This is a genomic window from Pseudacidovorax sp. NFM-22, from assembly GCF_021401245.1.
Lineage (GTDB): Bacteria > Pseudomonadota > Gammaproteobacteria > Burkholderiales > Burkholderiaceae_C > Xenophilus.
The window spans coordinates 1-55026 of record NZ_JACBFY010000001.1; the positions used below are offsets into that span (position 1 = coordinate 1).

The following is a 55026-nucleotide window of genomic DNA, read 5'->3' on the forward strand; positions in this document are numbered from 1 at the left end:
TGACGCCCGAGGCCCAGGCGCAGGATGCGGCCTTCATGCAGGCCAAGGTCGCCACGGCGCGCTTCTATGCCGAACACATCCTGGTGAAGGCTGGCGCCACGCGCGACGCCATCGTCGGCGGCGCGGCCAGCGTCACGGCCCTGCCGCTCGAGGCCTTCTGACGTCCGACGCGGCGGATACCGGGGTTCAGACGTCGATCGGATTCTTCGCGCCGAGTCCCTCGCGCAGCTGGAACTTCTGGATCTTGCCGCCCCATTTCTCATCAACCATGGCAACCACTGCGGCCAGCATCACGGCGGGATGGCGGTGCAGTGCATCCGCACGGCGGTCGAACGGCCGCCCGCCCACCTGTTGTTGGGCAGCGATGCACGGTCGCTTGTCACTGGCAAGCTGGACGACCTTCGCGCCTTGTTGCTCCAGTGGGAATCGACCACGCGTTCCACCGACACGGCGCCCGTGGGCGCGTCTTGAGGGCCGCGCGGCGCAGGTGTGGCGTTCTCTTGCGGCAGGCCCTCAGAGCCCTGACTGACCAACCCGCTGGCCCAGGGCCTGCGCGCTCTCCTTGCGCTCGCTGTAGCGATCGACCAGATAGGGCGCCACATCGCGGGTGAGCAGCGTGAACTTCATCAGCTCTTCCATCACGTCGACGATGCGGTCGTGGTAGGCCGATGGATTCATGCGGCCCGCTTCGTCGAACTCCTGGTAGGCCTTGGCGACCGAGGATTGATTGGGGATGGTCAGCATGCGCATCCACCGGCCCAGCACGCGCATCTGGTTCACTGCATTGAAGGACTGCGAGCCGCCCGAGACCTGCATCACGGCCAGCGTCTTGCCCTGCGTCGGGCGCACGGCGCCCACCGACAGCGGGATCCAGTCGATCTGCGTCTTCATCAAGCCCGTCATGGCGCCGTGGCGCTCGGGCGAGCACCACACCATGCCTTCGGCCCACTGGGTGAGTGCGTGCAGCTCCTGCACCTTGGGATGGTCGGCGGGCGCGTCGTCCACCAGCGGCAGGCCGGACGGATTGAACATCCGTGTCTCGCCGCCGAGCGCGCGCAGGATGCGGCCGGCCTCTTCGGCGGCCAGGCGGCTGTAGGAGCGCGCACGCAGCGAGCCATACAGCAGCAGAAAGCGCGGCGCATGCGTGCTGCGCTCGGTCGGCATGAGCCGGCGGATGTCGGGCAGTTCGAAATGCGCGCCATCGAGCTGCGGCAGATCGTGGATGGTCTCAGACACGGCGGCCCTCCGCGTCGACGACCGGCTGCCCGTCTTCCTTGTCGAAGGCGCCGCGCTGCGGCTGGGGCAGCAGGTCCAGCACGGTCTCCGACGGGCGGCACAGGCGGGTGCCGAGCGGCGTGACCACGATGGGGCGGTTGATGAGGATGGGGTACTGGCCCATGAAGTCGATCAGCTGCTCGTCGCTCCATGCCGCGTCGTCGAGACCGAGCTCGGCGTAGGGCGTGCCCTTCTCGCGCAGCAGCGCGCGCACCGGCATGCCCAGGGCCGCGATCAGGGCGACCAGGGTCTGCCGGTCGGGGGGCGCCTTCAGGTACTCGATGACCAGCGGCTCCTCGCCGCTGTTGCGGATCAGGGCCAGCACGTTGCGCGAGGTTCCGCAGTCGGGGTTGTGATAGATCGTGATGTCGCTCATGGGGCAGGGGCAAGGGGTCAGGAAGAGGTCGCCGCGCCACGCTCGTACCAGCCGCGCGAGCGGTTGACCAGACGCACGACCAACAGCATCACGGGCACCTCGATCAGCACACCGACCACGGTGGCCAGGGCCGCGCCGGAATGGAAGCCGAAGAGGCTGATGGCGGCCGCCACGGCCAGCTCGAAGAAGTTGCTCGCACCGATCAGCGCCGAGGGGCAGGCGATGGCGTGCTTCTCTCCCACGCGCCGGTTGAGCCAGTAGGCCAGTCCGGAATTGAAGAACACCTGGATCAGGATTGGCACCGCCAGCATGGCGATGACCAGCGGCTGCTCCAGGATGGCGCGGCCCTGGAAGGCGAACAGCAGCACGAGCGTGAGCAGCAGCGCGGCGATGGAGAGCGGGCCGATGCGCGCCAGGGCGGCATCGAAGCTTGCGTGGCCCCGCCGCAGCAGCGCGCGTCGCCAGAACTGCGCCACGATGACGGGGACGACGATGTACAGCGCCACGGAGGTCAGCAGCGTGGCCCACGGCACGGTGATCGCCGACAGGCCCAGCAGCAGCCCGACGATGGGCGCGAAGGCGAACACCATGATGGTGTCGTTCAAGGCCACCTGCGACAGTGTGAAGACCGGATCGCCCCCCGTGAGCCGGCTCCAGACGAAGACCATCGCCGTGCACGGCGCAGCCGCCAGAAGGATCAGGCCTGCCACGTAGCTGTCGAGCTGGTCGGCCGGCAGCCAGCCGGCAAAGACATGGCGGATGAAGAGCCAGGCCAGCAAGGCCATCGAGAAGGGCTTGACCGCCCAGTTGATGAACAGGGTCACGCCGATGCCGCGCCAGTGCTGCCGCACCTGTCCGAGCGCACGGAAGTCCACCTTGAGCAGCATCGGGATCACCATGGCCCAGATCAGCACGCCTACCGGCAGGTTGACCTGGGCGATTTCCATGCGACCGATGGCTTCGAACAAGCGCGGCGCGGACTGGCCCAAGGCAATGCCGGCAAGGATGCAGGCCAGGACCCACAAGGTCAGGTAGCGCTCGAAGGTGCTCATGTCGGCGCCTGGCTGACGGTGGCTGGAAAGAGAGGGCGAGGTCATCGTCGTTAGTCAGCAGGCGGTGCACCTGGGCGCTGCGGCGACGACTTCGCAGGCTTCGCCCTGGCAGCAGTGCTCGGTCATGTAGCCCAGCAGATCGTTCATGCGGGCGAAATCGGCGCGATAGACCAGGTTGCGCCCCTGGGGCTCGATCGTCACCAGGGCGGCATGGGCCAGTTCTTTCAGATGGAAGGACAGGGTGTTGCGTGCCACATCGAGTTGATCGGCCAGCGTGCTGGGCGTCGATCCCTGGGGCCCGGCCACGACCAGCGCGCGAAACGCCCGCAGCCTTTGCGGATGGGCCAGGGCGGCGAGGGCGGACACGGCTTCGCTTTCGGTCATTGTTCGATGATACAAGGGTTGTTGAATCATTGAGTCCTGATCTTCCGATTAGGGCGCGGCTCCCCCGTGAAAGCGCAGCAGCGTTCGTAGCGGGCGGAGACCGGGTGGGGCCCCCTCGCGCCAGCGCATTCCGGCGGTCGAGGTAGCCAGCGATTGTTTCCTTCGGCGGAACACCACGTTCGGCAATGCCTCGGGTTTTCCCTAGCTCGGCGGTCCACAATTCATCTCACGGGCCAGCGATTGAACGCAGACCCGAAGCAGGCGAGGCGGGTGCCTTGCCAGCTCTGTTCAACGCAGTACCTGCCTACAGGAGAAAAATCATGACCAAGACCTCGAAGATCATCGCCCTCGCCGCCCTGTCGTTCGCCGCCGTTGCCGGCGCCAGCGCCGAGGAATACCAAGGCGTCGTCGCCCCCGTGTCGGCCTTCAGCCGCGCCGAAGTGAACGCCCAGGGCGTGCAAGCCGCTCGCGCCGAGCAGAACCTGGAATACGTCGGCCAGCAAGTCGCCGTCGCCCCCGCCGCTCCCCGCAGCCGCGCCGCCGTGCAGGCCGAAGCCGTGGCCGCTGCCCACAACCCGACCGCCAACCTGGACTCCAAGGCCTTCGTGAACAGCACGATCCCGACGCAATACACCCAGGGCAGCCTGTCGGTCTACCGCAAGGCGGCTCTGTAATAGACCCCACCGCCCAGCACGACGCCCGTTGTCAGCGGGCAAGGGCAGGGCGGACGCCTTCGGGCAATCCGGAAGCCGGTATGCGAAAGCATGCCGACTTTCTGTCTTTGGGGCCGACGCCTGCGCTTGCGCGGCTCCTGATTCGGGGCGGGTCAGCGCCAGTGGCCGAGCAGGATCGAAGCCAGGCCGGTCGCCGTGGCCAGCAGCGTGGCCGCCGTCACAGCCCGCATGGCCAGCGGATCGGCCAGGGCTTCGGGCCCATGCTCCGACAACTGGCGGCGCCGCAGTCGGCCGAAGCTGAAGACGGCCGCGGCAGCCACCACCAGCGCGCCGGAGAGCACCAGAAGCGGCACCGAGTCGTGCACATAGCCGCTGCGCAGATTGAGCACGGCATTCAGCAGCAGGCCGGCGGCGGTCCGCGTCCAGGACAGCGTGGTGCGCTCGGGCTGCAGGCCCGGGTCGCGGCTGGCGGCGGTGGACATTCAGGCGCGATGGCTGGCAATGGCCCAGGCCATCAGCACGGCGAGCACCGCGCAGATGAGTACCACGGCCACCGTCAGGATGGCCAGCATGCGCGAATGCGGCAGCGCATGGCGGTGACGCATCGAGACCTCGTTGTCCCGCCAGCGCGTGTAGGCCAGCAAGGCCAGCGTGCCGGCCACCACGCACAGCAGGATGGCGGTGCCGACCACCAGCAGATGGGGCTGCAGCTTGGTGGAGAACTGGTCGAGCAGGACACCCGCCGCCAGCACGGCCAGCGCCGTGCGAACCCAGGCCAGGAAGGTGCGCTCGTTGGCGAGCGTGAACCGGTAGTCCGGCTCTTCGCCGCTGGAGCGCCATGCCGGCCGGGGCTGGGTGCGAGGGGCGGCGCCTGCCTTGTGTCGTGAGTCGTGTTCGGCCATCGCCCGAGTATCCGTGTGCCGGCTGACTGCCGCCTCAGTCGGCCACGAAGCCGGTGGCCTTGACGATGCGCGCCCATCGCGCGGACTCGTCGTTCATCTTCTTGAGGAAGGCGTCGCCGCAGATGTCGGGCGAGGGCGCGAGGCCCGAGAGCGCCATGCGGCTGCGGAACTCCGGCGAGGCCAGCACCTTGCGGTGCGCCTCGGTCAGCCGTTTGACAATGGGCGCGGGTAGGCCCGGTGGGCCGTTCAGGCCGAACCACACGGTGGTCTCCAGCTGCGGCAGGCCGAGTTCGCGCACGGTGGGCACATCGGGCAGCTCGGGTGCCCGCGTCGGCGCGGTGGTGGCGAAGGCGAGCAGCTTGCCGGCCTTGATCTGCGGCGTGGCGGTGGCGATCTGCACGAAACCCAGCGGCGCGATGCCGCCCACCATGTCGGTGATCTGCTGCGGGCTGCTGCGGTAGGGCACATGCGTCATGGGCACGTTCAGCGCTTCGCTCAGCTGAAAGCCCAGGAAGTGCGCCGGCGAGCCCGGCGAATACGACGAATAGGTGGGCGGCGTCTTCTCCGCCTTGAGCCACTGCTGCAGGCCCTTGAAGTCCTTCGGCCCCAGCGACGGATGGCTGGCGAGCACGAGGCCGGCGTCCACGCCCTGGCAGATGGGCGTGAAGTCGGCGGGCGTGTACTTGGCCTTGGGATTGGCGTTGGGCGTGATGGTCAGCATGCCGGCCGTGCTGACCATCAGCGTGTAGCCATCGGCGGGCGCGCGCAGCATCTGTTGTGCAGCCACCATGCCGCCGACGGCCGGCGAGTTCTCGACCACGATGGGCTGGCCCAGGTCGCGCGACATCAGGTCGGCCAGTGCCCGGGCATAGACATCGGGCGGGCCGCCCGGGGTGGAGGGCGCGATCATCTTGATCGTCTTGGTGGGCCAGGCCTGGGCCTGGGCGCCGACGCCGGCGAAGGCGCCGAATGCCAGGCAGGCGGCGATCGCCGTACGGCGGGCGACGGCCGAGCGGGTTGAAGGGGTCATGGTCTGTCTCCTTGGATAGCGAGGGGGCGCCACGCTCAGCGCTGCGGCATGTCGCGGTACGAATAGCCCAGGCTCACGGCCGCGTCGTCGGGAATGGCGGGCACGGATTCGTTCCAGGCCAGCCAGTCCTCGCGCAGCGCCTGGAAGCGTGCGGGTTCGCGCGCCGCCAGGTTGGCGCGCTCGCGCTCGTCGGCGCTCAGGTCGAAGAGGTATTCGTGCTCGTCGACCTTGAGGTACTTCCACGGCCCGAGGCGCAGCGCGCGCTGGTCGCGGTGGTTCATGCGCCAGTACAGCGGGCGCTCGAAGCCCTGCGACGGATCGCGCAGCACGGCCGCCAGCGAGACGCCATCCAGCGCGTGGCCGGCAGGCGGCGCGCCGCCGCCCAGTTCCAGCATCGTGGCCGACCAGTCCATGGTCATGCAGTGCTGGGCGCTGGTGGTGCCAGCGGGAATGGCGGCCGGCCAGTGCGCGATCCAGGGCACGCGGATGCCGCCTTCGGTCAGGTCCATCTTGCCGCCGACCAGCGGCCAGTTGTCCGAGAAGCGCTCGCCGCCGTTGTCGCTGGTGAAGACGATCAGCGTGTTCTCCAGCAGGCCTTCTGCGCGCAGGGCGGCGACCAGCTGGCCGATGCCTTCGTCCATGTGATGGATCATGCGGCGGTAGGTGTGGATGTTGCCGCCGTCCAGGTGGAACAGGTTGGCGGCGGTCTCGGCGGCCACGTGCTCGTCGTCGCGCGTTTCCCACGGCCAGTGCGGCGCCGTGTAGTGCAGGCTCAGGAAGAAGGGCTTGCCGGCGCGGGCGTCCGCCGCGCGGGCCTGCACATGGCCCACGGCGCGGGCGGAGAGCAGGTCGGTGAGATAGCCCGTCTCGTGGTGTTCGCTTTCGCCGACGTAGAGGTCGTGGTCGCCGCGGCCGGAGCAGTGGGTGAAGTAGTCCACACCGCCGGCCATGATCCCGTAGAACTCGTCGTAGCCCGAGCGCAGCGGACCGAAGCTGGGCGGATAGCCCAGGTGCCACTTGCCGATCAGCGCCGTGGCATAGCCGGCATCGCGCAGCAGCGAGGGCAGGGTGGGCATCTCGGGCGGCAGGCCCAGCGTGGTGCTGCCCTTGCTGCGGCTGTTGATCGGCTCTTCCATGCCGCCGCGCAGGCGGTACTGGTAGCGCATGGTCATCAGCGCAAAGCGCGTGGGCGAGCAGACGGGCGAGTTGGCATAGCCCTCGGTGAAGCGCAGGCCGCCTTCGGCCAGGGCGTCGATGTTCGGGGAGACGAGGCCGAAGTCGGCGCTGCGGCCACCGTAGCAGCCGAGGTCGGCATAGCCCAGGTCGTCGGCGACGATGTAGATGATGTTGGGTCTGGAGGTCATGACAGCGTGCACTGCGAGGAGCAACTGCCGAGCTTAGGCAGGAAGCAGCCATCCGTAAAATTGAAAATCACGCGCCAACCATAAAAATTCCGATGGATCCTCGGCACCTGGTCCAGCTCGCGACCATCCTCGAGAAAGGCTCGATCACGCAGGCGAGCCGGCATCTGCACCTCACGCAGCCCACGCTCACCCACAACATGCAGACGCTGGAGATGCAGGCCGGCGGCCAGCTCTTCGAGCGCAGCCGCTACGGTGTGCGCAGCACGCCCCTGGGCGAGATGCTGGCGCGCGAGGGGCGGGCCATTGCGCGCCGACTCAAGGACGCCGCGGAGGTCAGCGCCCGGCACCGCGGCGGCATCCGGCGCCAGTTGCGCCTCGGCTCGGGGCCCATGGTGGGCGCCGCGGTGCTCGACGAGGTGACGCGCGCCCTGCTGGCCCGCTTCGACGACCTGGCCCTGTCGGTGCGCAGCGATCGGCCGCATGTGCTGGTCGAGCAGTTGATCGACGGCCAGCACGACTTCGTCATCGGCCCCTCCTGGCTGGAGCGACCGCCGCAGGGCATCGAGCGGCGGCTGCTGGTGGCCGACACCCTGGGCGTGTACTGCGGAACGGGCCATGCCTTCGCCGGGCGGACATCGCTGGCGCACGGCGAGGCCGACGCCGCCGACTGGATCAGCCTGGGGACCGCATCGCCCTTCGACCAGGACGTGCAGGGCATGCTGGTGGGCGGCGGCGTGCAGCAGATGCGTGCACAGGTGACGGTGCTGGGCGAGGCCTTCGTGCTGCTGGAGATGCTGGCGCGCGGGCGGCACCTGTCGGTGCTGCCCGACTTTCCCTTGCGGCGACTGAGCCAGCGCTTCGGGCTGGTGTCCTTGCCGTGGCCGGGACCGCCCGCGGCGCGGCCCATCTACCTGTGGAACCGAACCACGACGACCGAGAACGACCTCATGGCGGAAGTGGGAGAGCTGATCCTGTCGCAGGTGCGGGCGCTGGCCTGAGCGGCGCGGTCGAAGCGGACGTCAAGGCCCGGGCAGAGAGCAGCCTGTGCCGGAGCTGCGCCAAAGACGGACGAAAAAAACCGCCCGCGTCGGCCGGGTCCTCGACCCAGCCCTCGCGGGCGGCTTCTTGGTGGTGCGCGCCGAGGGCTAGATTCGTCCCATGAGCAGCAGCACGATCACGATCACGAGCACCAGACCCAGGCCGCCGCTCGGGCCGTAGCCCCAGCTGCGGCTGTAGCCCCAGCTGGGCAGGGCGCCGATCAGCAGCAGGATCAGGACGATGAGCAGGATGAAGGAAAGGGACATGACGTAGCTCCGAGCTCTGTGAGTTGTTGACAGAGCGGATGCTGCGCATGTCCAAGGGGCCGGGCGGACGGCGGTGGGCCCCTTGCGCTGTCAGGTCCTCGCCGCGGGCGGGTGTCAGAGTTTTGCCAGCCTCGTCAGCGCATCGCGCAGCGTCTCGTCGCGCTTGGCATAGCAGAAGCGCACCACGCGCTGGTCGAAGCCATCGCCATAGAAGGCCGACAGCGGGATCGCCGCCACGCCGATCTCGCGGGTGAGCCACTGGCAGAAGTCGGCCTCCGACAGGTCGCTCACCGCCGAGATGTCCACGCACTGGAAGTAGCTGCCCTCGCTCGGCAGAAGCCGCAGACGGGTGCGTGCCAGGCCTTCGGCGAACAGGTCGCGCTTGCGCTGGTAGAAGGCCGGCAGGTCTACATAAGGCGCCGCATCGGCCATGTAGTGCGCCAGCGCATGCTGCATCGGCGTGTTGACCGTGAACACGTTGAACTGGTGCACCTTGCGGAACTCGGCCGTCAGCACCGCCGGCGCGGCCACGTAGCCCACCTTCCAGCCGGTGACGTGGTAGGTCTTGCCGAAGCTGCTGACGATCAGGCTGCGCGCTGCCAGGCCCGGGAAGCGGGCCACGCTCTGGTGCAGTGCGCCGTCGTAGACCATGTGCTCGTAGACCTCGTCGCTGATCAAGAACACGTCGGTGGGTGCGAGCAGGTCTTCGAGCTGGCGCATCTCGTCGGCCGTCCACACGGTGCCGCTCGGGTTGTGCGGCGTGTTGATCAGGATGGCGCGCGTGCGCGGCGTCAATGCTGCCGCGATGCGGTCGAAGTCGGGCCGGAAGCTGCCCGGCACCAGCGGCACGCGCACCACCACGCCGCCGGCCAGCTCGATGTTGGGCACGTAGCTGTCGTAGCAGGGCTCCAGCACGATCACCTCGTCGCCCGGCCGCACCAGCGCCAGGATGGCGGTGATGATGGCCTGCGTGGCCCCTGCGGTGACGGTGATCTCGCTGCCGGCGTCGTAGCGGCGGCCGTAGAGCGCCTCGATCTTGGCCGCGATGCGTTCGCGCAGCAGCGGCACGCCGGTCATCGGTGGGTACTGGTTGTGGCCGGCTGCCATCGCGGTGGTCACGGCGTCCAGCAGCTTAGGGTCGCAGCCGAAGTCCGGAAAGCCCTGGCCCAGGTTGACGGCGCCGTGCTCGGTCGCCAGGGCCGACATCACGGTGAAGATGGTGGTGCCCACGGCGGGCAGCTTGGTGCCCGGCTCGGGCGTGCGGGGAGCGGTCATGGCAGTGAAGGCGCGAAACGGCAAGGTCAGAGTTCGTAGTCGTCGTAGTGGCCGCTCAGGGCCTTGGCGATCAGGTTGCGGTCCAGGCGGTCCGAGAGCAGCTCGGCAAACTTGAAGACGAAGTTGCGCAGGTAGGCGCCACGCTTGAAGGCGATGCGGGCGACGTTCTGGCCGATCACCTGGCCCATGGGCCGCACCACGAGGTCCTCGTTGTTGTCCTCGCGCACGGCCATCTCGGCCACGATGCCCACGCCGAGGCCCAGGCGCACATAGGTCTTGATGACGTCGGAGTCGATGGCCTCCAGCGCGATGCGTGGCGACAGCTTCTTCTGCGCGAAGGCATGGTCGATGCGCGTGCGGCCGGTGAAGGAAGGGTGGTAGGTGATGATCGGCTCGGCCGCCAGGTCCTCCAGGTTCACGCGCTCCTTGGCGGCCAGGGGATGGTCTTTGGGCAGCACCAGCACGTGCTGCCATTCGTAGCAAGGCAGGGTGACCAGGCCGTCGTAGTCGTCCAGCGATTCGGTCGCCACGCCGACTTCCGCCACCTCGTCGAGCACCATCTGGGCCACCTGTGCCGGCGAGCCTTGGTGCAGGCTGACGTTCACCTTGGGATAGGCCTCGCGCAGCTTGACCACGGGGACGGGCAGCACGTAGCGGGCCTGGGTGTGCGTGGTGGCGATGGACAGCGTGCCGCTGTCCTGGGCGCTGAACTGCTCGCCGATGCGGCGAAGGTTGCCCACCTCGCGCATGATCAGCTCGATGCTGGCGATCACATGCTGGCCGGGTTCGGTCACGCGCTTCAGGCGCTTGCCGTGGCGCGCGAAGATCTCCACGCCCAGCTCTTCTTCCAGTTCGATGATGGCCTTGGAGACGCCGGGCTGCGAGGTGTGCAGCGCCTTGGCGGCTTCGGTCAGGTTCAGGTTGCGACGGACCGCTTCCTGAACGAACTTGAACTGGTGAAGGTTCATAACAAATCCCGATGTTTATCGAGATTCATTATGCCTTATGAATCTATTGAGGCGGGTGCAGCGCCAGTTGCGCCAGCAGGTCGATGACGGCCGGATCCTGGCCCACGGCCGGGGCCTGGGTGAACTGCACGGCGGGGTGCTGCTGCCGCAGTTCGGCCATGAGCAGCGGCAGGTCTTCCCGCGCATGGCGGCCCATGCCCAGGAAGAGCGGCACGACGTGGATGCTGGCCACGCCTTCAGCCACGAGTTCCGCCACCGCCGCCGGCAGGTCGGGCGCCACCAGTTCCAGATAGGCACAGCGCACGCGCGCGTCCGCGGCCTGCTCGGCGACGCGACGCGCCACGGCTTCCACCGGCTCGCGCCACTGTGCGTCGCGCGACCCATGCGCAAAGAGGACGATGCCGCGCGTCGTCATCGCCGCAGCACCAGCCAGCCGAAGGCGCCCAGCGACATCAGCGAATACAGAAGGCCCGGCGCCGCCGCCGTGGCCCAGGGCCACCAGTCACGCAGATTGCCGATGTAGCCGAATACGTTGTTCAGCAGGAAGAAGCTGATGCCGATCATCACGCCGCCGAACACATAGCCGGCGATGCCGCTCTGGCGGAAGTGCAGGTAGGCGAAGGGCAGGGCCAGCACCACCATCACCAGGCAGGACAGCGGATAGAACACCTTGCGCCAGAACTCGATCTTGTAGCGCTGGGTGGCTTGGCCGTTGGCGTCCAGGTGGCGCGTGTACTCGAACAGGTCGACCGTGCGCATGCGCTCCGGCTTGAGCAGCGCGACCGCCACCATGTCGGTGGTCAGGCCCGTCTGCCAGGCCAGCAGCGGCTGGTGAACATTGATCACCTTGGGCGACGTCGTGCCTGGCGCGGTCTGGAACTCCTGCCGCTGGGCGTTCTGCAGCACCCACCCGCCCGCGACGATGCGCGCCGTGTCGGCCGTGGTCAGCGAGCGCAGGAAGCCGCGGTCGTCGAACTCGAACACGCGCGGCAGCTTCAGCGTGCCGTCGCGGTCGATGGACACCACGTTGACGGCGAAGGAATGGTCGCCCTGCCGCTCCTTCAGCCAGCCACCCGTGAGGCCGGCCGTCGCCAGGTAGCCCTGGTAGCGGGACTTGAGCAGCTGCGCCGCACGGTCGGACAACGGCGCCACGTAGTCGCCCACTGCAAAGGTCAGCACCACGAAGCCGAGGCCCAGCGTCAGCAGCATGCGCAGGGCTCGCCAGGGACCGAGGCCGCTGGTGCGCAGGATCGTGTATTCCGAGCTGCGCGCCAGATTGGCCATCACGAAGATGCTGCCGATCAGCACCGCGATCGGCAGCAGCTCGTAGAGATGGCTGGGCACCAGCAGCGCGACGTAGAGCAGGGCCTGCGGCAGGCCGTAGGGCGCGACCGTGCCCTTGCCCACCGAGGACAGCTCGTCCACGAAGTCGAAGAAGAAGAACAGGCTCAGGAAGCCCAGCGTGACGAAGGCGATCGACTTGATCGCCTCGGCGTAGATCAGGCGGCGCAGCGTTCTCATGCGTTCAGGATGTGGCGACGCGCGGGCGCGGACGCCGCCAGCTGTTGTGGCGAAGGGCGATCCACAGCAGCATGCCCACGAGCATGCCGCCGTGCAGCACCACCAGGAAGCCCGGCAGCGAGAAGCGGCCGTTGCCCACCCAGCTCTGGCCCAGGTTCAGCAGGTTGAAGTAGATGACGAAGCAGAACAGGGCGAACAGCAGGTTGCCGCTGCGACCCACGCGCGGGTTGACGTTGGACACCACCAGCGCCAGCAGCACGAAGTTCACGGCGGCCAGCACCATGCCCACGCGCCAGCCGAGCTCGCCCTGGTTGGGCAGCGAAGGCGATGCCATCAGTGCGAGCGTGGACAGCGCCTTCGGCGCTACCTCTTCGCCCGGCAGGGGGCTGTCGTTGCCCATGCGGGCGCCGTAGGTGCCGAACTCGCTGATCTTCAGGTCGCTGTTGTCGAAGCTGCGCTCCAGCCGCTGGCCGTTGGACAGGACCAGGTAGCGGCCGCCCATGAGCGTCTCCACCTTGCCGCTCTGGGCCGAGGTGATGATCTGCTGGTTGCGCTCCAGCGAGGAGATGAAGACGTTGGAGGCCGAGGTGGCGTCCGGCGAGTCCTTGTCGATGTAGAACACGCGGTTGCGTGCCGCCGACTCCTGGAACTGCCCGGGCGCCACGCGGTCGAGGTCGCCGCGGCGCTCGTACTGGTCACGCATGCCCTGCGTCTGCGAATTGGCCCAGGGCCAGCCGACGAGCGACAGCACGGCGATCAGCAGCAGCACCGGCCAGGCGAAGCGCAGCAGGGGCGAGATGAAGTCCGCCAGGCCGCGACCCGCCGAGAACCAGATGACCATCTCGCTGTCGCGATACATGCGCGACAGCGTGCCGACGATCGAGATGAACAGGCTCAGGCTGAGGATGGTCGGCATGTAGCCGATCACCGTATAGGCCATCACCAGGAACACCTCGGAGGGATTGACGCTGCCACGCGAGGCCAGGCCCAGCGTGCGGATCAGGATGATCGTCATCACGATCGCGATCAGCACCACCAGCGTGGCCCCGAAGCTGCGCGACAGCTCCTTGCGCAAAGTGGAATGGAATAACATCGTCCGAGCGAAAAGACGGATTATGGACTTCCAACTCAAGACCCTCGGCCTCGCGCAGGCTGCCTCGGAAAAGGCCGACGCACTCGTCGTCCTCGTGCATGACGACTTCAAGGGCGAAGGCAGCGACGGCGTATCGCGGCTGCTGGCCCAGGCCCGCAAGGCCGGCGATCTGAAAGGCAAGCCGGGCAAGCTGGTCGCGGCCTATGGGGCGGCCGACGTTTCGGCGACGCGGCTCGTGCTGTGCTCTGCCGGTGATCTTTCGTCCACGGCTGTTCGCAGTGCCGTCGGCGCGGCCCTGCAGGCGGTCAAGTCCGCCGCGCCCAAGAAGCTGGCGATGGTCTTCGCAGGCGCCGTCGATGCCCGGGCCCTGCATGCGGCGGTGCTCGCCGCCGCCGACGCGAGCTACGTCTACACCACCACACAGTCCAAGCCCGAGCCGCGCACCATCCGCCAGCTCGTGCTGGGCGTGGCCGATGCCTCCGGCCTGCAGGCCGGCTTCGACATCGCCCGCGCCACGGTGCGGGGCGTCGAATTCGCCAAGGAATGGGCCAACCGTCCGGGCAACCACTCCACGCCGACGATGCTGGCCGAGGCGGCGCAGTCGCTGGCCCGCGGCCCCAAGCTCAAGGTCGAGGTGCTGGGACCGCGCGAGGTGGCCAAGCTCGGCATGGGCGCTTTCATGGCCGTGGCCCAGGGCTCCGAGCAGCCGCTGCGCTTCATCGTGCTGCGGTACCAGGGCGCGGCCAAGGACGTGGCGCCGCAGGTGCTAGTTGGCAAGGGCATCACCTTCGACACCGGCGGCGTGTCGCTCAAGCCCGCAGCCGAGATGGACGAGATGAAGTTCGACATGGGCGGCGCGGCCAGCGTGCTCGGCGTCTTCCGTGCGCTGGGCGAGATCCAGCCTGCCATCAACGTCGTCGGCCTCATTCCCAGCTGCGAGAACATGAACGATGGCCGTGCGGTCAAGCCCGGCGACGTGGTCACCAGCATGGACGGCCAGACCATCGAGATCCTCAACACCGACGCCGAAGGCCGGCTCATCCTGTGCGATGCGCTGACCTATGCCAAGCGCTTCGCGCCCAAGGCGGTCATCGACATCGCGACTTTGACGGGCGCCTGCGTGGTGGCCCTGGGCGGCGTGCGCAGCGGCCTGTTCTCCAGCGACGATGCCCTGGCCGAGGCCCTGCAGCGTGCCGGCGAGAACGCGCAGGACCGTTGCTGGCGCATGCCGCTGGATGACGAGTACGCCGAAGGGCTGAAGACGCGCTTCGCCGACGTCGCCAACGTGGCCGGCCGCGCGGGCGGCGCCATCACGGCGGCCAAATTCCTTCAGCGTTTCACCGCCGACTTCGCCTGGGCGCACCTGGACATCGCCGGCACCGCCTGGAAGAGTGGCGGCGCCAAGGGCGCGACGGGCCGTCCCGTGGGCCTGCTGCTGGACTACCTGCTGTCGCAGGCTGCCGCAGGCGCCGTGCCGACGGCGCCGCGCAAGCGCGCCCGCAAGACGCCCGCGTCGGCCTGAGGCCGAGCGCAACGCACCCGTGACCGAGATCGACGTCCACTACAACACGGCCGACAAGCTGCAGCATGCCTGCCGGCTCCTGCGCAAGGCCGTGCTCGGTGCCGATGCGCAGGTCGTGGTGCAAGGGCCCGGCGAACTGCTCGACGCGCTGGACGAAGCCTTGTGGCGCTTCTCGCCGGCGGACTTCATCCCGCACTGCAAGGCCGATGCGCCAGTGCATGTGCGCGGGCGCTCCGCCGTGCTGCTGGGCCTGGCCGAAGGCGAACCACCGTCCCACCGGCAGGTGATGCTCAACCTGGGCCTGGCCCTGCCGCAGGGCTTCGAGCGCTTCGATCGCCTGATCGACGTGGTGGGCCTCGACGACGACGAGCGGCTGGCCGGGCGCTCGCGCTGGCGCCACTATTCGGATCGCGGCTACGCCATCACGCGGCACGACGTGGGATCGCGCAGCGCATGAGCGTGCCGCCCCGCACCCCGCCGCGCTTCGTGCCGACCCTCACCGCGGTGGTCGACCTCGACGCGCCGTCGGTGGTGGGCCCCGAGCTGGTCTGGCCCGAGACGCCCGCTCCGGTGCCCCAGGCCGATGCACCCGCCGCTACGGTCCCGCCGGCCGCCGAAGCCATGCCTGTGGCGCAGGCCTCTGCCGAGCCGGCGCCCACCGCCTCCATGGTGGCCATCCGTCCCGAGGACATCTTCGAGATCGAGGAAGAGCTGCTGCACCGTGTGCTCCAGCGCGTCGACCTGCGGCTGGAGGAGGCGCTGACCGATGTCGTCTCGCAAGCCGTCCAGCAGCAACTCGACGCCATGATCCCGGTGCTTCGCAACCGTCTCGAAGACCAGTTGCGGCAGCTCATTTCGAACGCCCTGGCCGAGGAGCTTTCGGCCGCCCAACCCCGTGTTTCCGCCGGGGTTCGTGCACCATCGTTGGGCTAAACTGACTTGCAGGTCGGAGGGCGCGCGGGTGCCGCCAGCCGGTGCGTCGGCCTGGAACTTGCTCCAGCATGGCGCGCCGGTTGCATCGACCGGTAGACCAACATCAATCCTGTCTTCATCGTTCTGGAGGTTTCTCATGCAATTGAAATGGACCGCGGTCGCCCTGGCTGCACTCTCGGTGGTGGCCTGTGGCAAGAAGGAAGAAGCCGCAGCACCCGCAGCGAGCCCGGCAGCCACGGCGGCGGCGCCCGCACCTGCTGCGCCTCCGGCGGGTGAAACCCTCACGGTCAAGATCGGCCACGTGGCGCCCACCAGCGGTGCCATCGCCCACCTGGGCAAGGACAACGAACTCGGCGCCAAGATGGCCATCGAGGACCTGAATGCCCAGGGCATGAAGATCGGCGACAAGACGGCCAAGTTCGAGCTGATCGCCGAAGACGATGCGGGCGATCCGAAGCAGGGCACGGCCGTGGCCCAGAAGCTGGTGGACAGCCAGGTCAACGGCGTGGTCGGCCACCTGAACTCGGGCACCACCATTCCCGCCTCCAAGATCTACAGCGACGCCGGCATCCCGCAGATCTCCCCTTCCGCCACGAACCCCAAGTACACCCGCCAGGGCTTCAAGACCACCTTCCGCGTGGTGGCTGACGACACCCAGCTGGGCGGCACCCTGGGCAAGTACGCCGTCGAGACCCTCAAGGGCAAGAACATCGCCGTGATCGACGACCGCACGGCCTACGGCCAGGGCGTCGCCGACGAGTTCGAGAAGGCCGCCAAGGCCGCCGGCGGCACGATCGTGGGCCGCGAGTTCACCACCGACAAGTCCACCGACTTCAACGCCATCCTGACGAAGCTCAAGGGCGCCAAGCCCGACATCCTGTTCTTCGGCGGCATGGACGCCGTCGGCGGCCCGATGCTCAAGCAGGTCAAGCAGCTGGGCCTGAACGTCAAGTTCATGGGCGGCGACGGCCTGTGCACGGGCGAGCTGGCCAAGCTGGCCGGCGATGCCATCGGCGAAGAGATGGTCTACTGCGCCGAAGCCGGCGGCGTGGACGGCGACTTCAAGGCGCCGCTGGACGCCTGGAAGGCCAAGTTCAAGGAAAAGAACGGCGTGGACGTGCAGATCTACGCGCCGTACGTCTACGACGCCGTGCAGGTGCTGGCTGCCGCCATGGCCAAGGCCGGTTCGGCCGACCCCGCCAAGTACCTGCCCGAAGTCGGCAAGATTGAATACAAGGGCCTGACCGGCCCCATCGCCTTCGACGAGAAGGGCGACATCAAGAACGGCGCGCTGACGCTCTACACCTACAAGGGTGGCGCGCGCACGCAGATCGCCGTGGTGCGCTGAGCACCTCCGGCGCATCGCCAGACCAAAGGGGCCTTCGGGCCCCTTTTCCGTTTTCAAGCGGCGGCGCGCGCCTCGGAAGGTGTGAATGAATCCGGCGTGGCCGAGCGGGCATGACGGACCCGTTCACACCTTCTCAGTCGAGGCTGAGGTTGATCGAGCGGATGAGCCCGCGCCAGTCCTGGAGATCCTGCCGGATCACCGCGCCGAACTGCGCAGGCGTGGTCTGCGGGAGATCGTCGAAGTTGAGTTCCCGCATGCGCCGCACCACCTCGGGGTCGACCAGGGCCTTCTGCACGGCCGCGTTGAGGCGTTCGATGATCTCCGGCGGCGTGCGCGCGGGTGCCAGCAGGCCATACCAGCTGTAGGTGGTGAAGGGATAGCCAGCCTCCGTCATCGTGGGCACGTCGGGCAGCATCGGCAGCCGCTTGGGGCCGCTGTTGGCCAGGGCGCGCACGCGCCCCGCCTTGACCAGTTCGATGGTCGACGAGGTGTCGCCGAAGGCGGCGTCCACCTGCCGGCCCGCCAGGTCCTGCACGCAGGGGCTGGTGCCCTTGTAGGGCACATGCAGCATGTCGATGCCGGCCTGCTTCTTCAGGCTTTCCATGGCCAGGTGGCCACCCGATCCCGCGCCCCAGGAGCAGTAGCTGTACTTGCCCGGATGCGCCTTCACCTCGCGCACGAACTCGTCGAGCGTGCGGGCCGGAAAGTCGGGCCGCACCAGCAGCAGGTTGCCGCCGCGGCCGATCTGGGCGATGGGCGCCAGGTCCTTGACCGGGTCGTAGGGCAGCTTCCGGTAGAGGCCGGGGTTGACCACCACCGACGCCGCATAGGTGAACAGCAGCCGGTAGCCGTCCGGCGCCGCCCGGGCGCCGGCCTCGACGCCGAGCACGCCGTTGGCGCCCGGCTTGTTCTCGACCACGAAGGGCTGGCCGAGCTGCTTGCCCAGGGCGTCCGCCATCAGGCGCGCGATGGTGTCCGTGCCACCCGCTGCGGCGGTGGGGACGATCAGCGTCACCGGCCGTTGCGGGTACGGCTCGGCGGCCTGGCCGGCGGTGCAGACGGCGGCGGCGAGGAGGAGGGCGCCGGGGCGCAGGAAGGGGGGCATGGGTGTCTCCGTGATCGCGATATTGCAGGGGGCGGGCGGGTGGGTGGCGGGCACGGATGCCGTCAGCCAGCGCCCGGCTGAGGGGGCAGGCTGGCGTCGAGGCGCTCGGCACTGCCAAGAAGAAGGTTGCGCGACACGTAGCTGCGCACCTGGCCGGCGCGCTCGCGCAGCCACGTGGCCTTGAGCCGGCGGGCCTCGGCGAACTCGGGGGCCTCGCCCTCGGCGGTGGCCAGCAGGTCGATCACGTGCAGCGCCAGTTGCCATTCGCCCCGCGAGGCGAGTACGGTCGCGCGGGCCAGCACGCTGGCCTTGTCCGTGATGGCGGCGCCGATCTCCCGCGCGACCCGGTCGGGCGGGGCGGGATGCAGGCTGGTCGGGTTGCGGTCCCACCAGCCGTTCTCGGCGCGGTAGATGTCCCGCACCACATAGCTCGGCTCGCCATAGGTGGGCTTGAGCCAGTCGACGCCGAAGATCTCCTCGGGATAGTCCAGCCGCGCGAGGATCTGGCGCTCGTCCAGCCCCTCGTTCATCAGCGCGACGGTCCGCTCCCGAAGCCAGCGCAGGGCGCGCGCCGTGTGCAACAGCACATGCTGCACGCGGTCTGCGCCACGCAGCGTGGGGCCGAACTCGCGCACGGCGACCTCCGGGCGCAGCGCGGCGAGCTGCTCCAGCGTGCGCGCCCAGCGGACCGGGTCGCGCAGCGTGCGCAGCGGTGTGCCGACATTGGGCATGGAATCGATCAGCGCCGCGCCGCCGTAGAGCACCCGCTGGGCGGGCGACCACAGCACGATGGCATCGTCCGTCTCCGACGGGGCCCACCTCAGCTCGACGCGCCGCTCGTCGTGCCCGATCGTCAGCCGGTCCTCGAAGGTCTCGTCGGGGTCGTGCAGCGCCAGGTGGCGTTCGAAGAAGGCGGCGGGCCGTCGGAACTGCATCTCCGCCAGCCGGTGCTGCAGGCCGGCCGTCTCGCGGTAGCGCGCGTGACGGCGCAGGACGCCGGCATGCGCGATCACCCGGGGCCGCCGATCGCCGCGCTGCGCGGCATGGGTCAGCCACTGGTCCACGCCGGCGTTGTAGCCCAGGTGCCCATGGCTGAAGCACAGGGCGTGCAGCGGGGCATCGCTCAGCGCGCGCAGCGCATCGATCATGCCCGCGGTGACCCGGCCGCCGGGCCCGGCGTCCATCACCACCAGGCCCACATCGGTTTCGGCCGCGAAGGAATGGCCCTGGCCGCGCAGCAGATGCAGCCCGGGTCCGACGGTCTCGCTGCCTTCGCCGACGATGAGGAAGGGCTTTTCGGCGCCGGCGCCGGCCTGCGTGGGTTGCGGCAGGGTCATGCGCGTGGCTCCGGACCCGGGGTGTCCGCCGTCCCCGCGGGCCGGCCGGTCACGCGCAGCGCGGGCGGACGCCAGCGGTCCTCCAGCAGGGCCGGCCGCGGGATGTAGGCCCGCAGGCAGAGGTAGAACTCGCCGGCCGGCGCAGGCAGCCAGTTGGCGCGCGCGTCCGGCTCCTGCGGTGCCTCGTGCGCGATGTGGATCGTGAGGCTGCCGTCGGCCGCCCAGGCCAGCCCGGCGCTGCGGTCGCCGATGGCGTAGCGGTCGATGGGGTTGGCGACCAGCATGTAGTCGCGGGCGTCGTAGAGCGTGATCGACCAGAAGGCGTCCACGGGCGGGGTGGCACCGGGCGCGAAGTGCAGGGCGTACACGCGGCGGCCGGTGAGCGGCTGGCCGTCCTCATCCTTCCAGGCCAGGGGGTAGTAGGCCTCGGCGCTTTCGAGCATGCCGATGTACTTGAGCGCCACGAGGGCGCGGGCCCGGTGGTCGTCGCCGAAGCTGCCTTCCACGAGGGGCGGCAGCGTCCAGCCCTCGGCCGTCTGCCGTCCCGTCTCGGTGTTGCGCAACAGGGCCAGCGCCTCGTCGAGGGCCTGGTCCAGGCGGCGCAGGGCCTCGTCCGCCGGCGGTGGCCCGGCGGGATCGAGCCCCAGCGCCGCCAGCGCGGCGATCTGCGGCAGGTCGGACGCGGGCGGCGGGTTCTCGCCGAGCGCCGCCCGTACCTGGTGGGCAAAGTGCGCCGGCCCGGCGGGCGCCGACGGATCGCAGTCGGGGTTGAAGGCCCGCGGCCTGGGCGGGCGGCCGGCGACCCAGTCGCCGAGGCGGTGCACCCGCAGTCCGTCCTGCACGGCATGGGCGCCCGGCAGGTCGTGCTCGCCGTCCACCAGGATGCGGCCGATGACCCAGACCCAGGGCGTGGGGCAGGGCACGCGGGTGCCGGCCGACTGCAGTTCCTCCGGCAGCTCGCCCTGCCAGCCCGGCGGCGTGAGCACGAAGCGCCGCGCGGCATTGCCGGTCAGCCGCGTGCCCAGATGCGCGAAGGGATTGGTGAAGAAGTCGAGCAGGCCCAGCACGTAGTAGCGGCCCTGTGTGTCGGGCACCTCGACGACCAGCGGTTCGTCGTCGACATGCAGCCAGGCCGTCGAGTAGAGCGTGTCGTTGTTGGGCGTGACCACGCGGCTGCGCCCGGGCGCGAGCAGGCTGCGACTGTGGGTGAAGACGTTGCACCATCGCTGGCCTTCGGGCGCCTCGCCGTGCGCCGCCAACCGCCTGGGGCAGGTCGCGGCTCGCATGCGGCGCATTTCGTAGAGCGGATAGGCGTAGACGACGGCCTCGCGGTCGGCGGTGCTGGTCGCGGGGCTCATGCCGTCGCTCCCCAGGCCAGCAGGGCGGGTATGCGCCATGCGCGGGCCTCCTCGCGCGGATGGTAGAGGCGCAGGATCAGGTAGAAGCGGCCCGCCGGCGTCGGCAGCCAGTTGGCGTCGTCGGCCGGGCGGTCGTGGCTGAAGACCAGCCGCAGGCCGCCGTCCGCATCGCGCCGCAGGCCCGGCGTGCGGTCGCCGATGGCATGGCGGCCGAGGGCGTTGGGATGGAGGAAGCGGTCCGCGCCGTACAGCGTGACTGACCAGAAGGCGTCGGCCGGCGGCAGGGCATCGGCCTCGAAGCGCATCGTGTAGCGGCGGCTGCCGTCCAGGGCCTCGCCGGCGGCATCGAAATGGCCCGCCGCGTAGAGCGCTTCGGTGGTGGCCAGCGCACCCAGGCCGATGTAGGCCGTCAGCGCACGGGTCAGGTGGTCGTTGCCATAGCGCCCGGCCCGGCCGGCCAGCACCCAAGGCTTGCGACGTCGGCTGCGTGCCGCTTCGCCGACCAGCCGGGTCGCCTCGGCCAGCCCTTGCTGCAGACCCTCGCGCGTGGGCGCGTCCAGGGCCGCCCAGTCGAAGCCGGCGCCCGGCCGCAGCCCGGCCTGGCCCAGCCATGCGACCAGCCCCACGTCCTCGGGCCGGCCGGGGGCATCGGCCAGCGCGCGGCAGAGGTTGCCGAAGAAGCGCCGGGCCACGTCCTGCGCGGGCACGCCGGCCTGCATGTCGGCCATGGCGTCCACGGGCTCGCCCTCCCAGGCGGCCACGCAGGCCGGCACACGACTCGGGCCGGTGCCCTCGGCCGGCGCGAGCCGGATGCCGGCCTGCAGGGCGCGGGCCGCGGGCCAGTCGGCCTCGTCGCCGACCAGGATGCGGCCGATCAGCCACACCAGCGTGGTGGGGCAGGACACCTGCCGCAGGTGCGCGAGCGCCGCCGGGGCGCGCTGGCCGGGTCCGAGCAGCAGCACCTGCTCGCCCTGGGCGCTGCAGTTGCGCGGGCCGAGGTTCTCGAAGTTCTCGGTGTAGGCGTCGTAGAGCGCCAGCACGAAGTAGCGGCCGGGATGCTCGGCCGCCGCCGGCACCGTCAGCACGCAGGGGCCGTCGCCCAGGTGGATCCATGCCGTGGTGTAGAGCAGGTCGTTGGCCGGCGTGACGATGTCGCGGTCCTGGTCGGTGGAAGGTCGGGTGATGGCATGCAGCGCGTTGATGGGGGCCCGCGGCGCCAGGCCCGGATGGCCGGTCTGCAGGCGGCAGGTGCGCACCGATTCGACCAGGGGATAGCCGTGCACGAAGGCGGTCAGGCCCACGGCGCGGGCCAGGTCGCGGCGGCCGGCGTCCAGGCCGGTGAAGGTGTCAGGGGAGGTCATGGTCATGGGCGGATGCAAAGGGGTTGATGGGCGGCTCAGTCCAGCCGCGCGCCCGTGGCTTCGACCAGGCGCATCGACACGGGCAGGAAGCGGCGGTAGTTGTCGGCCGCCTGCGCCGGCAGGTTGCCGATGGGCTCGGCGCCGAGGGCGGCGATGCGGGCGCGCAGTGCGGGGTTCTGGAGCGCGGCCTGGACTTCCCGGCCCAGCCGCTCGACCACCGCGTGGGGCACCCGGGCGGGCGCCATCAGCGAGATGGGGCCGGTCAGCGCATAGACCTCATCCGCGAAGCCCTGCTCGGCGAAGGTGGGCACCTCGGGCAGCACCTGCGCGCGCGTGGTGCCGGCGGTGGCAAGCGCACGGAGGCGGCCCGCCTGGATGTAGGGCGCCAGCGTGGTGGTCGAGCCCACGGTCATCTGGACCGTGCCGGCCACGAGGTCCATGGCCATCGGCGCCTCGCCCTTGTAGGCCACGTGCAGCGTATGCAGGCCATAGTGCCGGTCCATGAAGACCTGGATCTGGTGCGGCTGCGTGCCGGCGCCCCAGGAGCCCATGGCGAAGCGCCCCGGCTGGGCACGGATGCGCTCGATCAGCCCGGCGAAGTCGCGCGCCTGCACCGACGGATGCACCGCCAGCACCGTGCGGGGCGTCGCCACGTCCGAGACCATGCGCAGATCCGTGCGCGGGTCGTAGGGCAGGCGCTTGTAGAGCACCAGGTTGGCGGCGATCGGTCCCGGCACGGTCAGCAGCAGCGTGAGGCCGTCGGGCGCACTCTTGGCCACCGCATCGGTGCCGATGATGCCGCCCGCGCCGGCGCGGTTCTCCACGATCACGGGCTGGCCCAGGCGGGGCGACAGTGCCTCGGCCAGGAGCCGGGCCAGCGTGTCCGTGGAGCCGCCGGGCGCGTACTGCACCACGATGCGCAGCGCACGGCTGGGCCAGCCGTCGGTGGCCGGGGTGGAGGCCTGCGTCGTGCGCAGCGGCAGGGCGCCCGCGGCCAGGGCGGACAGGCCCGCCAGAAGGCGTCGCCGTCCGGCATCGGCGGGCTGCGCGCCATCCGCCGACCGATTGGGCATGCCTGCGGCGCCCGCAGAGGGCGAAGGGCGCGTCGGGCCGTTCATGCCTGGCCTTCCGTGCCGATGGCATGCGCGGCGCCGGCCGCGGGCGGTGACGGCGACCGGCCGACCACGAGCGCATCCACCGCCACGCAGCCGCCTTCGCTTCGCGGGCGGACGATCAGGGGATTGATCTCGGCGCTCTCCAGGGTGTCGCCGGCCCGGCGGGCCAGATCGGCCAGGGCGCACAGGGTGTCGGCCAGGCCGTCCAGGTCGGCCGGCGGCCGGCCGCGCGCGCCGTCGAGCACGGCGAAGGCGCGCAGCTCGCGCACCATCGCCAGTGCTTCCTCTCGGTCCACCGGCAGCACCCGCACGGCCACGTCGCGCAGCACCTCGGCGTGGATGCCGCCCAGGCCGACGAGCAGCACCGGCCCGAAGACCGGGTCCTGCCGCACGCCGGCGATGCATTCGGTGCCGCCTTGCACCATGCGCGCCACCAGGGCGCCGTCCTGCGTCGCATCGGGGCGGCGCTGCGCCACGCGGGCCTGCAGTTCGCGGTAGGCGGCCTGGACGGCGGTGGCGCCCTCCAGCCCCAGCATCACCCCACCGGCCTCGGTCTTGTGCGGCAGGTCGGCGCTGACCACCTTCAGGGCCACGGCGCCGCCCACCGACTGCGCGGCATCGGCCGCCTCCGCCGCGCCGTGCACCCAGCGGTGCGCGACCACCGGCACGCCGCATTCGGCCAGCAGCCCCAGGGCGGCCGGCTCGCTCATGGCGCCGGACGCCAGGCGGATCGGCGCCCCGCGGGAGGCGGGCTCGGCCACCACCCGAGGCGCCTGCCCGGCGAGGCGGGCGATCGTGCGGATGCCGTCGGACGGATCGGCGAAGACCAGGCAGCGCATGGCCTCGAGCTCGGCCCGGCGCGCAGCCGGCATCAGCGTGCTGATGGCCAGCAGGGTGTCGGGGAAGGCCTCGCGCAGCGAGGCGACCAGCGAGCGCAGCACCGGCCAGAACGCCTCGGACGCGCCGGCCGCCGCGAGGAAGCCCATCCACGACGCGAAGCCCTGGTCCTGCAGCATCAGGCGGGCGCTGCGCTCCATCAGGCTGAAGTCGTTCGTCACCTGGCCGGTGATGTCCACGGGATTGCGCGGCGCCGCGAAGGGCACCCATTCGCGCAGCGTGGCCTGGGCCTGCGGGCTGAGGGGGCGCACGTCCAGGCCCTGGGCGTGCGCGGCGTCGGCCATCAGCGCGCCCACGCCGCCCGACAGGGTGAACAGGCCCAGGCTGCGGTCGCGCGGCCGGCCGGCCACTGCCGCGCTGTGGGCCAGGTCGAAGAACTCGGTGAGGGTGTGGGCGCGCATCACGCCATGCCGGCGCATCACGGCCTCGTACACCGCATCGTCGCCGGCCAGCGCGGCCGTGTGCGAGGCCGCGGCCTCGGCGCCCAGCGCGGTCTGGCCGACCTTGACCATGACCACCGGCTTGCCCGCCGCCTGCGCCAGGGCCAGGGCCTCGCGCAGCCGCTCGCCGTCGCGGCAGCCTTCCATGTAGCCCATGATCACGTCGGTGCCGGGGTCGCGGGCCAGCCAGGCCAGGCAGTCGGCGAACTGCACGTCGGCCTCGTTGCCGGTGGTGGCCCACAGCGACAGGCCCACGCCCCGCTCTCGCGCCATGGCATAGGCATAGGCGCCGAAGGCGCCGGACTGGCTCACCAGCCCGATGCGCCCCGGCGTCACGCGGCCCACGCCGGGCGCCGGCGAGAAGGTGGCGTACACCTGGGTGCGCAGGTTCATGAAGCCGAGGCAATTGGGGCCGATGAGCCGGATGCCCGCCTCGCGCACGCGCCGGCCGAGCCGCGCCTGCGCGGCGACGCCGTCGCCGCCGATCTCGGCATAGCCCGACGAGAACAGCACCAGCCCGCGCACGCCGGCCGCGATGGCGTCTTCCACCGCGTCCTCGACGCGGGCGGCGGGCACCGACAGGACGGCCAGGTCCACCGGCGCGCCGATGGACTGCAGGCTGGCATGGGCGGGCAGGCCCTGGACCTGGTCGGTGGTCGGATTGACCGCATAGAGGCGGCCTTCGTAGCCGAAGCGCCGCAGGTAGTCCACCGGGATGCCGCCGATCTTCTGCGGGTTGGCCGAGGCGCCGACCACGGCGATCGCGCGCGGGTTGAAGAGGGCCGACAGGCTGTCGAGCCGGCTCTGGAGGGAGTGCAGGGTGTCCATGGGCAAAGCGGGCTCAGAAGTTGTGCCGGATGCCGGCGGCCAGCACGCGCACGGCGTCGCCGCTGTTGGCGGCCACCGTGACACCGGCCAGCGTGGCCGAGGCGTCGGCATGGTTGCCCAGGCCCAGCCAGCGGGCGTAGAGCGTGGTCCGCCGGCTGAGGTGGTGGTCGTAGCCCAGCGTCCAGCCCAGCTGGCGGCGCGCGCTGCCGTCCACCCGGCGGTCCACCGCCTCGACCATCAGCTGCGACATCGCGGTGAAGCTGTAGCGCGCGCCCAGGCTGGTCAACCGGGCCTGCGGCACGCCCGCCAGGCTGGAGCGCACGCGCACGTGGTTGGCGTACAGGTCGAGGTCGCCGAGCTTGTAGGTGGCGCTCAGTGCCTGGTAGGTGGTGCGGGGTGGGTCGGCCAGGGGCGCGGTGGCGCTGCCGCCATGCGCGCGCTGGAAGGCATAGGCCAGCGTCAGCCGCTCGCCCGTCCAGCCCGCCGCTGCGCCCTCGAACTGGCCGCTGCGCCGGCTGGCCTGCGCGGCCTCGCCGAAGCCGAAGGCCGCATCGAGCCAGAAGCCGTCGCCCTGCGGCGTCCGGTAGCGCACCATGTTGCTGGCCCGCCCGGCGAAGGCCTGCGCGCCCGGCTGCGCGTCGGTCGCCGCCACCAGGTTGAGCGGCGAGAACACGGCGTTGAGGCCGTAGGGATCGGCCCGGAACAGCGTGTAGAACATCGGCGTGTACATGCGCCCCAGGTCCACCTGGCCCCAGGCGCCGGCCAGGCTCACGAAGGACTGGCGCGTGAAGCTCAGTTCCGGGCCGGGCAGGTTGCCCAGCCCGGTGTCGGGCGAGATGCCGCTTTCGAGCACGAAGCCGGCGCGCAGCCCGCCGCCCAGGTCCTCGGTGCCGCGAAAGCCCAGGCGCGAGGCGGTGTGGCCGCCGTCCTGCATCCGCGTCCACGAGCTGCCGCCGCTGCGGGCGTGGGCCACGTACAGGTCCACCGTGCCGTACATCGTGACGCCTTGCGCCCACGCGCCGGCGCCCGCCGCCAGCCCGAGGCCGGCTGCCAGGAAAGTCTTCATGCTTGCTTGTCTCCGTGGGGCCGTCCGGCCCTTGTCGTGGTTTGAACGGGTTCCACGATAGGCAGGCGAAAGCCCAAAATCTGTCAATCCACCGACACAAATACGGAGAGCACCCCCTGGCGAACCCGAAAACGGGCTCCATCCGGCCGGCCTCGCAGGCGGCGCTCATCGAGCGCGGTCTGCGCTGGTGCGAGCTGTTTTCCACCTGGCCGGCGCATTGCCTCCAGCGGCTGATCCCGGCCGTGCGGCTGCGGCGCTACCGCCGTGGTGCGCAGGTGCTCGGGCATGACAGCGCGCGGCGCGAACTGCTGGTCGTGGTGTCGGGCAGCCTGGAGGTGGCCGCGGTCAACGAGTCCGGCCGGCGCTATGTCAACTCACTGCTGGGACCGCGCCATGTGGTCCCGCTGGTGCGCTTGCTCGACGACGTGCCGCTGAGCTACGGCTACGACGCGCACGAGGATTCGGTGGTGCTGCACATCCCGGCCGACGCCGTGATCGAGGTGCTGGACGCCGACCCGGGCCTGTGGCGCGAGGTGGCGCGGCTGGCGCTGTACCGGCAGCGGCTGAGCGTGGGCTCGCTGCGCGCGCAGATGGTGGGCTCGATCCAGCGACGGCTGGCGGCCACCCTGCTGAACATGGAGATGGGCTATCACCTGTCGGGCCAGCCTGCCCGCGAGGGCCTCCTGCAGGTGTCGCAGGCCGACCTGGCCGCGATGCTCGGCCTGTCGCGCCAGACGATCAACAAGGAGCTCGCCCACCTGCGCGACCTGGGCCTGGTCGACTACGGGGGCGGCTACAAGCGCCTGCGCATCGTCGATCTGCCGGCCCTGCAGCGGCTTGTCGAGACCTGAGAAGGTGTGACCGAGGCCGCCGTGGCCGCTCGGCCGCGCCGGCTTCATTCACACCGTCCGAAGGCGCAGCCTGGCGCGGCGCAAGCCCCCGCGCCGCTGCTCAGCGGCCGTGCTCGAAGACGTAGAGCCCGACGTCGATCCGCCCCTCGCGGAAGCCCGCCTCGCAATAGGCCAGGTAGTACTCCCACACGCGGTGGAAGCGCTCGTCGAAGCCCAGCGGCTGGATCGACGCCCATTGCGCCATGAAGCGGCGGCGCCACTCCGCCAGGGTCAGCGCATAGCTGTGGCCGAAGCGCTGCACCTCGGCCAGCCGCAGGCCCACCCGTTCGCCGTGCTCGCGCATCAGGGTCGGCGTGGGCAGCATTCCGCCCGGGAAGATGAAGCGCTGGATGAAGTCGGCACCGGCGCGGTAGCGCGCGAAGGCCGATTCGTCGATGGTGATCGCCTGCACCACGACGCGCCCGCCGGCTGCCAGCCGGTCCTTCAGCACCTGGAAGTAGGTCGGCCACCAGGTCTCGCCCACGGCCTCGATCATCTCGATGGAGACGATGCGGTCGAATTGGCCCTGCACGTCCCGGTAGTCCTGCAGCCGCAGGTCGACGCGCTCGTGCAGGCCGGCCTGCGCCGCGCGGTCCTGCGCGCAGCGCAACTGCTCGGTGGACAGCGTGAGGCCGGTGACGCGGGCACCGGCCTGGGCGATCTGGCGCGCCAGGCCACCCCAGCCGCAGCCGATCTCCAGCACCGATTGCTCGGGCGCCACGTCGAGCAGCTCGACGATGCGACCGAGCTTGCGGGCCTGTGCGGCTTCGAGCGTCTCGTGGTCGTGGGCGTAGATGGCGCTGGAGTACTGCAGGCCCGGGTCGAGCCAGCGCTCGTAGAAGGCATTGCCCAGGTCGTAATGGAAGGCGATGTTGTCGCGGCTGCCGCTGCGGCTGTTGTCGCGGCGCAGGTGGGCCAGCCGGGCCAGCCAGCGGGCCGGCCGCATGCCGTCGATGGCACCTTGCCACGCGGCCTCGTTGGCGGCGCCGAGTTCCAGCACGGCCAGCAGGTCGGGCGTGGACCATTCGCCGTCGCGGTAGGCGACGGCCAGGCCCAGGTCGCCCTGCGCCAGCAGGCGCAGCAGCGGACGCCAGCGGTGCAGCCGGATCAGCGCCTGCGGACCGGGCAGGGCGCCGCGCGCCTCCAGCCGCTCGCCATGGGGCAACTGCACGATCAGGTGCCCGGCCTTCAGTTGCCTGAGCAGGGGCCGGATGCAGCGACGGGCCAGCAGCGCCGCCAGCAGGCCGGGCCGTCGCGAGTCGGGCGGCGGTGTCAGGTCGCAGGAGGGATCGAGGGGAGCGGTCATGGCGTGGGGCGCAAGGTGGCGGACGGGCCGGAGGGCAGGGCCGGAGACTCTGCCGGCGACACGGTAACCGGATTCTGGGGAGGCGCCGGCCGCGCCACCAGGCCGACGCCCTTGAGCCATAGCTGCAGCGCCTCCCAGTGGATGGCGCCGATCACCTTGAGCGTGAGCAGCGGGTGGCTGAAGAAGGCCCGCAGCAGCGCGGCGTCGCCCAGCGGACGGGCCTGCGCGTCCAGCCGGGCCACCAGCAGCGGGCCCTGGGCGTCCACCGCATCCACGCCCACCGCCAGCGGGCTGTCGGCGCTGGCGTTCTCCTCGGGCGGGCGGATGCGGAAGCGGTAGTGCATGTCCAGCCCCAGGAAGGGCGAGACGTACAGCTGCTTGTCGCAGCGCTGCTCGATGACGCCGGCGTGGTCCGCCGCGACGGGCAGCAGGTAACTGTGGCGCTGGCCGAAGGTGTTGTTGACCTCGTAGAGGATGGCCTGCAGGCCGCCCGTGGGCGCATCGCAGAAGTACACGCTCAGCGGATTGAAGGCATAGCCGAGGATGCGCGGCATGGTCAGCAGGCGGATGCGCCCGCCCGTCGGCAGGCCGGCGGCCTGCAGCTGCTGCTCCACATGCGCGCGAGGCCCCTGCGCATCGCCGGCGCCGTAGTCCGGCCAGTGCAGGCTGAACAGGTTGAAGCGGCCGAGCGAAAAGAGCCGGCTGCGCGCCGCAAGGGCCGGCACGCGGTCGATGTCCAGCAGCAGCGAATACACGCGGTAGCCCAGCCGGTGGCGCCGCGGCCGCAGGCGCTGGTGCATCACGCGGCCGAGGTACAGCGCCTGTCCGTCGCCCTGTGCGGCGTCGGGCGCGCCAGCGGCCGCCGGACGCCCGCTCACGCGGCCACCTCGGCCGGCCGGGCGCCGAGGTGGATGCGGCCCGACTCGTTCGCGACCTGCCAGGGCCGGCGCACGCCGCCCAGCGCTTCGGCCACGGCCAGGCCCGATTGCAGGCCGTCCTCGTGGAAGCCCGAGCCGAAGTAGGCGCCGCAGTACCACACGCGCCGCTGGCCCTGGATCGACCACAGCGACCGTTGCGCCTCGATGGCGCGCGCGTCGAACAGCGGATGCTCGTAGACCTGCGTGCGGATCAGGTGGTCGCCATGGGGCTCGACGATGGGGTTGAGCGTGACGAACAGGGGCGTCTTCTCGTCGATGCCCTGCAGGCGGTTCATCCAGTAGGTGACGCAGGGGGCGCCGTCGGTCTGGCGCCGGTCGGACAGGTAGTTCCAGCTCGACCAGACGGCGCGGCGCCGCGGCATCAGCGCCGGATCGCTGTGCAGCACCGTGTGGTTGCGCGAATAGCGGAAGGCGCCCAGCAGGCGGCTCTCGTCCCCGCTCGGGTCCTGCAGCATGCCCAGGGCCTGGTCAGCATGGGCGCCGACGACGATGGCGTCGAAGCGCTCGGGCCACCAGCCCGCGGCCGTGCGGACCCAGGCGCCTTCGTCGTCGCGGCGCAGCGCCATCACCGGCTGATCGAGGTACAGGCGATCCCGGAAGCCCGCCGTCAGCCGCTGCACGTAGGCGCGGCTGCCGCCCTTGACGGTGCGCCAGACCGGCCGGCCGTTGACCTGCAGCAGGTGATGGTTCTCGCAGAAGCGGATGAAGGCCTCGGTCGGGTAGCGGCCCACCTGGCCGGCGGGCGTAGACCAGATCGCCGCCGCCATCGGATAGAGGTGGTCCTCCCGGAAGGCGCGGCCGTAGCCATGGGCGTCCAGAAATTCCTCCAGCGGCTGCAGGCCGGCCTGGGCCGCGAGCGGCGGTGCCTCGCGGTAGAAGCGCATCAGGTCGCGCAGCATGGCCCAGAAGCGCGGGCGCAGTAGGTTGCGTGGCTGCGCGAACAGGCCCTGCAGGTCGGTGCCGGCGTATTCGAGCGCGCCGCCGTCCTGGCTGACGGCGAAGGACATGTCCGAGGCCACCGTCGGCACCTCGAGGTGCGCGAACAGGGCGGTCAGATTGGGGTACGACGGCTCGTTGTAGACGATGAAGCCCGTGTCGACGGGCACATGGCCGCCGCCGGCGGCGGGCGCATCGACCGTGTGGCTATGGCCGCCGGGGCGCGGTTCGCTTTCGAAGACCGTCACGCGGTGGCGCTGGTTGAGCAGCCAGGCGGCGGACAGGCCGGCGATGCCGCCGCCGACCACCGCGATGTTCAGCGGCGCGTCCCCGGAGGCGACGGGCGCGGGCGGCAGGCCGGGGGCGACAGGGGTGGTCAGGCTCATCGGAACTCCAGGGTGCATGTCGCCTATACGGCTGGCGGCGGATTTTGGATTCGTCCTGTCCTACAGGCGATGCAGCGGATGCCGTGATCCAATCCGCCGGCGGCAGCGTAAAGGCCTTCATCATGGAAGCCCGGTACCAGCCGTCGAACGTCCCCCCGCCACGGAAGCGTCTGCTGCCCGTGTCCATCGTGAATCTCGCCGACGCCCAAGCCGTACTCCCCACCTCTGCCGAACTGTGCGACCTGGTTCGCGCCGTGGCCGAGCGCCAGGACCGTACGGCCTTCGCGGTGCTGTTCAAGCACTTCGCGCCGCGCGTCAAGACCTACCTCATGCGCGCCGGGGCCGACCCGGATGCCGCCGAGGACCTGGCGCAGGAGACCATGGTGGCGCTCTGGCGCAAGGCCGCGCTCTTCGATGCGCGGCAGGCCGGCGTGTCGACCTGGGTCTTCACCATCGCGCGCAACCTGCGCGTGGACCGCTACCGCCGGCAGGGCGGGGCGGTGGAGGTGCTCTCGGCCGAGCAGGCCGACCTGGATTCCATGCCCGAGGATGCCCCCGCACCGGACGAGCGCCTGCACGCCCGCCGCTGCGAGCACCGGTTGCGCGAGGCGCTGCGGCGCCTGCCGCCCGACCAGGTGCGGGTGCTCCACCTGTCTTATTTCGAGGACCAGCCGCATGCGCGGATCGCCGACGAACTCGGCATCCCCCTGGGCACGGTCAAGTCGCGCGTGCGGCTGGCCGTGGCGCATCTGCGCAAGCTGCTGGACGGCCTGGCATGACGACGATCCGACATCACCCGACCGACGACATGTTGGTCGCACTTGCCGCGGGCACGCTGCCCGCCGGCCCGGCGGCCGTGCTGGCCTGCCACGTGGAAACCTGCCCGGCCTGCGCCGGGCGCCTGATGGACCTCGAAGCCCTGGGCGGCGCCCTGCTGGAGGAACTGCCGGATGCCGGTCTGGCGCCCGAGGCGCTGGCCCTCACCCTGGCCGCCATCGACGCGCCCGCGGCGCCGCGCGTCGCCCCAGCCTCTCCTGCGCGGCGGGCGCGCGGTCACCGGCTCTCCCGTCCTGAGCTTCCGGCCGGCGCGCACTGGCCGCGTGCCCTGGACGGCTGCAGCGCCACGCCCTGGCGCTGGATCGGCCCTGGCATGCGGTGGAGCCGCCTGCATCTGCCGCAGGATCCGGCGGCCAACGTCTTCCTGCTGCGCATCGGGGCCGGCAAGTTCCTGCCGCCGCACACGCACAGCGAACTGGAGCTCACCCAGGTGCTGTGGGGCAGCTTCCACGACGGCCGGGCCCTCTTCGGTCCGGGCGATTTCGATGCGGCGGACGGCGATATCCACCACCAGCCGGTGGTGCAGGCCGGCAGCGAATGCATCTGCCTCGCGTCGGTCGACGGCCGGGTGGTGTTCGACAGCTTCCTCGCGCGCACGCTGGGATCGCTCGTCGGCATGTGACCGGGCGGCACCGGCCGTCCGTTGGGGACGTGCCGGTCGCCGGGGCTTGGCACTTTCGGCAGGTTCGCCACATCCAGCGGGCAGCTGGATGAAGATGAGAACCACTATCGTTTAAGATGGCAACCCTCCGACACTGCGTGGCAGGGCGGGGCGCGGGGGCCGTCGTGCCATGGCGTCCGGGGCCTGCCGCGCCATGCCCGCCGACCGTTCTCGCCTCGTTTCTCATGCCTGCCGTCTCCGACTCCGTGCAGCGCCACCTCGTGGGCGCGATGTATGTCGAACACCAGGGCTGGCTCCAGGGCTGGCTTCGCCGCAAGCTGGGCAATGCCTTCGACGCCGCCGACCTGACGCACGACACCTTCGTGCGGGTGCTCAGCCGCGACGACGCCCCCCACATCCGCGAGCCCCGCGCCTTCCTGGGCACCATCGCCCATGGCTTGATGGTCAACCTGCTGCGCCGGCGCAGCCTCGAAGCGGCCTACCTGGAGGCGCTGGCCTGCCATGGCGAGGCGGCCTCGCCGTCGCCGGAGGAGCGCGCGCTGGTCGTCGACGCCCTGGTCCAGATCGATGCGCTGCTCGACGGCCTGCCGGCCAAGGTGCGCCGCGCCTTCCTGCTGCTGCAGCTCGAAGGCCTGACGCATGCCGAGATCGCCGCGCAACTCGGCGTCTCGGTCAGCTCGGTGCGGCAGTACATCGCCCGGGCCATGCAGAACTGCCTGCTGCTGCGATGACGACGTCGCTCGACCCCGAGGTGGCCCGGGCGGCGGCGCTGTGGTTCTCCCGCGCCACCTCGGGCGAGTTCGCGGATTCCGACCGCGCGGCCTGGCTGGCCTGGCGGCGCAGCGATCCGGCCCATGAACAGGCCTGGGCGCAGGTCGAGGCGATCAGCCAGCGTTTCGGCCTGCTGCTGCCGGCGGCCGGCATGGCGGCACTGGCGCGTCCGCGCCCCGAGGCGCGTCGGCGGGCGCTGCGCGCCATCGCGGCCTTGGGCGTGACGGGCGGTGCCGGCTGGCTGGCGTGGGAGCAGGCCCCATGGCGCGGCGAGCCGGGCCGCTACCAGACGGCGACGGGCGAGCGGCGCTCGCTCACGCTCGAGGACGGCACCGCGCTGATGCTGAACACCGCCACGGAGGTGGCCGTCCACATCGACGGGCAACTGCGCCGCGTGACGCTGCGCCGGGGCGAGATCCAGGTCCGCACCGCGCGCGACCCGCAGCAGCGGCCCTTCGTGGTGGCGACGCGCTTCGGCGAACTGCGCCCCATCGGCACGCGCTTCGTGGTGCGGCAGGAGGACGAGGCCGTGCAACTGACCGTGCTGGAAGGCGCGGTGCAGGCGCAGCCCACCCCGGCCGCGGCCACGCCGCCGGTACGGGTGGACGCCGGCCGCAGCGTCCGGCTGGACCGCCACGGCGTCGGCCCCGTGCAGCCCGCGCCGGAGAGTGTCGATGCCTGGACCCAGGGCCTGCTGATGGCCGACGGCATGCGGCTGGCGGACTTCACCGCCGAGCTCTCGCGCTACCGGCCCGGCTTGCTGTCCTGCGACCCGGCCGTCGGCGCGCTGCGGCTGTCGGGCGCCTTTCCGCTGGACGACACCGACCGCGCCCTGGCGGCGGCCACGCGCGCGCTGCCGGTGCGGGTGCATCGCCTGACGCGCTGGTGGGTGCGCATCGGTCCCGCCTGATCGGCCCGTTTTTTTTTTTTCGACGGGGCCTGTCACTTTCGGCGTTTCGATTGGCAAGGAGGTGAACGACATCATCTCCAGGAGAAGCCCATGGCCCAGCGCCACCGCCGACCGCGCTCTTGCGCGCCCTCTCGATCCCTGCTGCGCCCGACGGCCCAGGCCGTCATGGCCGCGCTGGCCCTGCAACTGGCAGGCACCGCCGTCGCCTGGGCGCAGGCGGGGCCCGTCGGCGCGGCGGTGGCCATGCAGCGGGACATTCCTGCCGGCCCGCTGGGCCGTGCGCTGTCGCTCCATGCAGCGCAGGCGGGCGTCGTACTGTCCTTCGACGCTGCACTCACCGACGGCCTGAGCACCCGCGGGCTCTCCGGCCGCTACACCGTGCAGCAGGGCTTCGACGCGCTGCTGGCCGGCACCGGGCTGGAAGCCCTGCGCGCCGCCGACGGCAGCTACGCGCTGCGCAGGTCGCCCACGGCCGCCCGCAACGGCGCGCAGCAGCAGGCTGGGGCCGCCGCCTCGCTGCCGCCGCTGACCGTCAGCGCCGAGGCGCACAGCGCCGGATCGACCTTCGGCCCCCAGGCCCGGCGCACTACGACGGCCACCAAGACCGACACGCCCAACATCGAGGTCGCCCAGGCCATCAGCGTGGTCACGCGCGACCAGATGGACGAGCAGGGCGCCGCGCCCGCGCTGCAGGACGCCCTGCGCTACACGCCGGGCCTGATCGGCACGCGCGGCGTCAACCTCACCGACGACTCGTTCAATGTGCGGGGCTTCGCGGCAGGGCTGGCCACGTCGTCGAACACACCGGTGTTCCGCGACGGGCTGCGCCAGGCGCCGGCCATGTATGCCTCGACCGTCGAGCCCTATGGACTGGAGCGCATCGACGTGCTGCGCGGGCCGGGCTCGGTGCTGTTCGGGCAGGTCACGCCGGGCGGGCTGGTCAACGTGGTCTCCAAGCGGCCGACCGCCGACACCCTGCGCGAAGTCGACCTGCAGGCCGGCAGCCACAACCACCGCCAGCTCGGCCTGGACCTGGGCGGCAAGCTCGACGACGCGGGCGAGTGGACCTACCGCCTGACGGCCATGGTGCGCGACGCCGACACGCAGACCCATTACATCCCCAACGACCGGCAGTACGTCGCGCCGGCCATCACCTGGCGGCCCTCGGCCCGCACCTCGCTCACGCTGCTGGCCAGCTACCAGAACACCGACACGGCCTACAACTGGGGCCTGCCGGTCAGCGGCACGCTGCTGCCCAACCGCAACGGCCAGCTGTCGCGCAGCACCTTCACCGGCGAGCCGGGCTTCGACCGCTACAACACCCGCACCTGGACGCTGGGCTACCTGTTCGAGCACCAGTTCGACGACACCTGGACCGTGCGGCAGAACGCCCGCTGGTACCAGTCGGACATGACCTGGGACTCGGCCTATGGCTCGGGCCTGCAGGCGGCCAACCAGCGCCGCCTCAACCGCTTCGCCTTCATCCGCTCGGACGACTACAAGTCCTTCAACATCGACACGCAGGTGCAAGCCAAATGGCGCCACGGCGTCTTCGAGCACACCACACTGGCGGGCATCGACTATGCCGACGTGCCCTGGGTGCGCAACGAGCGCCGCGGCACGGTCGGGGCGCTCGACCTCTATGCGCCGGTGTACGGCTCGGCCATCGTCCCGAACTTCCAGCCGAGCCGTGTGCTCAAGACCGATTCGAGCCAGCTCGGCGTCTACCTGCAGGAGCAGGTCAAGATCGACCGCCAGTGGGTGCTGATGGCCGGCGTGCGGCACGACAGCGCCCGCAGCGACATCACCGGCCGCGTGACCAACGGCACGGCCACCAGCCCGATCACGCCGGTCAACATCCGCGACAACGTCTCGGCCACCACGGGCCGCGTCGGCGCGGTCTACCTGATGGACAGCGGCTGGGCGCCATACGTGAGCGCTGCCACTTCCTTCGAGCCCGAGGCCGGTGCGCTCGACTACAACAACAACGCCTTCAAGCCCACCCGCGGGCGGCAGTACGAGGCGGGCATCAAGTACGAATCGCCGGACAGCCCGGTGTCGATGACGGCGGCGGTCTTCGACCTGCGGCGCACCAACGTGCTCACCACCGATCCGGACCATCCCGGCTATTCGGTGCAGGCGGGCGAGATCAAGTCCCGCGGCCTGGAGCTGGAGGCCAAGGCGCGCATCGGCCGCGCCTTCGAGCTGATGGGCGCCTACAGCTACACCGACGCCGAGATCACCCGCAGCAACAACGGCGACCAGGGCACCGCGCCGCCCGGCGTGCCCCGGCACAACCTGTCGGTGTGGGCCAGCTACCGCCTGCCGCAGGACATCCTGCCCGGCGTGAAGGTCGGCCTGGGCGTGCGCCGCATCGTCGGCACCAGCGGCTATGTGCTGGGCAGCACGCCCACGCCCGCCGAGCTGCCGGCCTACACGGTGGTCGATGCGCTGATCGGCTATGACCGCGGGCCGTGGAGCATCACGCTCAACGTGGGCAACCTGTTCGACAAGACCTACGTGCAGTCCTGCTACTACGCGACCACCACCTGCTTCTACGGCGACGGCCGCAACGCCATCGTGCGCGCCACCTACCGCTGGTGACCGGCGTGCGTCGCCTCGGGCGCGCGCACGTCGTGGCGCTGCACCGGTACGTCGGGCTGCTGATGGCGGCCTTCCTGGTCGTGGCCGCCGCCACGGGCAGCGTGCTGGCCTTCCGGGACGAGCTGGACGAATGGCTCGCGCCCGAGCTGTTCGTCGCCCGTTCGGCGGCCTCGGCGCCGCTGCTGGATCCTTTCGCGCTGCGCGCCCGCGTGGCGCAGCAGGTGGCGCCGCAGGGCCGGGTGGATGCCGTGGTGCTCGACCTTCGTCCGGGCCGGACCGCCCGCTTTCCCGTCGCGCCCAATCCCGACGGCCCCGGTGGCTTTTACCGGCTGGGCTACGACGAGGTGTTCGTGGACCCGCACACCGGCGAGATCCAGGGCCGTCGCGCCCGCGAGGCCATCGCCTTCACGGCGCAGCAGGCCGTGCCGCTGCTCTACAAGGTGCACCACAGCCTGGCGTTGCCGGGCATCTGGGGCACGCTGCTGCTGGGCGTGATCTCGTTGCTGTGGACGCTGGACTGCTTCGTCGGCGCCTGGCTGACCTTTCCCAAGGGCCGGCCCTTCCTGCCCAGATGGAAGCCGGCCTGGCAGGTGAAGTGGCGTGCGGGTGCACACCGCGCCACGCTGGACCTGCACCGCGCAGGCGGCCTGTGGCTGTGGGCGGTGCTGCTGCTGTTCGCCTGGTCGAGCGTGATGTTCAACCTGCGCGAGCCGGTGTTCCGGCCGGTGATGGGCGTGGTGTTTCCCTTCGACGACTCCTGGCGCACCGTGCCGCTGCGGCCGAAGCCCGTCCTCGCGCCGCGGCTGGACTGGCCGGCGGCCCATGCCGCCGCACGCCGGGCCATGCAGGACATGGCGACCGAAGTCGGCTTCACCGTCGACCGGGAGGATCGCCTGCAGCTCGACCGCCGCCGCGGCGTCTATGCCTACCTGGTGCATTCGACGGTGGACCTGCGCAGCGACGCCGGCAACACCGCGATCCTGATCGACGCCGACACGGGCGTGCCGATGGGCCGCTGGCTGCCCACCGGCGGCCCCTCGGGCAACACGGTCAGCAACTGGATGGGCGCGCTGCACATGGCGCAGGTCTTCGGTCGGCCCTACCAGGTCTTCGTCTTCGTGTTGGGCATCGCCGTGGTCGTCATCACCATCACCGGCGTGATGGTGTGGCAGAAGAAGCGCCGGGCGCGCGCCCTCAGCCGCGCCAGGCGAGCGTGAGCCGCGTGGCCACGGCCGAGGCCACGCCGGTCACGAAGGTGCCCCAGATCAGGTCGGCCACGGTCACCTTCCAGGGCCAGTCCTTGAGCGTGGCCTGGTTGGTGAGGTCGTAGGTGGCGTAGCAGATCAGGCCCAGCAGCGCGCCCATGGCCAGCGCCTGCAGGGGCTTGCGCGCCTCCAGGGCCGGGCCGATGGCGAAGACCACCATGCCCACCAGGTACAGCAGGTAGAAGATGACCGCAGGCGCCACCGAGAAGCCGTCCGCCATCAGGTGGCCGATGGACGGCCGGTACAGGCGCGAGGCCATGGTGCCCAGCCAGATGGCGTCCAGGCCCAGGAAGACGACGGCCGCGATGCCATAAGCGGTGAGGTAGTGGGAGAAGGGCAGGGTCATGGTCGGCGGGCGGCAGAGGGTGGATGAATGGGGGGCGCTCAACGCAGGCGATAGCTCAGCAGCTTGCCGCCTTCGAGCGTGCCGTCCAGGCCCACCCAGCGGCCGCTGCCGTCGTACCAGAGGTCGATGCGCTGCTTGAGCGCCACGATGCGCCAGCGCTGGGCTTCGACCGGCTGGCCGCGCACGTCGATGCTGGCAGGCGGCAGCGGCTCGATGCGCACCGCCTCCCGCTTGCCGGTCTGGGCGTTGAGCAGTTCACGCTGCTTCAGGATCGCGCGGTTCCAGTAGGCGAAGCTCATGGCGCAGCCGGCCAGCAGCGGATCGCCCGGCTCCAGCCGCACGGCGAGCTTGTCGCCGTTGTCGTCGGTGTCCGCGGTGAGCGACTGGAGGCAGTCGCCCTGCCAGCGCTCCTGCGCCTGGTGGCGGTAGCGGTAGACGGGGATGCCCAGCAGCTTGACGTCGAAGCGGGCCTCGCTGCGCAGGCTGCGGGCGCCGCCGTCCTGCGTCTCCAGCGTGAAGACATGCTGGCCGATGGGCTTGCCGTCGAGGGATGCTTCGAAGGACCAGACCTGCTGCGCCCAGGCGCCCAGGGGCAGCAAGAAGGCCAGCAGCCCTGCCAGCGCCGTGCGACTGCGCAGCAAGGATGCGCTGCCGCTGCGTCCGGGAAGTACCCGATCAGTCGCGGCCATCGCCGTGTTCATGCCGCACGCCGCCGGGGCGGCCAGGGAATGAAGGCGCTGGTGCGCGCCACGTAGTCGCGGTAGGCCGGCCGCCGGGCGCTCAGGTCCTTTTCGAGCAGCGTCACGCCCGACACGCGCAGCAGCAGGAAGGTGATCAGCACCGGCGAGACGAAGCACCAGAGCGCGCCCGCGCCGCCGGCCTCCAGCGTCATCAGCGCCAGGCCCCACCAGACGCAGCTCTCGCCAAAGTAGTTGGGATGGCGGGTGTAGTGCCACAGGCCCTGGTCCATGACGGCATGGCCGCCCCGGCGCCGGGCGCGGAAGCCGGCCATCTGGGCATCGGCCACCGCCTCGAACACGATGCCGAAGAGCGCCAGCGCGGCACCCAGCAGGTCGAGTGCGCCGAAGGGGCGGGTGCCCGCCAGCCCGGCAAGCAGCGGGGCCGAGAGGATCCAGCCCAGCACCCACTGGAGGCCGAACACGATGACCAGGCTCTTCCAAGCGAAGGCCGCGCCGTGGCGCTCGCGCATCTCGGCATAGCGCCGGTCCTCGCCATGGCCCCAGTTGCGCCAGCTGATGTAGACGCACAGCCGCAGCGCCCAGGCCAGGGCCAGGCCCAGCATCACGAGGCGGCGGGTCGGGTCGGCGGCCGGCGTGCCCGCGGCATAGGCCAGCGCCGGCATCGTGATCAGCCAGGGCCAGATGCGGTCGGCCAGGCTGGCGTCGCGCTTCCACAGGCTGGCCAGCCAGCCGGCCAGCGCGATCGGCAGCGACACCAGCAGGCCCAGAAGCGCGGCATGCACCATGGCGGCAGTCCTTCTCAGCGCTTCTGGAACAGGTAGTGGCCCACCCACCAGCGCTGGCCTTCGTCCCAGCCGAAGAGCTCCTCGACCGACAGGAAGAACAGGCGCCAGCGCATCCACCAGCGGTCGGCCTCGTTGGCGCCGTAGGCGGCCGCGATGACGGGCAGCAGTTCGGGCCGGTGGGCGTCCATGTTGTCCAGCCAGGCGCGGGCGGTGCGGGCGTAGTGCCGGCCGTCCCAGCGCCAGCGGTCCACCAGCCGAAGGTCGTCCTGGCACTGCATCGCCAGGTCGTCGCTGGGCATCATGCCGCCGGCGAAGAAGTAGCGCGTCATCCAGTCGCTGGCGTCGCGCTCGACGAAGGGGTAGGGCGCCTCCTTGTGCACGAACACATGCATGAAGAAGCGGCCCTCGGGCGACAGCCAGTTGGCCACGCGGGCGAAGGCGGCCGGCCAGTTGCGCAGGTGCTCGAACATCTCCACCGACACGATGCGGTCGAAGCGCTCGTCGGTGTCGAAGGCGTTGACGTCGCAGGTGATGACCTTGAGGTTGCACAGATGCCGCCGCGCGGCCTGGCCCTCGATGTAGGCCCGCTGCGAGTGCGAATTGGAGACCACCGTGATCGGGCTGGCGGGGTAGCGCGCCGCCATCCACAGCGACAGCGAGCCCCATCCGCAGCCCAGCTCCAGGATGCGCTGGCCGTTGACCAGTCCGGCGCGCTCGCAGGTGGTGGTCAGGGCGGCGGCTTCGGCGGCGTCCAGGTCCTCGATGCCCGGGCCCCATTCGCAGCAGCTGTACTTGCGGTGGGCGCCCAGCACGCCGCCGAAGAAATCGGCCGGCACTTCGTAGTGCTGCTCGTTGGCCTTCTCGGGCAGCGGCGCGAGCGGGGCGGTGCGCATGCTGGCAAGGAAGTCGCGGGTCTGCCGGGCCACGGCCTCGGCGTCGCCGCACTGCAGCTCCTCGATGCGCTCGCGCAGCAGGCGGCGGATGCCGAGGCGGATCACGCTGTCGGGCACATAGCCCTGTTCGACCCAGCGGATGGCGGTGGCGGTGTTGTCACGGGGCATGGCGGTGTTCGTGTCGCGGTGGGACGAAAGCGGGTGTGTCCGTCTGTACGCAGGCTGCGGGCTTTTGGATTTGCGGAGGGTGGGCGCCGGGGCGGCTGTGGACAATGGTCCGGATGCTCCTGCGCCTCTCGAACCGCCATGCCCCCCGCGTCTGCGCGCTGGTGGGTGCCCTTCTCCTGGCCGGCTGCGCGTCGGCGCCCTCGACCGTGCCGGTACCCACGACGCCGGGCCTGCCCCGGGCGCCCGGTGTGGGCGCGGCGACGACGCCGGCCGCCGTGGCCCCGCCCGCGCCGGGCCGTGCCGCATCTGCCCAGGCCGATGACCGAGGTCCGGCATTTGCGGCGTGGTTGTCGCAGTTCCGCCAACAGGCGCTGGCAGCGGGCATCCAGGAGTCCACGCTCCGTGCCGCGCTCGACGGTGCGCACTACCTGCCGGCCGTGGTCGAGCGCGACCGCAGCCAGCCCGAATTCACCCGCAGCGTGTGGGACTACCTGGACAGTGCCGTCTCTCCCCAGCGCGTGACGCGCGGCCAGGCCAAGCGGCAGGAAGCGGCGGCCGCCGCCGATGCCGCCGCAGCCCGCTACGGCGTGCCGGCGGAGGTGCTGGTGGCCGTCTGGGGCATGGAAAGCAACTTCGGCAGCAATTACGGCGACATCGCCACCATCGACGCGCTGGCCACGCTGGGCTTCGACGGCCGGCGTGCCGACTGGGCGCGCCAGCAGCTGATCGCCGCCCTGCGCATCGTGCAGAACGGCGACATCGACGCCGCCCACATGATCGGCTCCTGGGCCGGCGCCATGGGGCAGACCCAGTTCCTGCCGACCAACTTCCTGGCCTATGCGGTCGATGCCGACGGCGATGGCCGGCGCGACATCTGGGGCAGCATGGCCGACGTGATGGCCTCCACCGGCAACTTCCTGATGCGCGAAGGCTGGCAGCGCGGCCAGACCTGGGGCGCGGAGGTGCGACTGCCGGCCGGCTTCGACCTGGCGCGGGCCGATCCATCGGTGCGGCAGTCCTCCGCGCAATGGACGGCCGAGGGCGTGAGCGCCGCGACGGGCGGTCCGCTGCCCGAGCTGGGCGACGCGTATGTGCTGCTGCCGGCCGGCGCGCGGGGGCCGGCCTTCCTGGTCGGGCCCAACTTCCGGGCACTGCTTCGCTACAACAACGCGACCAGCTACGCCCTGGGCGTGGGCCTGCTGGCCCAGCGCATCGCGGGCGGGCCGGGCGTGATCGCCGAATGGCCGCGCGACCTGCAGCCCCTGGGCCGCAGCGACATGCTGGCGCTGCAGCAGGCGCTGGCCGCCCGCGGCTTCGACCCCGGCACGCCGGACGGCCTGCTCGGCCCGGCCACCCGCGGCGCCATCCGCGCCTGGCAGCGCAGCAGCGGCCAGCCGGCCGACGGCTATCCCACCCAGCAGATGCTGCAGCAACTGCGCGGGCACTGAACCTGCATGCCCCCTTGCCGATGAAGGACCTGAGCCCCGAAGACCGCGCCCTCATTGCCCAGTGCGAGCAGGCCTCGCTGGACCTGCTGGTGCGCAACCTGTCGCCGCACGGCATCCTGGCGGCCAGCCGCACCGAGGCGGCGGTGGCGCGGCGCTACACCCGCATCTTTGGCCGCGATGCGGCCATCTGCATCATGGCCATGGCCGGCAGCGGCGTGCCGGCGCTGGAGGAAGGCGCCGTCGCCAGCGTGCAGGCCCTGGCGGACCAACAGGCCGCCAACGGTCAGATCCCGAAGTACGTGGACCCCGAAGGCCAGGACGCCGACTTCTGGTACCTGGGCTGCATCGACGCGACGCTGTGGTGGCTGATCGCCATCGACCATCTGCGCGGCCTGGGCCGCGTGCCGGGCGGCCGGTGGGCGGCCGGCGAGGCGCTGGCCATCCAGTGGCTGCTGGCGCAGGAGCACCAGCACTTCCGGCTGCTGCAGCAGAACGAGGCCAGCGACTGGGCGGACATCATGCCGCGCTCGGGCTTCGTGCTCTACACCAATGCGCTGTGGTACGAGGTCAAGCGCCGCTTCGGCCTGGCGAACGCGGACGAGACGAAGCACCACTTCAACCACCTCTTCAACCCCTTCCAGCAGGACCTGCCCGAGTACCACCGTGCCCGCCTGCTGCGCCACTATGCGCGGCGCGGCCGGCGCGACCCGGGCATGTACCTGAGCTTCGTCAACTTGTCGGTGGTGGGCGACGAGGGCGATGTGTTCGGCAATGTGCTGGCGATCCAGAGCGGCCTGGCCGATGCGGACATGGCGTCCAGCATCGTGCAGCGCATCGGCGAGGCGGCGGCGAGCGAGCCCTGGCCGGTGCGGGTGGTGCTGCATCCGCTGTCGCAGCAGCATCCGCTGTGGCGGCCCTACATGGGGCGCCACCAGCAGAACTACCTGCACCAGTACCACAACGGCGGCATCTGGCCCTTCGTCGGCGGCTTCTGGGTCATGGTGCTGGCGCAGCTCGGTCTGCACGACCAGGCGAGCGCCGAGCTGGTGAAGCTGGCCCGCGCCAACGCGCACGACGACTGGCGCTTCACCGAGTGGTTCCACGGCAAGACGCTGGCGCCCATGGGCATGGCGGGCCAGAGCTGGAATGCAGCGGCGTTCCTTATGGCATCGAAGGCGTTGAGGGAATCGACGCTGTCTCCAGGCCGGGCGGGCTGACCGCGCCGCGCGACGCCATCACGCCGCACACGGGCGGCGGTGGTTCAGCGGGTTGCGGCGCCGCAGTCGGCGCAGACGCCGTACAGCGTCAGCTCGTGCGCCTCGACCGCGAAGCCCGCGGGCGCCAGTCCCGACAGGTCCCCGGGACAGGCGTGGATGTCGAACACCCGGTCGCAGCGCCGGCACTGGAAGTGGTGGTGGTGCGCATGCCGCGCCGATTCGTAGCGGGCCACCGCGCCGGGCAGTTCGACGGTGCGGATGGCGCCGCTTTCCAGCAGCAGCTTGAGGTTGCGGTAGATGGTGGCCATGCCCAGCGCCGGCACCTCCTGCTGGGCCACGGCCAGGATCTCGGCCGGCAGCAGCGGCCGTAGCGACTCGTCGATCACCCGCCGGATGGCGGCCCGCTGGCGGGTGCCGCGCGTGCCGATGGCGCCGTCCGGCACCATGCCTTCGTCGGACGCCGGGGCGTCGTCCTCGTGGTCATGCGAATGGCGATGGGCGGCGCTCATGGCGGGCAGTCTATCGAGTCGGTCGGCCGGCCCGGCGCAGGACGGCACCGCCTTCACCGCGCCTTGGGGGTCAGTGCCGTCGCGATGGCGTCGGCATTGAAGCGGAACAGCTGCAGGTAGCTGGCGGCCTCGGTGCCCGGCGCAGACAGGGCGTCCGAGTACAGCTTGCCGCCGACCGCCACGCCCGATTCGCGGGCGATGCGCTCCACCAGGCGCGGGCTGGAGATGTTCTCCATGAACACGGCGCTCACCTGGCCCTTGCGGATCTGCCGGATCAGCTGGGCCACGCCGGCGGCCGAAGGCTCGGCATCGGTGTTGATGCCTTGCGGCGAAAGCAGCGTCACGCCATAGGCCGCGCCGAAGTAGCCGAAAGCGTCGTGCGACGTGAGGATGCGGCGGCGCTGGGCCGGGATGGCGGCGAAGCGCGCACGGACCTCGCGGTCCAGCGCCTGGAGCTTGGCGGTGTAGGCGGCCGCCCGTTCGCCAATGGCGGCGGCATGGGCCGGCCGCAACTGGGCCAAGGCGTCGCGGATGTTGGCGACATAACGCACGGCATTGCGCAGGTCCTGCCAGGCATGCGGATCGGTGCCTTCGCCGTGGCCATGGTCGTGGCCGTGTTCGGCCTCGTCGTCGTCGGCCTTGCGCGGCGTGACGCCGGCGCTGGCCACCACCACGCTCCCGCGGTAGCCGGAGGTCTTCACCAGCCGGTCGATCCAGCCTTCGAAGCCCAATCCGTTGACCACCACCAGGTCGGCGGCGGCCAGGGCGCGCGCGTCGGCGGGCGTGGGCTGGAACACATGCGCGTCGGCATCGGGGCCGACCAGCGCCTGCACCTGCACATCGGGGCCGCCCACCTCGCGCACCAGGTCGGCCAGGATCGAGAAGCTGGCGACGACCTGGAGGGGCTTGTCCTGGGCATGGGCCGCACTGCCCGCCACGGCGGCCATGGCGAGCAGGCAGGTCAGGAAGGGGCGGCGGGAGATCAGCAGGGACGGCATGGTGCGGGAAGAAGCGAGGGGGAATTGAACGTGCACGAGGCGCCCGGTTTGCGCGTCGCCAAGGTCGACGCGCTGTTCTGCCCTGCGACGGGCTGAGGGCGGACGGTTGGGGTCGTCGTGCTGGATCGCATGGCTACTGCGCCACGGCGCGTGCTCATGCCAGCCGGTGCGGGCGCCGCAGCCGCTGCCAAAGCACGCCTTCGCGGCTGCCCACGAACAGCGACAGCAGGTAGATGGCGCCGGCCACCAGCACGATGGCCGGCCCGGACGGCCACTGCGCGTGGTACGACAGCAGCAGCCCCGCAAAGCCGGAGAAGGCGGCGATCAGCGCCGCCACCGCGATCAGCCCGCCGACCTGGCCCACCCAGAAGCGGGCGGCGGTGGCGGGCAGCATCATCAGCCCGACCGCCATCAATGTGCCCATGGCCTGGAAGCCCGCCACCAGGTTGGCCACCGTGAGCACCAGGAAGGCCAGGTGCACCCAGCGCCCCGGCCCGCCCACGCTGCGCAGGAAGCCCGGGTCCACGCATTCGGCGATCAGCGGCCGCCAGAGCAGGGCCAGCACGGCCAGCGTGACGCCGGTCGTGCCGCAGATCAGCAGCAGCGCGCCGTCGTCCACCGCGAGGATGGTGCCGAAGAGCAGGTGCATCAGGTCGACGCTGGTGCCGCGCAGCGACACCAGCATCACGCCCAGCGCCAGGGCGATCAGGTAGAAGGCGGCGAAGCTGGCGTCCTCGCGCTGCGCCGTGGCCCGCGCCACCACGCCGGCACCCAGCGCCACGCCGATGGCGGCCAGGAAGCTGCCGATGCTCATTGCCGCGAGCGACGGACCGGCGATCAGGAAGCCCAGGGCCGCGCCGGGCAGCAGCGCGTGGCCGGTGGCGTCGCCCATCAGGCTCATGCGGCGCAGCACCAGCAGCGTGCCCATGGGCGCGCTGCCCAGGGCCAGCGCCAGGGCGCCGACCAGGGCCCGGCGCATGAAGCCGAAATCGACGAAGGGCTGGATCAGCAGCTCATGCAGCGTCATGGCGCGGCGCTCCCGACCCGATGCAGCGCCGGCGGGCCTTCGCACACCTGCGCCTGTTCGTCCCAGGCCTGGGCCATGTGCCGCGCCGAGGCCAGGTGCGCGGGCTGCAGCACCTCGGCCACGGGCCCCCAGGCCACGCAGCGCCGGGCCAGCAGCAGCGCCTCGTCGAAATGCGCCCGGACCTGGGCCATGTCGTGCAGCACGGCGATGACCGTGCGGCCCTCGGCCCGCCAGCCCTGGACCACGGCGAGCAGGTCGTCGGTGGTTCGGGCGTCCACGGCGTTGAAGGGTTCGTCCAGCAGGATGACTGGCGCGTCCTGCAGCAGCGTGCGGGCGAAGAGTACGCGCTGGAACTGGCCTGCCGAAAGCTCGCCGATGTTGCGCCGCTCGAAGCCGCCCAGGCCGACGGTCTGGAGCGCTGCGACGATGGCCTCCCGGTGGGTGGCGCGCAGCCGGCCGAAGCTGCCGATCTGCCGCCACAGTCCCATGGCCACCAGGTCGAAGACCTGCAGCGGAAAGGCGCGGTCGATCACGGCCTGCTGCGGCAGCCACGCGATGCGGCCGGCGCAGTGCGCGGCCAGCTCGACCCGGCCGGTGCTCGGCCGCAACCGGCCCATGATGGCGTTGAGCAGGGTGGTCTTGCCGGCGCCGTTGGGGCCGACGATGGCGGTGAGGGCGCCGGCCGTGAAATCGCCCGACACATGGTGCACCGCCGGATGGCCCCGGTACGCCACCGTCAGGTCCTGAAGGCGGATGGGACAGGTCTGGGCTGCCTGAACGGGCGACGCCGCGGTTTGCGTGCTCGACGCGGGGGAAGGGCGGAGCGCGCTCATTCCAGCATCGCCCACCAGGCCGCCAGCCCCAGCGCCGCCATGAGGAGCGCGGCCAGCGCCAGACGCACGCCTGCGCTGAGGCTCAGCAGGCTGGTGGGCGAAGGGGCCCGGGTTGAGATGGCGTCACGAAGCGGGGAGAACACGATAACGATTGTACGTTATCAATAGTGGGCGGCGCTCGGCTGATCGAACGGCGCTTTTTGGATTCCCGTAAAAAGGCCCGCGCAGTGCGCGGGCCGGTTCAACGATCGGCAGCGACAAGGACTGCCGCTGCAGGGGCTCAGCTTGGCGAATAGTCGAGCGTCACCACATCCCAGATGGCACCGCTCTTCTTTTGGCGGAGCAGTTGGCCGCGATAAGGCCCTTCGGCAGCGACCCAAGTGTCCTGGGTCGTCTGCAGGGATGCGCCGGACTGGGTCGTGGTCAACTGGTACGTGAACTTGCAGCTGTCGAACGTGCCCAGGGGTGTGCTGATGCGCTCGCGGCCCTGGTAGGTCAGGTCGAACCTTCCCTCGTCCGTGGAAGTGGAGGCCGGAGCGGACAGCATGCCTGTGGTGAGGCGGGTGGTCGTCCGGATCGTGCGCTGGCTGGCCACGTCGCCCGGTTGCATGTTGGCTGGGTAGGCCAGGGGTGGGTCGAAGGTGCGTTGGGTCGTTGCGGTCGTCGTGCCGCCAACAGCCCCAGACGTCGCATTGGAGAACACGGTGTCCGCGACGGACTTGTCCCCGTAGATAAGAACCTTGCCGCCGGCCAGTTCGCGGTACTCCTTGCGCACATCCGTCGTCGTCAGCGTGATGCTCGTGTTGGGGTCTGCCCCGCTCATGGTGCTCTGGCGGACATCGGCGGCCAATACGAAGCCTACCGGATTGGCATTGGCGAAGCTTTCGCGCGGCCCCGTCACGCTGCGTCGCTGGAATCCCGCTGTGCTGCCCGGTGCGTCGGCGATCGCAGCCTTGAACGAGACGGTCGTGCCTTCCCGGTAGTCCGCTTCGTTGGTGCAGGGCCCGGAGCCCTGATCCGCTGCAGGCGGGTCTGGGGGTGCTGGTGCGGGCGCGGGTGCGTTGGCCAGTGGCGCGAAGGTTGGGGAATCGTTTCCCCCTCCGCAGGCGGCTATGGTGGCCGCGATGGCGGCCAGGACGAGCGTGCTTGCGCGCACGCCGTGGTGCTTCTTGTCGAACATGATTCCTCCCTTATGACAAATCGGCTGCGCCGTGGGCTGCAGCCGCGGCCGATGGTAGGCAGGTCCGTTGGCCGCGCAGCCCGGCCTTGCCAGAAATACCGGCCCTCTATGGCAAACTGCCGCCCTTTTTCCCTGGGTAGAACCAAGCAAGCATGCAGAAGATCATTCGCCAGATCGCCGCCGAGCTGAAGGTGGGCGAGCACCAGGTCCAGGCCGCGACCGACCTGCTGGATGGCGGCGCCACGGTGCCGTTCATCGCCCGCTACCGCAAGGAGGCCACCGGCGGCCTGGACGATGCGCAACTGCGCGAACTGGAAGTGCGCCTCACCTACCTGCGTGAGCTGGAGGAGCGCCGCGGCGCGGTGCTCAAGGCCATCGACGAGCAGGGCAAGCTGACCGACGCCCTGCGCCTGGCCATCGCTGGCGCGCCGACCAAGCAGGAGCTGGAGGACATCTACCTGCCCTTCAAGCAGAAGCGTCGCACCAAGGGCCAGATCGCCCGGGAATTCGGCCTCGAGCCGCTGGCCGACAAGCTGCTGGCCGACCCCACGCTGGACCCGGTGGCCGAGGCCCAGGCCTTCCTCAAGCCGCCGACCACGCTGGACGACGGCAAGCCGGGCCCCGATTTCTCGACCACCATGGCGGTGCTCGACGGCGTGCGCGACATCCTCTCCGAGCGCTGGGCCGAAGACCCGGCGCTGGTGCAGTCGCTGCGTGAATGGCTGTGGGCCGAGGGCCTGCTCAAGTCCTCGCTGGTGTCGGGCAAGAACGAGAACGACCCCGAGGTCGCCAAGTTCCGCGACTACTTCGCGTACGACGAGCCCATCGGCCGCGTGCCCTCGCACCGGGCGCTGGCCGTGTTCCGTGGCCGGCAGCTGGAGATCCTGGACGCCAAGCTGGTGTTGCCCGTCGAGCCCGAGCCGGGAAAGCCCAGCATCGCCGAAGGCCGCATCGCCCTGCACCTGGGCTGGAGCCACCAGGGCCGCAAGGCCGACGACCTGATCCGCAAGTGCGTGGCCTGGACCTGGCGCGTCAAGCTCAGCCTGTCGAGCGAGCGCGACCTGTTCTCGCGCCTGCGCGAAGAGGCCGAGAAGGTCGCCATCAAGGTCTTCGCCGACAACCTGCGCGACCTGCTGCTGGCCGCGCCGGCCGGCCCGCGCGTGGTGATGGGACTGGACCCGGGCATCCGCACCGGCGTGAAGGTGGCGGTGGTCGACGCCACCGGCAAGCTGGTGGACACGGCCACCGTGTTCCCGCACGAGCCGCGCAAGGACTGGGAAGGCTCGCTGCACACCCTGGGCAAGCTGTGCGCCAAACATGGCGTCAACCTGATCGCCATCGGCAACGGCACGGCGAGCCGGGAGACGGACAAGCTGGCGGCCGACCTGATCAAGCTGCTGGGCAAGATGCAGGCGCAGGTGGCTCAGCCTTCTCCGGCCGTTCGGGCTGAGCCCGCCACCGTTCGGGCTGAGCCTGTCGAAGCCGGGGCCGGCACTTCGACAAGCTCAGTGCGAACGGTTGGGGTTGAGATCCAGAAGGTCGTCGTCAGCGAGGCCGGCGCCTCGGTCTACAGCGCCAGCGAATACGCCAGCCAGGAAATGCCCGACGTGGACGTGAGCCTGCGCGGCGCCGCCAGCATCGCCCGCCGGCTGCAGGACCCGCTGGCCGAGCTGGTCAAGATCGATCCCAAGAGCATCGGCGTGGGCCAGTACCAGCACGACGTCAACCAGAGCGAGCTGGCGCGCACCCTGAGCGCCGTGGTCGAGGACTGCGTGAACGGCGTGGGTGTGGACCTGAACACTGCCAGCGTGCCGCTGCTCAGCCGCGTCTCGGGCCTGACGCCCAGCGTGGCCAAGGCGGTGGTGCGCTGGCGCGAGGCCAACGGTGCCTTCTCCACGCGCCGCCAGTTGCTGGAGGTGAGCGGCTTCGGCCCCAAGGCCTTCGAGCAGAGCGCGGGCTTCCTGCGCATCCGCGGCGGCGCCGATCCGCTGGACATGACCGGCGTGCACCCCGAGACCTATCCGCTGGTGCAGAAGATCATGGAAAAGACCGGCAAGCCGGTGGCCGAGCTGATGGGCCGCGCCGACATGCTCAAGACGCTGCGGCCGGAGCTCTTCGCCAACGAAAAATTCGGCGTCATCACCGTCAAGGACATCCTGTCCGAGTTGGAGAAGCCCGGCCGCGACCCGCGTCCCGACTTCAAGGTGGCCCGCTTCAACGAGGGCGTCGAGGACATCGCCGACCTCAAGGAAGGCATGGTGCTCGAAGGCACGGTCAGCAATGTGGCCCAGTTCGGCGCCTTCGTGGACCTGGGCGTGCACCAGGACGGGCTGGTGCACGTGAGCCAGCTCTCTCACAAGTTCGTCAACGACGCGCGCGAGGTGGTCAAGACCGGCGACATCGTGCGCGTGAAGGTGATGGAGGTGGACGTGGTGCGCAAGCGCATCGGCCTGACCATGAAGCTGGATGCACCCACCGGCGGCCGTCGCGAGGGCGCGCGGGACGGTAACCGCTTCGAGCCCGCTGGCCGGGGGCAGGGGCCCCGGCGCGACTCGGCGCCACAGGCCGGCGGGCAGATGGCCGCGGCCTTTGCCAAGCTGCAGAGCCTCAAGCGCTGATCATTTTGGGAATCTTCTCGGAATACGGGCTTGAAGATTCCCAAGTGGCTGATTGAAAAAGGAATTTCTGAATAAAATCATTTCAGAAATCGTTTCATAACCATGCGGCCCGTTCAACTCAGCCCGGAAGCCTTGCGGCAGCAGCTGGCGCGCCAGCCGGCGCAGGCGGCGCCCGAGCTGGCGGCGGCGCTCGGCGTCAGCGTCCCGACCCTGCATCGGCAGATGGCCCGTCTGCCGGCGGGCGAGCTGATCAGCGCCGGGCGTGCCCGGCGCACGCGGCATGCCCTCGCGCGCCGGCTGCGGGGGGGGCCGTCGCAGTTGCCCGTGTTTGCTGTCGACCGGGAGGGCCGGCTGCACACCGTCGGCCCGCTCACGCTCACCCAGCCCGAGGGCAGCCACCTTCTGCTGGCGGACGCCGGCTGGCCCGTGCCGGAAGAAGCACGCGACGGCTGGTGGCCCGGCCTGCCGTACCCCCTTCACCAGATGCGGCCGCAGGGCTACATGGGCCGGCAGTTCGCGCGCCTGTCCCACCGCCGGCTGCAGGTGCCCGAGGATGTCGCCCGCTGGAGCGACGACGACGCGCTCTTCGTCATGAGCGTGGCCGGCAGTGATCTGAGCGGCAACCTGATCGTGGGCGAGGCCGCCTGCCAGCAATGGCTGGCCGAGCGGGCGCAGCCCCAGGCGCCCGTGGCCGAGGCGGAGTTGGTGGCGCATTACCTGCAACGCGCCGACGAGGCCGTGGCGGCCGGGGTGGCGGGCTCCAGTGCGGCGGGCGAGTTCCCCAAGTTCACGGCGGCGCGGGCGCTGGCGGGCGCGGCCACGCCGCATGTCATCGTCAAGTTCTCGGGCGCCGACGATTCCGCCACCGTGCGCCGCTGGGCCGACCTGCTGGTCTGCGAGCACCTGGCGCTCGAAGCGGCGGCCACGCTGCCGGGCCTGCGGGCCGCACGCAGCCGCATCCTGGTGGGGGGCGGGCGCACCTTCCTGGAGGTCGAGCGCTTCGACCGGCACGCCGAGGCCGGCCGCAGCGCCCTATGCGCGCTCGATGTACTGGACGCCGCCTTCCTGGGCCGCGGCGGCAGCCAATGGCCTGCGTTGACGGCCGCGATGGACGGGCTGGGCCTGCTCGCCGAGGGCGTCGCGCCCGCGGTGCAGCGGCTCTGGTGGTTCGGCCGCCTCATCGCCAACAGCGACATGCACACCGGCAACCTGGCCTTCGCGCCGCACGAGGGTCGCCTGGCGCTCGCGCCGGCCTACGACATGCTGCCCATGCGCCTGGCGCCGCTGGCCGGCGGCGAGCTGCCGGTGCGCACCCCCGAATTCGCCCTGCCGCTGCCCGAGGAGCGGACCGCCTGGCACGAAGCCTGCACCGCAGCGCTCGGCTTCTGGGACGCCGCCGCGGCCGACCTGCGCATCAGCGATGGCTTCCGGGCGCTCTGCGGCCAGCATGCGCAGGCGCTGCGGTCGCTTGCCGAACGGGCCTGAATGGCCGGCATCCCCCACGGCGCTGCCTGAACCAGCCTGCTGAACGACGCTCCCACCAGGCTCCCGCACAACCCGCCGCCTTTCCCGATCCCATGAACGCCCTGCGCATCCACGCCGGCCCCGCGGCCCGCGCCCACATCGAGAAGCACGGCCTCGCGCCCGAGCACATCCGCGTGATCCCCGGCGCCGCCGGCGGGCCCAAGGGCCTGATCCTCGGCCCGCTGGACCGCTTCATCTTCGGCGAATGGCTACCGCAGTCGGGCCAGCCGGTGGACCTGGTCGGCGCCTCCATCGGCGCCTGGCGCCTCGCCACGGCCTGCCTCCACGACCCGGCCGAGGCCTTCGCCCGCTTCGAACGCGACTACATCGCCCAGCGTTTCGATCCGCCGGCGGGCGCGCGCCGCATGACGGCGCAGCAGGTCAGCGAGCGCTTCAATGCCGACCTGTGCGGCTTCTTCGGCCCGCGGGCCGCCGAGGTGCTGGCCCATCCGCGCTACCGGCTGCACGTCGTCACCGCGCGCGGCCGCCATCTGCTGGGCCGCGAGGGCGGCGCGCGCACGGTGGCCGGCTACCTGGGCGCCTTCGTGGCCAATGGCGTGCACCGGCGCGGACTGGGCGCCTGGCTGGAGCGCTGCGTGTTCTCGGCCGGCGGTGCCGAACTGCCCTTCGACACCCAGGACTTCCGCACCCGGCGGGTGGCACTGGACGCGGCCAACTTCCATCCCGCGCTGCAGGCCTCCTGCTCCATCCCCTTCGTGCTCAAGGCCGTGCACGACATCCCGGGCGCGCCGCCGGGCGCCTACTGGGACGGCGGCATCACCGACTATCACCTGCACCTGCGTTACCGGGCCGACGACGGCCTCGTGCTCTATCCGCATTTCCAGCAGGCGGTGGTGCCGGGCTGGCTGGACAAGGGCCTCAAGTGGCGGCATCGGTCCACGCCCGCGCTCGACCGCATGGTGCTGATCGCGCCCGATCCGGACTGGGTGCGCAGCCTGCCGCGCGGCAAGCTGCCCGACCGCACCGATTTCACCGACCCCCAGCTGGACCCGGCCGCGCGCATGCGTGCCTGGGGCACCGCCGTGGCCGAGGCGCGCCGGCTGGCCGATGAATGGGCGCAATGGCTGCACCGGCCCGATCCGGCGCGGCTCCTGCCGCTCTAGCCCCAGGCCGGTGGCGCCTGGCCTGCTTCTCGGCCACTCGATCCTTCCCGCCGCATAAGTTCATGCCGCGCGCGTGCCAGGCCGCGTCGTGGCGAACTACTGCGAAATTGAATCCTTTGGATTTAATAAATGCCGAAATTTGTCCGGCACTGTGTTAAATCAAGAAGATTTTTCTTGAAAAAGCTAAAGACGGGGGTGACGCTGCCGATATCGCGCTAAGGGATCAGTCCCATGGAAGGCTTGCCATGCTCAACACCCAATCGCCCTCGCTGCCCGTGCCCGGTGACGAAACCGGCGTCCTGGCGCAGGACGGTGCAAGGCCTTCGCTGGGCCGGCGCGTGATCGTCGATGCGCACCGGCGCCTGGGCGGCTACCAGGCGGTGCCGCTGCGCGGCCGGCCTTCCGAACGGCTGATGGACCCGAGCCTGCGGGAGCCGCACGACGGCTCGCTGCCGGCGCTCAAGAGCCCCACCTTCCTCGCCTGCAGCTGCGACGACATCGCCGCGGGTGCGCTCGACGGCCTGGACACCGAGCATGTCGTGCTGCAGATCGCCGGCGGCGGGGCGCAGCGTGGCCTCGACACCGACCTGCTGCAGGCCGCGCGTGCGCGCGGCTTCAAGCTCGCCTTCGACGTGCGGCTGCTCAAGGAATACGAGGCCTCGGTGCCGCTGGCCTCCTACGTCATCCTGGAGATGGGCGTGCTGCCGCTGGACCTGGCCTCGATGATGGCGCGGGCCATCCAGAAGACCACGCAGGCCATTCCGCTGGCGGTGCATGTGCGCACGCCGGTGCAGTTCAAGCAACTGGCCGCCGCCGGCGTGCGCCTGTTCGAGGGGCGCTGGTACCTGCAGCCGCCCACCGTCGCCGACCGCAGCGTGCAGCTGTCCTATGCCTCGCTCATCAAGCTGCTGAACCTGGTGGCGCGCGAGGCCGAGATCTTCGAGATCGAGGCCCTGCTCAAGCACGAGCCCACGCTGGCCTACAAGCTGATGAGCCACCTCAACACGGCCGGCATCGGCTTCGGCCACAAGATCGAGTCCTTCCGCCATGCCGTGATGGCCGTCGGCATGAAGCCGCTGCTGCGCTGGTCGGCCCTGCTGCTGGCGGGCAGCGCGCCCGGCAGCGTGGCGCCCGCGGCTGGCACCACGGCGGTCGTGCGCGGGCGCCTGATGGAGTTGCTGGCGCTGCAGGAGATGTCGCCGGGCGATGCCGACCAGGCCTTCATGGCCGGCCTGTTCTCGATGCTCGACGTGCTGATGTCCACGCCGCTGCGCGAGGCCCTGGCGCTGATGCCGCTGCCCGACGCGGTGCGCGAGGCCATCGTGCAGGGCAGCGGGCCGTTCGCCGGCCTGCTGGAGCTGGCCAAGGCCTGCGAGAGCGCGGACGCCGGGCTGCTGGAGATCGTCTCGCAGCGCTACCGCGTGCCGGTGGACCGGCTGCTGGCCATGCATGTCGAGGCCCTGGGCTGGGCCGAGCAACTGGGCGTCTGAGCCGGCCGCGTCCGGCGCCTGCGCGAAGGGGCCGGGCGCCGCGCGGCAGATCGCCCGGGTGGGCGACCCGCCCGGCCGGTGCCGCGCCTCACATCGACGTGGCCAGCATCTCCCGGTAATCCTCGCGCGTCGCCAGCCGCGGATTGGTCTTGTGGCAGTGGTCGGCCATGGC

Annotated in this window: 55 protein-coding genes (1 of these 55 only partly in view); 20 read left to right on the forward strand and 35 right to left on the reverse strand. The window is 70.9% G+C overall.

What is annotated here, in order from left to right:
- Positions 1-161, forward strand: a 161-nt coding sequence (locus L0984_RS00005; protein WP_234192735.1) for an acyl-CoA dehydrogenase C-terminal domain-containing protein, incomplete at its 5' end; no start/stop codon positions are given.
- Positions 162-513: 352 nt separating this feature from the next.
- Here L0984_RS00005 and arsH read toward each other — a convergent pair.
- Genes arsH through L0984_RS00025 form a run of 4 tightly spaced genes read right to left on the reverse strand, consistent with a single transcriptional unit; the run spans position 514 to position 3087 of the window.
- Complete coding sequence (gene arsH, locus L0984_RS00010) at positions 514-1236, reverse strand: arsenical resistance protein ArsH (protein WP_370645857.1); 723 nt, start codon at positions 1234-1236, stop codon at positions 514-516.
- Complete coding sequence (gene arsC, locus L0984_RS00015) at positions 1229-1651, reverse strand: arsenate reductase (glutaredoxin) (protein WP_234191755.1); 423 nt, start codon at positions 1649-1651, stop codon at positions 1229-1231. The genes arsH and arsC overlap by 8 nt, the downstream gene beginning before the upstream one ends.
- A gap of 17 nt (positions 1652-1668) precedes the next feature.
- A complete protein-coding gene (arsB, locus tag L0984_RS00020) occupies positions 1669-2748 on the reverse strand; it encodes an ACR3 family arsenite efflux transporter (protein ID WP_234191756.1) in 1080 nt (359 codons plus the stop codon).
- A 9-nt stretch (positions 2749-2757) separates the two neighbouring features.
- Positions 2758-3087 carry an ArsR/SmtB family transcription factor gene (locus L0984_RS00025; RefSeq protein ID WP_234192737.1) on the reverse strand — a complete coding sequence of 110 codons (330 nt, stop codon included), beginning with the start codon at positions 3085-3087 and terminating at the stop codon, positions 2758-2760.
- A gap of 320 nt (positions 3088-3407) precedes the next feature.
- Here L0984_RS00025 and L0984_RS00030 point away from each other — a divergent pair, with 320 nt between their 5' ends.
- Positions 3408-3761: an alpha/beta hydrolase gene (locus tag L0984_RS00030; RefSeq protein WP_234191757.1), complete on the forward strand. Its 354-nt coding sequence runs from the start codon at positions 3408-3410 to the stop codon at positions 3759-3761.
- A 152-nt stretch (positions 3762-3913) separates the two neighbouring features.
- On the opposite strand, the gene L0984_RS00035 is transcribed toward L0984_RS00030, so the two are convergent.
- The 4 genes from L0984_RS00035 to L0984_RS00050 are packed head-to-tail and all read right to left on the reverse strand — an operon-like array spanning position 3914 to position 7057.
- Positions 3914-4243, reverse strand: a complete 330-nt coding sequence (locus L0984_RS00035) for a DUF202 domain-containing protein (protein WP_234191758.1) — start codon at positions 4241-4243, stop codon at positions 3914-3916.
- Entirely contained in the window at positions 4244-4663 is a 420-nt protein-coding gene (locus tag L0984_RS00040; RefSeq protein WP_234191759.1) for a YidH family protein, read from the reverse strand.
- Between the two features lie 34 nt (positions 4664-4697).
- Complete coding sequence (locus tag L0984_RS00045) at positions 4698-5693, reverse strand: Bug family tripartite tricarboxylate transporter substrate binding protein (RefSeq protein WP_234191760.1); 996 nt, start codon at positions 5691-5693, stop codon at positions 4698-4700.
- Positions 5694-5728: 35 nt separating this feature from the next.
- The gene (locus tag L0984_RS00050; protein WP_234191761.1) at positions 5729-7057 is read right to left on the reverse strand and encodes a sulfatase family protein; all 1329 of its coding nucleotides are present in this window, start codon (positions 7055-7057) and stop codon (positions 5729-5731) included.
- 92 nt (positions 7058-7149) lie between these two features.
- Between L0984_RS00050 and L0984_RS00055 the strand changes: the two genes are divergently transcribed.
- Positions 7150-8055, forward strand: a complete 906-nt coding sequence (locus tag L0984_RS00055) for a LysR family transcriptional regulator (protein WP_234191762.1) — start codon at positions 7150-7152, stop codon at positions 8053-8055.
- Positions 8056-8202: 147 nt separating this feature from the next.
- Here the strand turns inward: L0984_RS00055 and L0984_RS00060 are convergent, their stop codons facing one another.
- The 6 genes from L0984_RS00060 to lptF all read right to left on the reverse strand — a co-directional run bounded on the left by L0984_RS00060 (position 8203) and on the right by lptF (position 13218).
- Positions 8203-8361 carry a DUF3309 family protein gene (locus tag L0984_RS00060; RefSeq protein WP_017761920.1) on the reverse strand — a complete coding sequence of 53 codons (159 nt, stop codon included), beginning with the start codon at positions 8359-8361 and terminating at the stop codon, positions 8203-8205.
- 114 nt (positions 8362-8475) lie between these two features.
- The gene (locus L0984_RS00065; RefSeq protein WP_234191763.1) at positions 8476-9636 is read right to left on the reverse strand and encodes a pyridoxal phosphate-dependent aminotransferase; all 1161 of its coding nucleotides are present in this window, start codon (positions 9634-9636) and stop codon (positions 8476-8478) included.
- Between the two features lie 26 nt (positions 9637-9662).
- Entirely contained in the window at positions 9663-10604 is a 942-nt protein-coding gene (locus tag L0984_RS00070; protein WP_234191764.1) for a CysB family HTH-type transcriptional regulator, read from the reverse strand.
- A gap of 43 nt (positions 10605-10647) precedes the next feature.
- Positions 10648-11019 (reverse strand): sirohydrochlorin chelatase, encoded by a 372-nt coding sequence (locus L0984_RS00075; RefSeq protein ID WP_234191765.1) that lies wholly within the window; start codon positions 11017-11019, stop codon positions 10648-10650.
- Positions 11016-12125 (reverse strand): LPS export ABC transporter permease LptG, encoded by a 1110-nt coding sequence (lptG, locus tag L0984_RS00080; RefSeq protein WP_234191766.1) that lies wholly within the window; start codon positions 12123-12125, stop codon positions 11016-11018. Before lptG ends, L0984_RS00075 begins: the two co-directional genes overlap by 4 nt.
- Positions 12126-12129: 4 nt before the next feature.
- On the reverse strand, positions 12130-13218 hold the full coding sequence (gene lptF, locus L0984_RS00085) for an LPS export ABC transporter permease LptF (RefSeq protein ID WP_234191767.1): 1089 nt from the start codon (positions 13216-13218) through the stop codon (positions 12130-12132).
- Between the two features lie 22 nt (positions 13219-13240).
- On the opposite strand from lptF, the gene L0984_RS00090 reads away from it, so the two are divergent.
- The 4 genes from L0984_RS00090 (at position 13241) to L0984_RS00105 (ending at position 17021) form a co-directional block, all read left to right on the forward strand.
- Entirely contained in the window at positions 13241-14740 is a 1500-nt protein-coding gene (locus L0984_RS00090) for a leucyl aminopeptidase (protein ID WP_234191768.1), read from the forward strand.
- Between the two features lie 19 nt (positions 14741-14759).
- The gene (locus L0984_RS00095; protein ID WP_234191769.1) at positions 14760-15197 is read left to right on the forward strand and encodes a DNA polymerase III subunit chi; all 438 of its coding nucleotides are present in this window, start codon (positions 14760-14762) and stop codon (positions 15195-15197) included.
- Positions 15194-15673, forward strand: a complete 480-nt coding sequence (locus tag L0984_RS00100; protein ID WP_234191770.1) for a hypothetical protein — start codon at positions 15194-15196, stop codon at positions 15671-15673. The genes L0984_RS00095 and L0984_RS00100 overlap by 4 nt, the downstream gene beginning before the upstream one ends.
- 136 nt (positions 15674-15809) lie before the next feature.
- On the forward strand, positions 15810-17021 hold the full coding sequence (locus tag L0984_RS00105) for a branched-chain amino acid ABC transporter substrate-binding protein (protein WP_017761929.1): 1212 nt from the start codon (positions 15810-15812) through the stop codon (positions 17019-17021).
- A 133-nt stretch (positions 17022-17154) separates the two neighbouring features.
- Here L0984_RS00105 and L0984_RS00110 read toward each other — a convergent pair whose 3' ends face one another.
- The 7 genes from L0984_RS00110 to L0984_RS00140 all read right to left on the reverse strand — a co-directional run bounded on the left by L0984_RS00110 (position 17155) and on the right by L0984_RS00140 (position 26528).
- Positions 17155-18126 (reverse strand): Bug family tripartite tricarboxylate transporter substrate binding protein, encoded by a 972-nt coding sequence (locus L0984_RS00110; RefSeq protein ID WP_234191771.1) that lies wholly within the window; start codon positions 18124-18126, stop codon positions 17155-17157.
- Between the two features lie 62 nt (positions 18127-18188).
- Positions 18189-19463, reverse strand: a complete 1275-nt coding sequence (locus tag L0984_RS00115) for an alkyl sulfatase dimerization domain-containing protein (protein ID WP_234191772.1) — start codon at positions 19461-19463, stop codon at positions 18189-18191.
- Positions 19460-20821, reverse strand: a complete 1362-nt coding sequence (locus L0984_RS00120) for a DUF1254 domain-containing protein (RefSeq protein WP_234191773.1) — start codon at positions 20819-20821, stop codon at positions 19460-19462. The genes L0984_RS00115 and L0984_RS00120 overlap by 4 nt, the downstream gene beginning before the upstream one ends.
- Positions 20818-22182, reverse strand: coding sequence for a DUF1254 domain-containing protein (locus L0984_RS00125; RefSeq protein WP_370645860.1), 1365 nt, complete (start codon positions 22180-22182; stop codon positions 20818-20820). The genes L0984_RS00120 and L0984_RS00125 overlap by 4 nt, the downstream gene beginning before the upstream one ends.
- 35 nt (positions 22183-22217) lie before the next feature.
- Positions 22218-23255: a Bug family tripartite tricarboxylate transporter substrate binding protein gene (locus L0984_RS00130; protein ID WP_234191775.1), complete on the reverse strand. Its 1038-nt coding sequence runs from the start codon at positions 23253-23255 to the stop codon at positions 22218-22220.
- 41 nt (positions 23256-23296) lie between these two features.
- Positions 23297-25462 (reverse strand): acetate--CoA ligase family protein, encoded by a 2166-nt coding sequence (locus L0984_RS00135; protein ID WP_234191776.1) that lies wholly within the window; start codon positions 25460-25462, stop codon positions 23297-23299.
- 13 nt (positions 25463-25475) lie between these two features.
- On the reverse strand, positions 25476-26528 hold the full coding sequence (locus tag L0984_RS00140; protein ID WP_234191777.1) for a porin: 1053 nt from the start codon (positions 26526-26528) through the stop codon (positions 25476-25478).
- Between the two features lie 242 nt (positions 26529-26770).
- Here L0984_RS00140 and L0984_RS00145 point away from each other — a divergent pair, with 242 nt between their 5' ends.
- Positions 26771-27379 carry a Crp/Fnr family transcriptional regulator gene (locus tag L0984_RS00145; RefSeq protein WP_234191778.1) on the forward strand — a complete coding sequence of 203 codons (609 nt, stop codon included), beginning with the start codon at positions 26771-26773 and terminating at the stop codon, positions 27377-27379.
- Between the two features lie 100 nt (positions 27380-27479).
- Here L0984_RS00145 and L0984_RS00150 read toward each other — a convergent pair whose 3' ends face one another.
- The 3 genes from L0984_RS00150 to L0984_RS00160 are packed head-to-tail and all read right to left on the reverse strand — an operon-like array spanning position 27480 to position 30984.
- Positions 27480-28724, reverse strand: coding sequence for an SAM-dependent methyltransferase (locus L0984_RS00150; RefSeq protein ID WP_234191779.1), 1245 nt, complete (start codon positions 28722-28724; stop codon positions 27480-27482).
- A complete protein-coding gene (locus L0984_RS00155) occupies positions 28721-29602 on the reverse strand; it encodes a DUF1365 domain-containing protein (protein WP_234191780.1) in 882 nt (293 codons plus the stop codon). The genes L0984_RS00150 and L0984_RS00155 overlap by 4 nt, the downstream gene beginning before the upstream one ends.
- Positions 29599-30984, reverse strand: a complete 1386-nt coding sequence (locus L0984_RS00160) for an NAD(P)/FAD-dependent oxidoreductase (RefSeq protein ID WP_234191781.1) — start codon at positions 30982-30984, stop codon at positions 29599-29601. The genes L0984_RS00155 and L0984_RS00160 overlap by 4 nt, the downstream gene beginning before the upstream one ends.
- An 83-nt stretch (positions 30985-31067) precedes the next feature.
- Between L0984_RS00160 and L0984_RS00165 the strand changes: the two genes are divergently transcribed.
- The 6 genes from L0984_RS00165 (at position 31068) to L0984_RS00190 (ending at position 37945) form a co-directional block, all read left to right on the forward strand.
- Positions 31068-31763: a sigma-70 family RNA polymerase sigma factor gene (locus L0984_RS00165; protein WP_234191782.1), complete on the forward strand. Its 696-nt coding sequence runs from the start codon at positions 31068-31070 to the stop codon at positions 31761-31763.
- Positions 31760-32443: a ChrR family anti-sigma-E factor gene (locus tag L0984_RS00170; protein WP_234191783.1), complete on the forward strand. Its 684-nt coding sequence runs from the start codon at positions 31760-31762 to the stop codon at positions 32441-32443. The genes L0984_RS00165 and L0984_RS00170 overlap by 4 nt, the downstream gene beginning before the upstream one ends.
- A gap of 224 nt (positions 32444-32667) precedes the next feature.
- Positions 32668-33174: a sigma-70 family RNA polymerase sigma factor gene (locus L0984_RS00175; protein WP_234191784.1), complete on the forward strand. Its 507-nt coding sequence runs from the start codon at positions 32668-32670 to the stop codon at positions 33172-33174.
- A complete protein-coding gene (locus L0984_RS00180) occupies positions 33171-34124 on the forward strand; it encodes a FecR domain-containing protein (RefSeq protein ID WP_234191785.1) in 954 nt (317 codons plus the stop codon). The genes L0984_RS00175 and L0984_RS00180 overlap by 4 nt, the downstream gene beginning before the upstream one ends.
- 90 nt (positions 34125-34214) lie before the next feature.
- The gene (locus tag L0984_RS00185; RefSeq protein ID WP_234191786.1) at positions 34215-36728 is read left to right on the forward strand and encodes a TonB-dependent siderophore receptor; all 2514 of its coding nucleotides are present in this window, start codon (positions 34215-34217) and stop codon (positions 36726-36728) included.
- On the forward strand, positions 36725-37945 hold the full coding sequence (locus tag L0984_RS00190; protein ID WP_234191787.1) for a PepSY-associated TM helix domain-containing protein: 1221 nt from the start codon (positions 36725-36727) through the stop codon (positions 37943-37945). The genes L0984_RS00185 and L0984_RS00190 overlap by 4 nt, the downstream gene beginning before the upstream one ends.
- Here the strand turns inward: L0984_RS00190 and L0984_RS00195 are convergent.
- From L0984_RS00195 to L0984_RS00210, 4 genes are read right to left on the reverse strand one after another with little or no spacing between them, the layout of a single operon-like run.
- Entirely contained in the window at positions 37923-38339 is a 417-nt protein-coding gene (locus L0984_RS00195) for a DUF2177 family protein (RefSeq protein ID WP_234191788.1), read from the reverse strand. The two genes, L0984_RS00190 and L0984_RS00195, sit on opposite strands and share 23 nt — an antisense overlap.
- Positions 38340-38377: 38 nt before the next feature.
- A complete protein-coding gene (locus tag L0984_RS00200; RefSeq protein ID WP_234191789.1) occupies positions 38378-38980 on the reverse strand; it encodes a DUF6134 family protein in 603 nt (200 codons plus the stop codon).
- 56 nt (positions 38981-39036) lie between these two features.
- Positions 39037-39825 carry a DUF1295 domain-containing protein gene (locus L0984_RS00205; RefSeq protein ID WP_234191790.1) on the reverse strand — a complete coding sequence of 263 codons (789 nt, stop codon included), beginning with the start codon at positions 39823-39825 and terminating at the stop codon, positions 39037-39039.
- 14 nt (positions 39826-39839) lie between these two features.
- Complete coding sequence (locus L0984_RS00210) at positions 39840-40886, reverse strand: SAM-dependent methyltransferase (protein ID WP_234191791.1); 1047 nt, start codon at positions 40884-40886, stop codon at positions 39840-39842.
- Between the two features lie 113 nt (positions 40887-40999).
- Here L0984_RS00210 and L0984_RS00215 point away from each other — a divergent pair, with 113 nt between their 5' ends.
- Complete coding sequence (locus L0984_RS00215) at positions 41000-42334, forward strand: lytic murein transglycosylase (protein ID WP_234191792.1); 1335 nt, start codon at positions 41000-41002, stop codon at positions 42332-42334.
- A 20-nt stretch (positions 42335-42354) separates the two neighbouring features.
- Entirely contained in the window at positions 42355-43551 is a 1197-nt protein-coding gene (locus tag L0984_RS00220) for an amylo-alpha-1,6-glucosidase (protein WP_234191793.1), read from the forward strand.
- A gap of 44 nt (positions 43552-43595) precedes the next feature.
- On the opposite strand, the gene L0984_RS00225 is transcribed toward L0984_RS00220, so the two are convergent.
- From L0984_RS00225 to L0984_RS00250, 6 genes are all read right to left on the reverse strand, one after another.
- Positions 43596-43997: a Fur family transcriptional regulator gene (locus L0984_RS00225; protein ID WP_234192738.1), complete on the reverse strand. Its 402-nt coding sequence runs from the start codon at positions 43995-43997 to the stop codon at positions 43596-43598.
- A 116-nt stretch (positions 43998-44113) separates the two neighbouring features.
- Positions 44114-45058, reverse strand: a complete 945-nt coding sequence (locus tag L0984_RS00230) for a metal ABC transporter solute-binding protein, Zn/Mn family (protein ID WP_370645861.1) — start codon at positions 45056-45058, stop codon at positions 44114-44116.
- A 154-nt stretch (positions 45059-45212) separates the two neighbouring features.
- Positions 45213-46085, reverse strand: coding sequence for a metal ABC transporter permease (locus tag L0984_RS00235; RefSeq protein ID WP_234191794.1), 873 nt, complete (start codon positions 46083-46085; stop codon positions 45213-45215).
- Complete coding sequence (locus L0984_RS00240; RefSeq protein WP_234191795.1) at positions 46082-46819, reverse strand: metal ABC transporter ATP-binding protein; 738 nt, start codon at positions 46817-46819, stop codon at positions 46082-46084. Before L0984_RS00240 ends, L0984_RS00235 begins: the two co-directional genes overlap by 4 nt.
- Positions 46820-46914: 95 nt before the next feature.
- Positions 46915-47061 carry a hypothetical protein gene (locus L0984_RS00245; RefSeq protein WP_234191796.1) on the reverse strand — a complete coding sequence of 49 codons (147 nt, stop codon included), beginning with the start codon at positions 47059-47061 and terminating at the stop codon, positions 46915-46917.
- Positions 47062-47198: 137 nt separating this feature from the next.
- Entirely contained in the window at positions 47199-48098 is a 900-nt protein-coding gene (locus tag L0984_RS00250) for a hypothetical protein (protein ID WP_234191797.1), read from the reverse strand.
- Positions 48099-48250: 152 nt separating this feature from the next.
- Between L0984_RS00250 and L0984_RS00255 the strand changes: the two genes are divergently transcribed.
- The 4 genes from L0984_RS00255 to L0984_RS00270 all read left to right on the forward strand — a co-directional run bounded on the left by L0984_RS00255 (position 48251) and on the right by L0984_RS00270 (position 54854).
- Positions 48251-50716 carry a Tex family protein gene (locus tag L0984_RS00255; RefSeq protein WP_234191798.1) on the forward strand — a complete coding sequence of 822 codons (2466 nt, stop codon included), beginning with the start codon at positions 48251-48253 and terminating at the stop codon, positions 50714-50716.
- Between the two features lie 102 nt (positions 50717-50818).
- Positions 50819-52201 carry a type II toxin-antitoxin system HipA family toxin YjjJ gene (gene yjjJ / locus L0984_RS00260; protein WP_234191799.1) on the forward strand — a complete coding sequence of 461 codons (1383 nt, stop codon included), beginning with the start codon at positions 50819-50821 and terminating at the stop codon, positions 52199-52201.
- A 92-nt stretch (positions 52202-52293) separates the two neighbouring features.
- Positions 52294-53364 carry a patatin-like phospholipase family protein gene (locus tag L0984_RS00265; RefSeq protein WP_234191800.1) on the forward strand — a complete coding sequence of 357 codons (1071 nt, stop codon included), beginning with the start codon at positions 52294-52296 and terminating at the stop codon, positions 53362-53364.
- Between the two features lie 245 nt (positions 53365-53609).
- The gene (locus L0984_RS00270; RefSeq protein WP_234191801.1) at positions 53610-54854 is read left to right on the forward strand and encodes an EAL and HDOD domain-containing protein; all 1245 of its coding nucleotides are present in this window, start codon (positions 53610-53612) and stop codon (positions 54852-54854) included.
- An 88-nt stretch (positions 54855-54942) separates the two neighbouring features.
- Here the strand turns inward: L0984_RS00270 and L0984_RS00275 are convergent, their stop codons facing one another.
- A protein-coding gene (locus L0984_RS00275; RefSeq protein WP_234191802.1) for an iron-containing alcohol dehydrogenase crosses the window boundary here: on the reverse strand, positions 54943-55026 show its end. It continues 1053 nt past the right edge of the window; the window shows 84 of its 1137 coding nt (coding positions 1054-1137); its start codon lies beyond the right edge, outside the window — the gene reads right to left on this strand; the stop codon is at positions 54943-54945.

Excerpts from the sequence above, each read along its gene's own strand:
- L0984_RS00150 (WP_234191779.1), bottom strand. The coding sequence starts at position 28,724 with ATGACCGCTCCCCTCGATCCCTCCTGCGACCTGACACCGCCGCCCGAC.
- L0984_RS00065 (WP_234191763.1), bottom strand. The coding sequence starts at position 9,636 with ATGACCGCTCCCCGCACGCCCGAGCCGGGCACCAAGCTGCCCGCCGTG.
- L0984_RS00110 (WP_234191771.1), bottom strand. The coding sequence starts at position 18,126 with ATGCCCCCCTTCCTGCGCCCCGGCGCCCTCCTCCTCGCCGCCGCCGTC.
- L0984_RS00125 (WP_370645860.1), bottom strand. The coding sequence starts at position 22,182 with ATGACCTCCCCTGACACCTTCACCGGCCTGGACGCCGGCCGCCGCGAC.
- L0984_RS00205 (WP_234191790.1), bottom strand. The coding sequence starts at position 39,825 with ATGGTGCATGCCGCGCTTCTGGGCCTGCTGGTGTCGCTGCCGATCGCG.
- L0984_RS00120 (WP_234191773.1), bottom strand. The coding sequence starts at position 20,821 with ATGAGCCCCGCGACCAGCACCGCCGACCGCGAGGCCGTCGTCTACGCC.
- L0984_RS00035 (WP_234191758.1), bottom strand. The coding sequence starts at position 4,243 with ATGTCCACCGCCGCCAGCCGCGACCCGGGCCTGCAGCCCGAGCGCACC.
- L0984_RS00210 (WP_234191791.1), bottom strand. The coding sequence starts at position 40,886 with ATGCCCCGTGACAACACCGCCACCGCCATCCGCTGGGTCGAACAGGGC.
- lptG (WP_234191766.1), bottom strand. The coding sequence starts at position 12,125 with ATGAGAACGCTGCGCCGCCTGATCTACGCCGAGGCGATCAAGTCGATC.
- L0984_RS00250 (WP_234191797.1), bottom strand. The coding sequence starts at position 48,098 with ATGTTCGACAAGAAGCACCACGGCGTGCGCGCAAGCACGCTCGTCCTG.
- L0984_RS00170 (WP_234191783.1), top strand. The coding sequence starts at position 31,760 with ATGACGACGATCCGACATCACCCGACCGACGACATGTTGGTCGCACTT.
- L0984_RS00135 (WP_234191776.1), bottom strand. The coding sequence starts at position 25,462 with ATGGACACCCTGCACTCCCTCCAGAGCCGGCTCGACAGCCTGTCGGCC.
- arsB (WP_234191756.1), bottom strand. The coding sequence starts at position 2,748 with ATGACCTCGCCCTCTCTTTCCAGCCACCGTCAGCCAGGCGCCGACATG.
- L0984_RS00230 (WP_370645861.1), bottom strand. The coding sequence starts at position 45,058 with ATGCCGTCCCTGCTGATCTCCCGCCGCCCCTTCCTGACCTGCCTGCTC.
- L0984_RS00270 (WP_234191801.1), top strand. The coding sequence starts at position 53,610 with ATGCTCAACACCCAATCGCCCTCGCTGCCCGTGCCCGGTGACGAAACC.
- L0984_RS00055 (WP_234191762.1), top strand. The coding sequence starts at position 7,150 with ATGGATCCTCGGCACCTGGTCCAGCTCGCGACCATCCTCGAGAAAGGC.
- arsC (WP_234191755.1), bottom strand. The coding sequence starts at position 1,651 with ATGAGCGACATCACGATCTATCACAACCCCGACTGCGGAACCTCGCGC.
- L0984_RS00160 (WP_234191781.1), bottom strand. The coding sequence starts at position 30,984 with ATGAGCCTGACCACCCCTGTCGCCCCCGGCCTGCCGCCCGCGCCCGTC.
- L0984_RS00130 (WP_234191775.1), bottom strand. The coding sequence starts at position 23,255 with ATGCCCAATCGGTCGGCGGATGGCGCGCAGCCCGCCGATGCCGGACGG.
- L0984_RS00115 (WP_234191772.1), bottom strand. The coding sequence starts at position 19,463 with ATGACCCTGCCGCAACCCACGCAGGCCGGCGCCGGCGCCGAAAAGCCC.
- L0984_RS00070 (WP_234191764.1), bottom strand. The coding sequence starts at position 10,604 with ATGAACCTTCACCAGTTCAAGTTCGTTCAGGAAGCGGTCCGTCGCAAC.
- L0984_RS00220 (WP_234191793.1), top strand. The coding sequence starts at position 42,355 with ATGAAGGACCTGAGCCCCGAAGACCGCGCCCTCATTGCCCAGTGCGAG.
- L0984_RS00030 (WP_234191757.1), top strand. The coding sequence starts at position 3,408 with ATGACCAAGACCTCGAAGATCATCGCCCTCGCCGCCCTGTCGTTCGCC.
- L0984_RS00025 (WP_234192737.1), bottom strand. The coding sequence starts at position 3,087 with ATGACCGAAAGCGAAGCCGTGTCCGCCCTCGCCGCCCTGGCCCATCCG.
- L0984_RS00185 (WP_234191786.1), top strand. The coding sequence starts at position 34,215 with ATGGCCCAGCGCCACCGCCGACCGCGCTCTTGCGCGCCCTCTCGATCC.
- L0984_RS00235 (WP_234191794.1), bottom strand. The coding sequence starts at position 46,085 with ATGACGCTGCATGAGCTGCTGATCCAGCCCTTCGTCGATTTCGGCTTC.
- L0984_RS00050 (WP_234191761.1), bottom strand. The coding sequence starts at position 7,057 with ATGACCTCCAGACCCAACATCATCTACATCGTCGCCGACGACCTGGGC.
- L0984_RS00045 (WP_234191760.1), bottom strand. The coding sequence starts at position 5,693 with ATGACCCCTTCAACCCGCTCGGCCGTCGCCCGCCGTACGGCGATCGCC.
- L0984_RS00075 (WP_234191765.1), bottom strand. The coding sequence starts at position 11,019 with ATGACGACGCGCGGCATCGTCCTCTTTGCGCATGGGTCGCGCGACGCA.
- lptF (WP_234191767.1), bottom strand. The coding sequence starts at position 13,218 with ATGTTATTCCATTCCACTTTGCGCAAGGAGCTGTCGCGCAGCTTCGGG.
- L0984_RS00180 (WP_234191785.1), top strand. The coding sequence starts at position 33,171 with ATGACGACGTCGCTCGACCCCGAGGTGGCCCGGGCGGCGGCGCTGTGG.
- L0984_RS00140 (WP_234191777.1), bottom strand. The coding sequence starts at position 26,528 with ATGAAGACTTTCCTGGCAGCCGGCCTCGGGCTGGCGGCGGGCGCCGGC.
- L0984_RS00100 (WP_234191770.1), top strand. The coding sequence starts at position 15,194 with ATGAGCGTGCCGCCCCGCACCCCGCCGCGCTTCGTGCCGACCCTCACC.
- L0984_RS00225 (WP_234192738.1), bottom strand. The coding sequence starts at position 43,997 with ATGGTGCCGGACGGCGCCATCGGCACGCGCGGCACCCGCCAGCGGGCC.
- L0984_RS00105 (WP_017761929.1), top strand. The coding sequence starts at position 15,810 with ATGCAATTGAAATGGACCGCGGTCGCCCTGGCTGCACTCTCGGTGGTG.
- L0984_RS00195 (WP_234191788.1), bottom strand. The coding sequence starts at position 38,339 with ATGACCCTGCCCTTCTCCCACTACCTCACCGCTTATGGCATCGCGGCC.
- L0984_RS00215 (WP_234191792.1), top strand. The coding sequence starts at position 41,000 with ATGCTCCTGCGCCTCTCGAACCGCCATGCCCCCCGCGTCTGCGCGCTG.
- L0984_RS00040 (WP_234191759.1), bottom strand. The coding sequence starts at position 4,663 with ATGGCCGAACACGACTCACGACACAAGGCAGGCGCCGCCCCTCGCACC.
- L0984_RS00265 (WP_234191800.1), top strand. The coding sequence starts at position 52,294 with ATGAACGCCCTGCGCATCCACGCCGGCCCCGCGGCCCGCGCCCACATC.
- L0984_RS00175 (WP_234191784.1), top strand. The coding sequence starts at position 32,668 with ATGCCTGCCGTCTCCGACTCCGTGCAGCGCCACCTCGTGGGCGCGATG.
- L0984_RS00255 (WP_234191798.1), top strand. The coding sequence starts at position 48,251 with ATGCAGAAGATCATTCGCCAGATCGCCGCCGAGCTGAAGGTGGGCGAG.
- L0984_RS00090 (WP_234191768.1), top strand. The coding sequence starts at position 13,241 with ATGGACTTCCAACTCAAGACCCTCGGCCTCGCGCAGGCTGCCTCGGAA.
- yjjJ (WP_234191799.1), top strand. The coding sequence starts at position 50,819 with ATGCGGCCCGTTCAACTCAGCCCGGAAGCCTTGCGGCAGCAGCTGGCG.
- L0984_RS00060 (WP_017761920.1), bottom strand. The coding sequence starts at position 8,361 with ATGTCCCTTTCCTTCATCCTGCTCATCGTCCTGATCCTGCTGCTGATC.